The organism is Streptomyces sp. NPDC002853 (assembly GCF_053591915.1).
In genome coordinates this window covers 332,393-389,120 of the sequence record NZ_JBSFUS010000004.1, presented here as the reverse complement: position 1 = coordinate 389,120, position 56,728 = coordinate 332,393, and the positions used below count along the sequence as shown (strand labels likewise).

The 56,728-nt window shown below is 70.7% G+C and carries 50 protein-coding genes and 1 riboswitch (1 of these 51 only partly in view); of the genes, 28 read left to right on the top strand and 22 right to left on the bottom strand.

Features of this window, described 5'->3' with window-relative positions; all coding sequences use genetic code 11:
• Positions 1-581, top strand: the 3' portion of a protein-coding gene (locus ACWD02_RS12960) for a (2Fe-2S)-binding protein (protein ID WP_451208459.1). The gene continues 289 nt to the left of window position 1, outside the view; only the last 581 of its 870 coding nucleotides appear in the window; the start codon falls outside the window, past its left edge; it ends in the stop codon at positions 579-581.
• A gap of 51 nt (positions 582-632) precedes the next feature.
• Entirely contained in the window at positions 633-1,721 is a 1,089-nt protein-coding gene (locus ACWD02_RS12955; protein WP_451208456.1) for an isopenicillin N synthase family dioxygenase, read from the top strand.
• On the opposite strand, the gene ACWD02_RS12950 is transcribed toward ACWD02_RS12955, so the two are convergent.
• The 6 genes from ACWD02_RS12950 to ACWD02_RS12925 form a co-directional block, all read right to left on the bottom strand.
• A complete protein-coding gene (locus ACWD02_RS12950; protein ID WP_451208454.1) occupies positions 1,675-2,409 on the bottom strand; it encodes a Clp protease N-terminal domain-containing protein in 735 nt (244 codons plus the stop codon). The genes ACWD02_RS12955 and ACWD02_RS12950 overlap by 47 nt on opposite strands.
• A 32-nt stretch (positions 2,410-2,441) precedes the next feature.
• Entirely contained in the window at positions 2,442-3,263 is an 822-nt protein-coding gene (locus tag ACWD02_RS12945; protein ID WP_451208451.1) for an AraC family transcriptional regulator, read from the bottom strand.
• Between the two features lie 70 nt (positions 3,264-3,333).
• Positions 3,334-4,230: an aminoglycoside phosphotransferase family protein gene (locus tag ACWD02_RS12940; protein WP_451208449.1), complete on the bottom strand. Its 897-nt coding sequence runs from the start codon at positions 4,228-4,230 to the stop codon at positions 3,334-3,336.
• Positions 4,223-5,518 (bottom strand): MFS transporter, encoded by a 1,296-nt coding sequence (locus tag ACWD02_RS12935; RefSeq protein ID WP_451208446.1) that lies wholly within the window; start codon positions 5,516-5,518, stop codon positions 4,223-4,225. Before ACWD02_RS12935 ends, ACWD02_RS12940 begins: the two co-directional genes overlap by 8 nt.
• Positions 5,519-5,572: 54 nt before the next feature.
• Complete coding sequence (locus ACWD02_RS12930) at positions 5,573-6,115, bottom strand: N-acetyltransferase family protein (RefSeq protein WP_451208443.1); 543 nt, start codon at positions 6,113-6,115, stop codon at positions 5,573-5,575.
• Between the two features lie 96 nt (positions 6,116-6,211).
• Positions 6,212-7,516: a M64 family metallopeptidase gene (locus ACWD02_RS12925; RefSeq protein ID WP_451208440.1), complete on the bottom strand. Its 1,305-nt coding sequence runs from the start codon at positions 7,514-7,516 to the stop codon at positions 6,212-6,214.
• Positions 7,517-7,794: 278 nt separating this feature from the next.
• Here ACWD02_RS12925 and ACWD02_RS12920 point away from each other — a divergent pair, with 278 nt between their 5' ends.
• The 3 genes from ACWD02_RS12920 (at position 7,795) to ACWD02_RS12910 (ending at position 10,423) form a co-directional block, all read left to right on the top strand.
• Positions 7,795-9,186: a helix-turn-helix domain-containing protein gene (locus tag ACWD02_RS12920; protein WP_451208437.1), complete on the top strand. Its 1,392-nt coding sequence runs from the start codon at positions 7,795-7,797 to the stop codon at positions 9,184-9,186.
• 199 nt (positions 9,187-9,385) lie between these two features.
• Complete coding sequence (locus ACWD02_RS12915) at positions 9,386-9,886, top strand: hypothetical protein (protein ID WP_451208435.1); 501 nt, start codon at positions 9,386-9,388, stop codon at positions 9,884-9,886.
• A 150-nt stretch (positions 9,887-10,036) separates the two neighbouring features.
• The gene (locus ACWD02_RS12910; protein WP_451208432.1) at positions 10,037-10,423 is read left to right on the top strand and encodes a PPOX class F420-dependent oxidoreductase; all 387 of its coding nucleotides are present in this window, start codon (positions 10,037-10,039) and stop codon (positions 10,421-10,423) included.
• Between the two features lie 18 nt (positions 10,424-10,441).
• On the opposite strand, the gene ACWD02_RS12905 is transcribed toward ACWD02_RS12910, so the two are convergent.
• Together ACWD02_RS12905 and ACWD02_RS12900 are read right to left on the bottom strand one after the other, a co-directional pair.
• A complete protein-coding gene (locus ACWD02_RS12905; RefSeq protein WP_451208429.1) occupies positions 10,442-11,476 on the bottom strand; it encodes a tetratricopeptide repeat protein in 1,035 nt (344 codons plus the stop codon).
• 178 nt (positions 11,477-11,654) lie between these two features.
• Positions 11,655-12,827, bottom strand: coding sequence for a hypothetical protein (locus tag ACWD02_RS12900; RefSeq protein WP_451208426.1), 1,173 nt, complete (start codon positions 12,825-12,827; stop codon positions 11,655-11,657).
• A 367-nt stretch (positions 12,828-13,194) separates the two neighbouring features.
• On the opposite strand from ACWD02_RS12900, the gene ACWD02_RS12895 reads away from it, so the two are divergent.
• The gene (locus ACWD02_RS12895) at positions 13,195-15,423 is read left to right on the top strand and encodes an MMPL family transporter (RefSeq protein ID WP_451208423.1); all 2,229 of its coding nucleotides are present in this window, start codon (positions 13,195-13,197) and stop codon (positions 15,421-15,423) included.
• Between the two features lie 97 nt (positions 15,424-15,520).
• On the opposite strand, the gene ACWD02_RS12890 is transcribed toward ACWD02_RS12895, so the two are convergent.
• Both ACWD02_RS12890 and ACWD02_RS12885 read right to left on the bottom strand, forming a co-directional pair.
• Positions 15,521-16,531, bottom strand: coding sequence for a DUF3048 domain-containing protein (locus tag ACWD02_RS12890; protein WP_451208421.1), 1,011 nt, complete (start codon positions 16,529-16,531; stop codon positions 15,521-15,523).
• A 182-nt stretch (positions 16,532-16,713) separates the two neighbouring features.
• Positions 16,714-17,859: a S1 family peptidase gene (locus ACWD02_RS12885; RefSeq protein WP_451208418.1), complete on the bottom strand. Its 1,146-nt coding sequence runs from the start codon at positions 17,857-17,859 to the stop codon at positions 16,714-16,716.
• Between the two features lie 269 nt (positions 17,860-18,128).
• Between ACWD02_RS12885 and ACWD02_RS12880 the strand changes: the two genes are divergently transcribed.
• From ACWD02_RS12880 to ACWD02_RS12855, 6 genes are all read left to right on the top strand, one after another.
• Entirely contained in the window at positions 18,129-20,363 is a 2,235-nt protein-coding gene (locus tag ACWD02_RS12880) for an ATP-binding cassette domain-containing protein (protein ID WP_451209194.1), read from the top strand.
• A gap of 61 nt (positions 20,364-20,424) precedes the next feature.
• On the top strand, positions 20,425-22,386 hold the full coding sequence (locus ACWD02_RS12875; RefSeq protein WP_451208416.1) for a M13 family metallopeptidase: 1,962 nt from the start codon (positions 20,425-20,427) through the stop codon (positions 22,384-22,386).
• Between the two features lie 202 nt (positions 22,387-22,588).
• Positions 22,589-22,702, top strand: a riboswitch (SAM riboswitch).
• A gap of 47 nt (positions 22,703-22,749) precedes the next feature.
• Positions 22,750-22,875, top strand: coding sequence for a putative leader peptide (locus tag ACWD02_RS12870; RefSeq protein WP_451208414.1), 126 nt, complete (start codon positions 22,750-22,752; stop codon positions 22,873-22,875).
• A 78-nt stretch (positions 22,876-22,953) separates the two neighbouring features.
• Positions 22,954-24,210, top strand: coding sequence for an LLM class flavin-dependent oxidoreductase (locus ACWD02_RS12865; protein ID WP_451208411.1), 1,257 nt, complete (start codon positions 22,954-22,956; stop codon positions 24,208-24,210).
• A gap of 17 nt (positions 24,211-24,227) precedes the next feature.
• Positions 24,228-25,637 carry an NtaA/DmoA family FMN-dependent monooxygenase gene (locus ACWD02_RS12860; RefSeq protein WP_451208409.1) on the top strand — a complete coding sequence of 470 codons (1,410 nt, stop codon included), beginning with the start codon at positions 24,228-24,230 and terminating at the stop codon, positions 25,635-25,637.
• Between the two features lie 14 nt (positions 25,638-25,651).
• Positions 25,652-26,779 carry an LLM class flavin-dependent oxidoreductase gene (locus ACWD02_RS12855; protein ID WP_451208406.1) on the top strand — a complete coding sequence of 376 codons (1,128 nt, stop codon included), beginning with the start codon at positions 25,652-25,654 and terminating at the stop codon, positions 26,777-26,779.
• On the opposite strand, the gene ACWD02_RS12850 is transcribed toward ACWD02_RS12855, so the two are convergent.
• Positions 26,743-27,993 carry a PucR family transcriptional regulator gene (locus ACWD02_RS12850; RefSeq protein ID WP_451208404.1) on the bottom strand — a complete coding sequence of 417 codons (1,251 nt, stop codon included), beginning with the start codon at positions 27,991-27,993 and terminating at the stop codon, positions 26,743-26,745. The two genes, ACWD02_RS12855 and ACWD02_RS12850, sit on opposite strands and share 37 nt — an antisense overlap.
• A gap of 153 nt (positions 27,994-28,146) precedes the next feature.
• Here ACWD02_RS12850 and ACWD02_RS12845 point away from each other — a divergent pair, with 153 nt between their 5' ends.
• Both ACWD02_RS12845 and ACWD02_RS12840 read left to right on the top strand, forming a co-directional pair.
• A complete protein-coding gene (locus tag ACWD02_RS12845) occupies positions 28,147-29,322 on the top strand; it encodes a lactate 2-monooxygenase (protein ID WP_451208401.1) in 1,176 nt (391 codons plus the stop codon).
• On the top strand, positions 29,319-30,296 hold the full coding sequence (locus ACWD02_RS12840; protein ID WP_451208398.1) for a 2-hydroxyacid dehydrogenase: 978 nt from the start codon (positions 29,319-29,321) through the stop codon (positions 30,294-30,296). The genes ACWD02_RS12845 and ACWD02_RS12840 overlap by 4 nt, the downstream gene beginning before the upstream one ends.
• Positions 30,297-30,364: 68 nt before the next feature.
• Here the strand turns inward: ACWD02_RS12840 and ACWD02_RS12835 are convergent, their stop codons facing one another.
• Both ACWD02_RS12835 and ACWD02_RS12830 read right to left on the bottom strand, forming a co-directional pair.
• Positions 30,365-31,186 (bottom strand): endonuclease I family protein, encoded by an 822-nt coding sequence (locus tag ACWD02_RS12835; RefSeq protein ID WP_451208395.1) that lies wholly within the window; start codon positions 31,184-31,186, stop codon positions 30,365-30,367.
• Between the two features lie 186 nt (positions 31,187-31,372).
• A complete protein-coding gene (locus tag ACWD02_RS12830; RefSeq protein ID WP_451208393.1) occupies positions 31,373-31,963 on the bottom strand; it encodes a TetR/AcrR family transcriptional regulator in 591 nt (196 codons plus the stop codon).
• A 189-nt stretch (positions 31,964-32,152) separates the two neighbouring features.
• Here ACWD02_RS12830 and ACWD02_RS12825 point away from each other — a divergent pair, with 189 nt between their 5' ends.
• Positions 32,153-33,547, top strand: a complete 1,395-nt coding sequence (locus ACWD02_RS12825) for an aldehyde dehydrogenase family protein (RefSeq protein WP_451209191.1) — start codon at positions 32,153-32,155, stop codon at positions 33,545-33,547.
• Between the two features lie 15 nt (positions 33,548-33,562).
• Here ACWD02_RS12825 and ACWD02_RS12820 read toward each other — a convergent pair whose 3' ends face one another.
• Both ACWD02_RS12820 and ACWD02_RS12815 read right to left on the bottom strand, forming a co-directional pair.
• The gene (locus ACWD02_RS12820; RefSeq protein ID WP_451208390.1) at positions 33,563-34,345 is read right to left on the bottom strand and encodes a thioesterase family protein; all 783 of its coding nucleotides are present in this window, start codon (positions 34,343-34,345) and stop codon (positions 33,563-33,565) included.
• A 90-nt stretch (positions 34,346-34,435) separates the two neighbouring features.
• Complete coding sequence (locus tag ACWD02_RS12815; protein WP_451208388.1) at positions 34,436-35,641, bottom strand: acyl-CoA dehydrogenase; 1,206 nt, start codon at positions 35,639-35,641, stop codon at positions 34,436-34,438.
• A 184-nt stretch (positions 35,642-35,825) separates the two neighbouring features.
• Here ACWD02_RS12815 and ACWD02_RS12810 point away from each other — a divergent pair, with 184 nt between their 5' ends.
• Positions 35,826-36,047 carry a hypothetical protein gene (locus ACWD02_RS12810; protein ID WP_451208386.1) on the top strand — a complete coding sequence of 74 codons (222 nt, stop codon included), beginning with the start codon at positions 35,826-35,828 and terminating at the stop codon, positions 36,045-36,047.
• 115 nt (positions 36,048-36,162) lie between these two features.
• On the opposite strand, the gene ACWD02_RS12805 is transcribed toward ACWD02_RS12810, so the two are convergent.
• Positions 36,163-36,621: an RrF2 family transcriptional regulator gene (locus tag ACWD02_RS12805; protein ID WP_451208383.1), complete on the bottom strand. Its 459-nt coding sequence runs from the start codon at positions 36,619-36,621 to the stop codon at positions 36,163-36,165.
• A 146-nt stretch (positions 36,622-36,767) separates the two neighbouring features.
• Here ACWD02_RS12805 and ACWD02_RS12800 point away from each other — a divergent pair, with 146 nt between their 5' ends.
• From ACWD02_RS12800 to ACWD02_RS12775, 6 genes are all read left to right on the top strand, one after another.
• Positions 36,768-36,866, top strand: coding sequence for a putative leader peptide (locus ACWD02_RS12800; protein ID WP_363207051.1), 99 nt, complete (start codon positions 36,768-36,770; stop codon positions 36,864-36,866).
• 195 nt (positions 36,867-37,061) lie between these two features.
• On the top strand, positions 37,062-38,036 hold the full coding sequence (locus tag ACWD02_RS12795; protein WP_451208380.1) for a TauD/TfdA dioxygenase family protein: 975 nt from the start codon (positions 37,062-37,064) through the stop codon (positions 38,034-38,036).
• Between the two features lie 405 nt (positions 38,037-38,441).
• A complete protein-coding gene (locus tag ACWD02_RS12790) occupies positions 38,442-38,669 on the top strand; it encodes a type A2 lantipeptide (protein ID WP_249585724.1) in 228 nt (75 codons plus the stop codon).
• Positions 38,670-38,762: 93 nt separating this feature from the next.
• Positions 38,763-39,569, top strand: coding sequence for an HlyD family efflux transporter periplasmic adaptor subunit (locus ACWD02_RS12785; protein WP_451208377.1), 807 nt, complete (start codon positions 38,763-38,765; stop codon positions 39,567-39,569).
• Complete coding sequence (locus ACWD02_RS12780) at positions 39,566-41,848, top strand: NHLP family bacteriocin export ABC transporter peptidase/permease/ATPase subunit (protein WP_451208375.1); 2,283 nt, start codon at positions 39,566-39,568, stop codon at positions 41,846-41,848. Before ACWD02_RS12785 ends, ACWD02_RS12780 begins: the two co-directional genes overlap by 4 nt.
• Before the next feature lies 1 nt (position 41,849).
• Entirely contained in the window at positions 41,850-44,702 is a 2,853-nt protein-coding gene (locus ACWD02_RS12775; protein WP_451208372.1) for an NHLP bacteriocin export ABC transporter permease/ATPase subunit, read from the top strand.
• A 127-nt stretch (positions 44,703-44,829) separates the two neighbouring features.
• Here ACWD02_RS12775 and ACWD02_RS12770 read toward each other — a convergent pair whose 3' ends face one another.
• The 3 genes from ACWD02_RS12770 to ACWD02_RS12760 form a co-directional block, all read right to left on the bottom strand.
• A complete protein-coding gene (locus tag ACWD02_RS12770; protein ID WP_451208369.1) occupies positions 44,830-46,008 on the bottom strand; it encodes a serine hydrolase domain-containing protein in 1,179 nt (392 codons plus the stop codon).
• Between the two features lie 134 nt (positions 46,009-46,142).
• Complete coding sequence (locus tag ACWD02_RS12765; protein WP_451208366.1) at positions 46,143-46,658, bottom strand: lytic polysaccharide monooxygenase auxiliary activity family 9 protein; 516 nt, start codon at positions 46,656-46,658, stop codon at positions 46,143-46,145.
• A gap of 140 nt (positions 46,659-46,798) precedes the next feature.
• Positions 46,799-47,146, bottom strand: coding sequence for a DoxX family protein (locus ACWD02_RS12760; protein WP_451208363.1), 348 nt, complete (start codon positions 47,144-47,146; stop codon positions 46,799-46,801).
• Positions 47,147-47,404: 258 nt separating this feature from the next.
• Between ACWD02_RS12760 and ACWD02_RS12755 the strand changes: the two genes are divergently transcribed.
• Positions 47,405-48,328, top strand: coding sequence for an NADP-dependent oxidoreductase (locus ACWD02_RS12755; RefSeq protein ID WP_451208360.1), 924 nt, complete (start codon positions 47,405-47,407; stop codon positions 48,326-48,328).
• 57 nt (positions 48,329-48,385) lie between these two features.
• Positions 48,386-49,324 carry an AraC family transcriptional regulator gene (locus tag ACWD02_RS12750; RefSeq protein WP_451208357.1) on the top strand — a complete coding sequence of 313 codons (939 nt, stop codon included), beginning with the start codon at positions 48,386-48,388 and terminating at the stop codon, positions 49,322-49,324.
• A 48-nt stretch (positions 49,325-49,372) separates the two neighbouring features.
• Here the strand turns inward: ACWD02_RS12750 and ACWD02_RS12745 are convergent, their stop codons facing one another.
• Together ACWD02_RS12745 and ACWD02_RS12740 are read right to left on the bottom strand one after the other, a co-directional pair.
• Positions 49,373-49,849, bottom strand: coding sequence for a carboxymuconolactone decarboxylase family protein (locus ACWD02_RS12745; protein ID WP_451208355.1), 477 nt, complete (start codon positions 49,847-49,849; stop codon positions 49,373-49,375).
• A 141-nt stretch (positions 49,850-49,990) separates the two neighbouring features.
• Positions 49,991-50,743 (bottom strand): sulfite exporter TauE/SafE family protein, encoded by a 753-nt coding sequence (locus ACWD02_RS12740; protein ID WP_451208352.1) that lies wholly within the window; start codon positions 50,741-50,743, stop codon positions 49,991-49,993.
• Positions 50,744-50,977: 234 nt separating this feature from the next.
• Between ACWD02_RS12740 and ACWD02_RS12735 the strand changes: the two genes are divergently transcribed.
• Both ACWD02_RS12735 and ACWD02_RS12730 read left to right on the top strand, forming a co-directional pair.
• Positions 50,978-51,922 carry a LysR family transcriptional regulator gene (locus tag ACWD02_RS12735; RefSeq protein ID WP_451208349.1) on the top strand — a complete coding sequence of 315 codons (945 nt, stop codon included), beginning with the start codon at positions 50,978-50,980 and terminating at the stop codon, positions 51,920-51,922.
• 63 nt (positions 51,923-51,985) lie between these two features.
• Positions 51,986-52,948, top strand: coding sequence for an ankyrin repeat domain-containing protein (locus ACWD02_RS12730; RefSeq protein ID WP_451208346.1), 963 nt, complete (start codon positions 51,986-51,988; stop codon positions 52,946-52,948).
• 24 nt (positions 52,949-52,972) lie between these two features.
• Here the strand turns inward: ACWD02_RS12730 and ACWD02_RS12725 are convergent, their stop codons facing one another.
• Positions 52,973-54,082, bottom strand: coding sequence for a sugar ABC transporter substrate-binding protein (locus ACWD02_RS12725; protein ID WP_451208343.1), 1,110 nt, complete (start codon positions 54,080-54,082; stop codon positions 52,973-52,975).
• A gap of 672 nt (positions 54,083-54,754) precedes the next feature.
• On the opposite strand from ACWD02_RS12725, the gene ACWD02_RS12720 reads away from it, so the two are divergent.
• A complete protein-coding gene (locus tag ACWD02_RS12720; protein ID WP_100598391.1) occupies positions 54,755-54,958 on the top strand; it encodes a cold-shock protein in 204 nt (67 codons plus the stop codon).
• 165 nt (positions 54,959-55,123) lie between these two features.
• Positions 55,124-56,653 carry a DEAD/DEAH box helicase gene (locus tag ACWD02_RS12715; protein ID WP_451208339.1) on the top strand — a complete coding sequence of 510 codons (1,530 nt, stop codon included), beginning with the start codon at positions 55,124-55,126 and terminating at the stop codon, positions 56,651-56,653.
• The last annotated feature ends 75 nt before the right edge of the window (positions 56,654-56,728 follow it).

The following is a 56,728-nucleotide window of genomic DNA, read 5'->3' as shown; positions in this document are numbered from 1 at the left end:
TCTGGTCGGTGTCCCTGCTGATGAGCGGCGCCTGGTACCTGGAGCGGCGCGTGCCGCGCATCCGTCCGCAGGACGTACGCGTCCATCTGGAGACCGGCGCCTTCGAGATCGTCCCCGGTTCCTTCGCCTGCTTCCCGGACGATCCGGCGGCCGGGCTCCCCGGGACGCGGATTCTCGCCGACGAGGAGTCGCTCCGTGTCGAACTGCGCGCCGCCGTCGTCGCGCACATGCGACCGCTGCTCTCCGCCATCGGTCCCCGACTGCGGCGCGGGCAGCGGGCGTTGTGGGGCATGGCGGGGGACGATCTCATCTCCGGGATCTGGTATCTGGGGCGCGTGCTCGGCCAGGAGGACGAGGCGCTGCGGGCGGTGGACGCACTGCTTCCCGGCCCGGTCGAGCCCTTTCCCGGTGGCGCGGCCTTCCGTCATCTGACGACCCGTGACGGAGAGCGGCACCCGACCCGTACGCGGCTCGGCTGCTGCCTCTACTACACGATCCGCGCCGCCGAGGCGTGCGGCACCTGCCCGCGCGTGTGCGACGCGGAACGTCTGCGGAGGCTGGAGTCGGAATCCGGTGGGTGAAGTCGTGATAGGGAGTCGGGCGTAGCCCCTCGCTCGCGCCAGGAGACGCCCATGCCCTTCCAGGTTCCCGTCATCGACCTCACGCCGTACGTCGAGGACGGCCCGGCATCCGAACGCGCCCGGGTTGCCCGGGAGTTGGACGATGCCTGTGCTCGGGTCGGATTCATCCAGATCCTCGGTCACGGCATCCCTGATGAGACGGTGGACGGCCTGACCGCCGCCGTCGACGGCTTCTTCGGCCTGCCCCTGGAGGTGCGGAAGACTTATCGGGTCACCGGTGCGAACCGCGGCTACAGTCCGCCCAAGAGTGAATCCCTCAGCTTGAGCCTGGGTGTGGAGTCGGCCGGGCGCATGAACGACTTCTTCGAGGCGTTCAACATCGGCACCGAAGCCCGCTCGTTCCCCGGACTCGGCCTGTCCGAGGACGACTACGGGCTCAACGTCTGGCCCACGCAGGTCGACGGGTTCGAAACAGCCGTGCTGAGGTACTTCGCCGAGGCCGGCCGCGTGGCCCGCACCCTGACCCGCGTCTTCGCGGACGCCTTGGGGGAGCCGGCCGACTTCTTCGAGTCGCTGACCGACCACTCCATCGACGTACTGCGCATGAACAACTACGCCCTCCCCGAAGGTGCCGTCACCCTCGACGGCGATCTGACGGGGATGGGAGAACACACCGATTTCGGCCTGGTCACCGTGTTGTGGGCGGATCAGGTCGCCGGGCTGCAGGTGCTCGGCGCCGACGGGGCCTGGCACGACGTGTCCCCCGTCGACGGCGCGCTCCTGGTCAACCTCGGCGATCTCACCGCCCGGCTCACCAACGACCGCTGGATGTCCACCCTGCACCGGGTCAAGCCGCCGATCGTGGACGGCGGCATCGTCCGGCGCAGGTCGGCCGCCTACTTCCACGACGGCAACGTCGACGCGGTCATCTCCACGCTGCCGAGCCACCTCGACGCCTCCGACGAGCTGGCCTACGAACCGATTCTCGTGCGCGACCACATCAAGGCGAAGCTCGCCGGGTCCCGGCAGGGCAAGGCGAACGCGGCGGCCGTCCGGGAGGCGGCGCGGGTCCGTGCGGCCGGGAGCGGTTCACTCACGCCTGGTCGAGCGAGGCGCGGATCGCCTCCAGGGCCTCGGTGATGTTCGCCTCGGCGGCCGCCTTGTCGATCCCGAGCCCGGCGAGCGTGCCCGTGCCGCCCTCCGCCTCCAGGAGCGAGAGCAGGATGTGCTCGGTCCCGATGTAGTTGTGCCCGAGCCGCAGGGCCTCGCGGTAGGTGAGTTCGAGGACCTTCTTCGCCCCGGCGTCGTACGGGATGAGGTCGGGCACCTCGCCGACCGCGGGCGGCAGTGTCTCGGCGACGCTCTCACGGATCGCGTCGAGCGAACCTCCCTGCGCGACGAGCGCCTTCGCGGCGAGGGCGTCCGGTTCGGTCAGGAGGGCGAGCGTCAGATGTCCGGGGCCGATCTCGTCGTTCCCCGCCGCACGGGCCTCCTCCTGCGAGGCCATGACCACGTTCTTCGCCCGGTCGGTGAAACGGCTGAAGCCCTGCCGGGGGTCGAGGTCCGACATCTCGCCGGGGTCCTTGGCCACGAACCGCTTCTGGGCCGCCTGGCGGGTGACCCCCATGCTCTTGCCGATGTCTGTCCACGAGGCGCCCGAGCGGCGCGCCTGGTCCACGAAGTGGCCGATCAGATGGTCGGCGACATCGCCCAGGTGATCGGCGGCGATCACGGCGTCGGAGAGCTGGTCGAGGGCGGCTTCGGGGTGGGCCTTCTTGATGGCCTGGATCAGGTCGTCGAGGCGGATGGGCTGCGTGGGTTGCGTCATGTGTCAACGTTAGGTTGACAGTCAAAGGGGTGTCAACCCTGTGTTGACACATGGCCGGTCGATGCGATGCGCTCCCTTGGCTGGTTGTGTGCCCGCCACGCGCCGGGCGTGTGGCCGAAGGCCCGGCGGAAGACGTCGATGAAGGCACTGCTCGATGCCCAGCCGCAGCGGTGCGCGACCACGGTGACCGGGATGTCGTCGGCCAGCAGGCACAGGGCGTGGTGCAGGCGCAGTTGGGTGCGCCACTGGGGAAAGCTCATGCCGAGTTCGGCGCGGCAGAGCCGGGTCAGGGTGCGGTCGCTGACGCCCGTCGCGGCGCCGAGCCGCGCCAGGGTCCGGGGGTCGGCCGGGTCGGCGCGGAGGATGGCGCACACCGCGACCAGCCGTGGATCGCGGGCCGCCGGCACGTGGACGGGCTGCTGGGTCGAGTGGCGGAGCTGGTCCAGCAGGACGGCCCGCAGGCGACGGCGCTCGGCGCCGCGCCCGTCGCGAGGCGCGGGCGGTTCGGGCGCCTCGGCCTCCCGGGTGTACTCGATGATCAACTCGCGCAGCAGCGGGGCGACTTCGAGCACGGCGGGCCGGTCGAGGCGCAGCGGGTTGTCCGCCATCGGCAGGCCCACCAAGTGCAGGTCCGTGTCGCCGTACGCGCGGTGCTCGTGGACGGTACCCGCGGGGATCCAGATGGCTCGCGTCGCGGGCGCGACCCAACTGCCCGCGTCAGTGGTGACCGAGAGGACGCCGCGGCCCGCGTACACGATCTGGTGCTCGTCGTGCCGGTGCGCGTCGACCTCGGCGCCCGCGCGGAGGGGGAGCAGGCCGGTGGTCGCCCGAGGGGTGTGGCGGATGGTCGGCACAGGCGAGGATTTTACCGGGAGGGGGCGGGCCGGGTCGGGCTTGGCACCCGAGCCCGGGCAACCGAGGCCGTCAGTGGTCCGCCAGGACGCGATCGAGCGTTGCCCGGCCTGCCACGCCCCAGGTCAGCTTCCCGCCGGGGAGCCCCTTCTCACCGGCGCGGCCGATGTGGATGAGGCCGAAGGCGCGCAGCAGCGCCCAGCCCCGGGAGCGCCTGACGGTCGCCTCGTCCGCGCGGGCGTAGGCGTCGAAGAACCGTGACGCCGCGCCCGCGGGAAGGAGCAGCCATGCCGCCGAGAGGTCGGTCGCGGGATCTCCCGCGCAGAGTTCGCCGAAGTCGAGCACGCCGGACAGCGTGCCGCCGGAGCCGACGACGTTCGCGGGGTGCAGGTCGCCGTGCAGCCAGACCGGCGGGCCCGCCGGTTCGGGGGCCGAGACGGCGTCCTCCCACATGTCCCGTACGCCGGTGGGGACGTCGCTGAAGGCGGCGAGGGCCTTGAGGCCTTCGTCGAGTCCGGGCGCGTAGTGGTGGAGAGGAAGGCCGCGCGTCGGGTTGACCGGGGCATCCGCGGGCGCTTCCACGTGGAGCGCCCGCAGGAACCGCGCCAGCGTGTCGGCCGCGTGGTCACCGCGGCTGAGGGGGGTGCGGTCGGCCGGTTCACCGTGGACCCAGGCCGTGACCGTCCACGGCTTGGGGAAGCGGGCGGACGGCTCGCTGATCCGCAGGGGTGTCGGCACCGGCAGGGGCAGGCGTGCGGCCAGGCCGGGGAGCCAGTGGTGCTCCTTGCGGAGCAGGTCAGGGGCGCGTTCCGTGCACGGGATGCGTACGGCCAAGTCCTCGCCCAGGCGCCACAGTTGGTTGTCCCAACCGCGTACCGCCCCGTGGAGTTCGAGGCCGGCGAGGTCTGGGTGCTGCTCATGGAGCAGGGAACGGACCAAGGACTCGTCGATCTCTGCGAGGTCACCCATGTGCGGAGTACCCATCCCTCGGCGTGCTGGTGGTCGGCCGATGAATATACGCTTCGCTGCTTCCGTGCCCCGCCCGCACGCCCGCGGCCCGCGACCGCTCCGCCCACCGCACGGCTGGCCCCGTCACGAGACCCGCCCCGACGAAGATCCCGCCGAGGACGAACCAGCCCGGCACGCCCCACACCACGAGGAGCGAGGTGAGCAGGAGCGGGCCGAGGGTACGCGCGACGGGGACACCGGAGCCGAAGAACCCCTGATACTGGCCCACTTGATGCGCGGGCGCCAGGTCGAAGCTGATCTGCCAGGAGCCCGCGGACTGCTGCATCTCCGCGATGACCTGGAGCACCGCCCCCGCCACCAGTACCGCCACCGTCGCCCACACCGGCAGCCCCGCCGCCGAGCAGGCGAGGACCGCGCACGAGGCGAGCATGACGAGGCCGGAGCGTCGTACCGCGCGGGTGGCCGAGCGCGGGCCGTCGACGTCGCGGGCCATGCGGACCTGGAACGCCATCACCGCAAGGGTGTTGAGGACGAAGAGCGCCGAGACCAGCCAGCTGGGCGCGTTCGTCCGCTCCACCACCCATAGCGGGATCGCCAGGCTCAGCAGCGGCATCCGCAGCAGCAGGACCGCGTTGAGCACGGTGATGACGGCGTACGGCCGGTCGCGGAGCACCGCGAGGCGGGGCTCGCCCTTCCCGCGCCCCACGGACCGCGGCACCGCGGGCAGCCGCAGCAGCACCAGCGCGCAGAGCAGGAAGCTGACCGAGTCCAGTGTGAAGACCGCCAGATACGCCTCGCGCGTGTCGTGCTGCAGGGCGACGCCGCCGACGGCCGCCCCGACGGCGAGACCGGCGTTGAGCGTCGACTGAAGGTGGGCCAGGACACCCGTGCGGGCCCCCGGCGTGACCAGGCCCGCGAGCAGCGCCTGCCGTGCCGCGGCGAGCCCGCACTGGGTGACCGCGTACAGGCAGGCCGCGACGAGGAAGGGCACGAAGGAGCGGATGAACAGGAAGGACGCCACCGACGCGCCGGTGGCCAGGGCGAGCAGCACCGCCATGCCGCGCGGCCCCCTCCGGTCGGCCAGCGCGCCCAGCGGGACACCCGTCACGGAACCGATGGCCCACGCGATCGTGAGCGCGAGCCCGATCTGGGTGGGGGAGAGGCCGACGACGCGGGTGAAGTAGAGGGCCGAGGTCACGTAGTAGGCGCCGTCGCCGAGCGAGTTGCACAACTGGGCCGTGGCGAGCACGCGCGGCGCTCCCGCGGGCGGCAGGATCTGGATCGGCACGACGCTCCCGTGGCAGGCGGCCGTTGGGCCGGTTCCTTCGCTGACGGGAGGAGGCTAGCCAGCCGAATGGTCCGGGCCGTGGACCATTCGGGGGCCTTGGGTGTGGGCCAATTCCCGGCCGGGCGGCCGCATCATGAAGACGTCCACGGGGTCTTCGTCCTCGATGCTGAAGCCGTGGCGCTCGTAGAGACGCCGGGCCGTACTGCCCTGCAGGACGTTCAGGCGGACGAGGCTTCCGTCGGTGTCGGTCCGGTCGAGCAGCCCGCGGAGCACGGCCGATCCAAGGCCCCGGCCCTGGAGGGCGGGGTCGAGGTAGAAGTGTTCGAGCCATTGGCAGTCGTCGGCCGGCCGCAGGGCGACGCAGCCCGCGAAGGCGCCGTCGACGAGGATCACCGAGGTGTCCCGGGGGGAGTAGGCGTCCCGGAATCTCTGGCGCACCCGCTGTTCGTCGAACCGGCCCAGCCGCTCCAGATCCGGTCGCAGCACCGTGGCGCGCAGCTCGGCGATGGTCTCGGCATCGGTGGGCTCCGCGGTCCGCAGTGTCCACTCCAGGGCGGGCGTCGCCGCGTCGCGCGATTGCCCGGGGTGCGTGGTCATGACCGGCAGTATCCCCGGTGGCCGCCTGACGGCAGGGGGTGGTGTCCTGCCGTCAGGCGCCCGCCCCGGTCCATCGGGCGGGGTGCCGGCTTCGGGTCAGCGGGTGACCTGCCAGCTGAGCGAACCCGTCATCAGCTTGCGCAGCTCCGGGGTACGGACCGCCTTGTTCCGGTCGGTGGCGCGTGCCGTGACGGTGTGCGCGCGCCCGTCGGCCGGTACCCCGAGCGCCTTGGGGGTCACGCTGTCCGCGCCCCGCGCCTTTCGTGCCTCGCGGCCGTCGACGTACCAGCGCAGTTCGGCGTGGGAGGACGCCTCGACGCGGATGCGCTGGGTGCCGCGCACCTTGCGGTCGGTGGGGGTGGCGGAGGTGAGCACGGGTGCGTGCTGGTGGAAGCCCGCGATCATCGCCTCGCGGCCGGGCAGATTGAACTCGCGGCCCAGGGTGCGCATGATCGAGTCCTCGGTGGGGCGGTTCAGGCCGTGCCCGTGGTAGCCGCCCCCCTCGTACGCGCCGACCGTGCCCCCGTCAGGCGATGCCTGCCCGAGCCAGTGGTGCCACTTCACTTTCTGCGCGGCCATCTCGTCGGCGCCGAGCTTGCTGAGGTTGGACTCGCCGGGCTCGGGGCCCGTGTAGGTGCTCTCGTCGTACCAGTACTCGTCGGCGAGCTTGCCGAAGGAGTGGCCGGTCTCGTGGACGGCGACCTGATCCGAGTCGGGGTGGTCGGACGAGGCGGTGCCTATGCCGTCGTACCCGGACGGTGAGGTGATGTCGTTGTAGCCGGCGCCGCCGTACTTGGTGGAGTTGCTGAGCACGATGACGAGATCGGGGTCGGCGGCCTTGCTCGCGTACGCCTCGACCTTGTTGGTGTCCACGCACAGCAGACGCTCTATGTCGTCACAGAAGAAGGCCGAGTTCAGGGCGGTGTCCTTGCGGACGTCACTGGTCGGGTCGCCCGAGACGCCGGAGTCCTGCGAATGGGCGTCGACGGCCCAGACGTTGAACAGGTCCTCGTACTGGGCGTACGGCTCGACGGCGGCCATCTCCTTCCACTTGGTGCGCGCGTCGGCGTGGAAGTCCTCCTGCTGGGCGGCGGTGTAGCCGTCGCCGATGAAGACGACGTCGACCTTGGTCTCGCTCGCTCCGGCCTCCACGATCGGCAGGACGTCGCCGTCGTCCTGGACCGTGGCCCGCTCCTTCCTGGTGAGCGGGGCGGAGGCGGGGACCTCGGTGTGGCGGGGGTGGCTGTCGGGGCCGGTGAAGTACTCGACCTCGACGCGGTCGGCGCCCTGGGCGGCGGGCGCGCTGCCGTCCGTGCCCTGGCCCACGGCGGCAGGCGCGGTGACGGCGAGCGTCGTGGCCAGGGCGACACCGGTGGCGACAGCGAGCCGCTTGCGGGACATGCGGGGTATACCGGATATACGGGAAGCGTGTCTACGCATGGACGATCTCCGGGGTCGGCGCGGACCGAGTCGCCGATTCACGGCAAGTCCGCGATATAAGTGGGGGGTTAAGGGAGCTTAAGGCGCGATTCAATGTAGGGGCTGAGGGGAAGCCAGGCAATGCCTGAGACGCAAGGGGACTGCGGGACCGCCGAGTTGCGGCGAGCACCGCCACGCCCATGCGCTCCAGACCTGGATGAACGTCGCTCGGACGCGGAGCCGGACCCGGAGGGAAAAAGATGACGGAGAGCGGATCAGGAGGCGCACGACCGGACGAGCCCGCCGAGATCGGGCGTCGCGTCCTGCGGCTGCGCACGGAACTGGGCCTCACCCAGCGCCAGTTGGCCGAACCCGCGTACACACCCGCCTACGTCTCCACGCTGGAGTCGGGCAAGGTGCGGCCCTCCGAAGCGGCCCTTCGGCACTTGGCGCAGCGCCTCGGCGTCACCCCCGAGGAGCTCGCGACGGGACGCCCGGCCCGCCTCGCCGCCGAGCTGCGCCTGCGCCTCACCGACGCGCGGCGCGCCCTGGCCACCGGCTCCCCCGAGGACGCGGCCCCGCTCTTCCGCGCGCTGTGTGCCGAAGCCGTCGAGCACGCCCTGCCGGGGGAGCGGGCAGCCGCACTCCTCGGCCTCGGCGACTGCCTCCTCGAATCCGGCGACCTCGACGACGCGCACGCGTGCTTCACCACCGTGGAGCGGCTGCTCGCCGACGAGCCGCTGCCGCGCCGCGTCCCCGCCATCCGCGGCCGCGCCAACGCCCACCGCCTCACGGGCGAACTCCGCTACGCCTGCCACCTGTTGGAGACCGCGCTCGACCAGCTCAATGCCTCAGGGCTGCACGACCCGGACGCACTGCTCCTCCTCTACTCGGCGTCCATCGCCCCGTACATGGACATGGGCGCACACGAGCGTGCCGCGCACGCCGCCGAACTGGCCCTGGCGCTCGCGCCGCGCGTGCAGGACCCCGCGCTGCTCGCGGGCATGCACCGCGGGGTGGCCCGCACGCTCATCGCCCAGGGCCGCATCGCGGAGGCCGACGCGTCGCTTGCCAAGGCCCAGGACCTCTACCAGCAGCTCCACCTTCGCACCGAACTCGCCCACTGCCACTGGATGCGCGGCTATGTGCACGCTCAGGACGGCGACCTGGAACGGGCCGAGCACGAACTGCGCACCGCCCACGACATGCTCACCGCCAAGCGGGCCGCGCTCTACGCCGACCAGGTCGAGGTGGAACTCGCGGACGTGCTGCGCAGGCGCGGCAGGACCGAGGAGGCCGAGGCGCTGCTGCGGCCGCTCCTTGCCGCCGGTCCACGGGCCACTGAGACCCCGGCGCTTCGGGCCGGACGCGGCGCGGTGCACAAGGGCGCCGCACACCGGCTGCTCGGCCTCATCGCGGAGGAGTGCGGTGACGCGGAGGGCGCCGAGGAGCACTACCGTGCCGCCCTGCCGCTGCTCGAACGCGCGGGCGCGGCCGGGGACATGGCAGGCCTGTGCTGCCTGCTCGGCGACCTTCTGCGGCGCACCGGACGCACGGAAGCCGCCATGGACGCCTACCGCACCGGCCTCGCCCGACGGACCACCCCGGGCACGACGACACTGGGCCCCGCGCCCGCGCCACCTCCGATGTGAGGAGCCGTCGGCGGACCGCCCGGCGATTGTCCGGCTTTTGTCACGGTGCTGTGCGCTCGGACAACCTGATGTCCACTCATGTCCGTCCGCCTGCTAAAAATACGGGCGGCACAGGGACGCGGACCACCTTGTGCGCATCCATCGCAGCATTCTGACAGTTGGGCCCGAGAGGGCCGCAGGGGGAAAGGCACCAGCCTTGATGAACCACGCACGTACGACCGCCGCAGTCCTGGCCACGGCAGGGGCCCTCACGGCCGCTCAGCTCGGCCTGGCCGGATCGGCGTCAGCGGCGGACGCACCGAAGGCGCCGAAGGCGTCGACCGCCTCGGCGCAGAACGCCGGCTGCCCGATCGACATCGTCTACACGTCCCGGTTCTACATCGGCCCGGGCGGCTGGGTGAAGGGCGACGGCCTGTACTTCGGCCTCAAGAACAAGAGCACCAAGAGTTTTAAGAAGGTCACCTTCACCGTCAGCAACGTCAAGAACGTCCGCTTCGGTTCGGCGAAGGCGAAGGGCGGCAAGATCACGAAGAAGACCTCCAAGACCATCTCCGTCTACGACAAGAGCCTGGCGGGCAAGGCCAGCCTCGGGGTCAGGGTCAAGACGCGCCTGCTGAACACCAGGTCGTACAAGGTGAAGTTCAAGGTCCACGGCAACGGCTGGAACTGCGCCGTCAACCAGGGCACCTGGGGCGCCTGAGCAGCACGCGCCACGCGCCCGCGGGACCCGGCTCGCTCCGGGGCCCGCGGGCGCTCCTGTACCCACACACGTCAGGCGAACGTGATCGCGAGTAGCATCCGCAGCGTCGGCGGTTTGCACGTGGGTCAACACAAGCTCAGGAGCGGTCAAGTGGACGAGGCAGCGCAGGCGGGGCTCGGCGCGGGGAAATACCTCCTGGTCACCAGCTACCGCAAGAACGGCACCCCGGTGCCGAGCCCCGTCTGGGTGGTTCAGGACGGGGCCGCACTCGGTGTCTGGACGGCCGCCGACTCCTGGAAGGTCAAGCGGATCCGTAACCGCTCCGACGTCCTGATCGGCCCCTGTGACCTGCGGGGCAACCCCACCGGCAAGCAGGTGCCCGCCACCGCCGAGATCTGCGACCCGCAGGAGACCGCGCGCTACCGCACCCTCATCGCGCGCAAGTACGGCCTGATCGGCCGCCTCACGCTGCTCGGCAGCAAGATCCGGCGGGGCACGAGCGGGACGGTCGGCATCCGGATCACCCGGGCCGGGTAACCCCCCGGTACGCCCGCGTCAGGTCATGCTCGGCTCCGGCCGGGTGGCCATCTCGGCGCGGAACTCGGCCGCCGCCTCCCGCGCCTGCCGCAGCCCGATGCGCGCGAAGTCCGCCTCCAGCGCGGCGAGTTCGGCCAGGGTCTCGCTGCGGTCGTGGCCGAGCCTGGCCCGCGACTTGACCAGACCGAGCCGGGACAGGGCCGCGCCGCGCGGCTCCCGCATGGCGTCGAACTCATCGAGGGCGATGGCGTAGATCTCCCGTGCGGCGGCATAACGCCCGTCCCGGTAAAGGACGTTGCCGCGCATCTTGTGGTTGTACGCGAGCGCGCTCGCCAGATCCATGGCCCGGCAGATGACCTCCGCCTCCGAGAGCAGCGCGAGCGCCTTCTCCGCCTCGCCCCGCAGCGACAGGACGTCGGCGACCCCGCGCAGCGACCAGGCGCGCCCCCGCGCGTCCTGGGCGTCGGCCGAGATCCTGACGCACTCCTCGAACAGCTCCAGGGCCTCGGTGTAGTCGCCGGTGTTGCGCCGCATCTGCGCGATGCCCGACATCGCCCACACCATGTGCCGCGCTTCCCCGTGCTCGCGGCCCTGTTCCAGGAGCTGCTCGTGCAGGGCGGCCACCGCCGCGTAATCCCCCTGGATACGTCCCGTCTCGGCGAGTCCGGCGAGGGCGTAGCCGTGCGCGAGCCGCTCCCCGCTGTCGGCGGCCAGCGCGACTCCCCACGCCAGAAGCCGTCGCGCGAGCCGCAGTTGGCCGCATTGGCGGGCGAGCGTGCCGCCGCTCCACAGTGCCCACGCCATGGCGCCCGCGTCCCCCGCGACGCGTGCGCTGCGGTAGCTCTGCCGCCAGGCGGAGCCCGCGTCGTCCACCTGGCCGAGCCGTCGGTTGGCCTCGGCCAGGGCGAGTGCGGCGCGCGCCCTCTCCAGTGCGGTGTCCGCCTGGGAGAGGGCGCGGTCCGCCGCCGTCAGCACCTCCTCGTAGGAGGAGTTCACCCCGAGTGCCGCGCCCAACTCGCCCTGATACTCGGGCGCGAATGCCTTGCCGTGCATAGATCCATGACCTCTCGATCAACTCCGTACGCCGGTCTCCGTACGTTGATCAAGAAGCTACGAGCAGGGCGGGGTGCGGCGAATCCCTCCGCGTATGGGTCATTCCGTACGACTCCAGGGCTACGGGAGAAGCCATGGTCATCATCGGGATGTACGGGGAGGGCGGGGCCCGCGGTCGTCAGCCGGCGTCCCGCGCCGTGCCGGCCGGGTCGTCGAAGACGGGCATGTCGTCGAAGACGGCAACGGCTTCAGAGGCGGCGGTGGCCGTGGCGGCTGCCTCGGCATCATCACCGGCCCCGGCCGTGGTGGAGCCGGTGGGAGCCGAGCCCGCCGTCGCCGTCTGCAGCGCCGTGATGCACGCGGCGATCGACTTCTGCAGCTCCTCCAGGCGCAGCAGCATGTCGTCCTCGTAGATGTCGTCGACCTCGGCGTCGTCGAAGGTCAGCTCCTCGAACACCTTCGTCGCCTTCTGCAGGCTGCTGTAGAACTTCGCGCGGCGCTCCTGCACCCGCAGCTGCGGGTCGCTCTGGACGGTCTGGGCGACCAGGTCCTTCACGGTGTCGTACGCCTCACGCGCCCACTCGCCGGAGTCCTCGCCCTCGTCGAGCTCGTCGATGAGGGACAGGTGCCGCTCGGCCTCCTCCTTCAGCTCGGCGGGCGCGTCGATCAGCTGGCCCGCCGGCGTCTTGACCTGCCCCTTGTCGACGATCTGGCGGACGTAGTCGACGCGGTCGCCCGCCTTGGCCTCGGCCGCGACCGCCTTCTTGAGGTCGTCCGCCCGCACGATGTCGCGGACGAGCTCGGTGCGCAGCGCCGGGTCCTCCTCGAGCCGGTCCATCAGTGCACGCCGCGCGGCCTCGGCGGTGCCGGGGTCGGCGAGGATCGCGGCCCGCAGCGCGGTGGGGTTCTCGGCGACCTCCAGGGCCTTGGTGGGGCGGATGCCCTCGGCCTCGGCGGCCTCCGTGATCGCGGTGCCGCGGGGGGTGAGGGCGCTGGAGCGGGAGGCGTAGTACGTCAACCAGACGTCGGAGTCCGGGAGTTCGATGTCCTCACCGGGCGTGAGGGCCTCGAAAAGGGGTACGAGGCCGTCGTCAGCGGCCTTGTCCCAGGCCTTGTAGTAGCGCATGACGCGCTCGGCGGAGCAGCCGGCCAGCTCGCTGAACTCCTTCGCCGAGACCTTCGGCGTCTCGTCGGCGCCCTGTCCGCCGGGGCGCACGCTGCGCGCCACCTTCAGGGCGAAGGCCCAGCCGCCGGTCCGTGCGTAGGCACCGAACTCGCGGGCGTCCCGGGCCACCGGCTCGGAGACTTCCGACGGCGTGGCTGCTTCAGACGGCGCGATGGCAAGAGTCACGAAGGTTCTCCTGGATGGTGATGACAAGTATCTGAGAGCTGACTCGACACCTTATCGCTCCTATTGAGGTGGTATGGGGGCGAGTTGTTCTCGGGTGAACAGGTGTCCCACGGTACGGAGCCGAATCCTCCGGTGACCTGCGACTTGATGTGGGTCCTACACATCCTGATCACATCTCCTCCCCGAGGATGACCCTGCGTGCACGCCACTACAGCGCCCGTGGGCTCACAGTCCGACTCTGAGTCTGACTTCCGGGCCGGAGTGGGCCTGGACTATTGAAGGGAACCTGCTGACCGCCCTGACGTGCGCCGATCGTGCCGCGGGGGGTCTCACTCCGCCTGCCGAAACCGACGGGAGCCCCTTCGCCGTGGCTACGTTCCTCTACAAACTGGGCCGCCTCGCCTTCCGGCGACGCCGCTATGTGGCACTGATGTGGGTGGTGCTGCTGGCCGGCGTCGGCTTCGCCTCGGCCACCGCACCCGCACCGCCCGAAGACTCCTTCTCCATGCCGGGGACGGAGTCCCAGAAGGCCTTCGACCTCCTCGACGAGAAGTTCCCGGCGGCCAGCGCCGAGGGCGCCACCGCCCGCGTCGTCATCCGCGCCCCCGAGGGCGAGAAGCTGACCGAGTCCGGCCCCAAGGGCGACGTCGAGAAGCTGGTCAAGACCCTGGGCGCGGGCCCGCAGGTCAGCGAGGTCGCCGACCCCTTCAAGGCCAACGCCGTCAGCAAGGACGGCACCACCGCGTACGCGTCCGTGACGTACAAGGTGACCGCCACCGAGCTGACCGACAAGGCGCGTGACGCGCTCACCAAGGCCACCGACGACACCCGCAAGTCGGGCTACACCGTCGAGACCGGCGGCGACGCCGTCATGGCGGAGCAGGAGATGGGCGGCACCGCCGAGCTCATCGGCATCGCGGTCTCCGCGGTCGTCCTGCTCATCACCTTCGGTTCGATGATCGCCGCGGGCATGCCGCTCCTCACCGCCATCATCGGCGTGGGCATCGGCGTCTCGGGCATCGCGGCCCTCGGCAGCGTCTTCGACCTCTCCGCCATGACCGGGACGCTCGCGATGATGATCGGCCTCGCCGTCGGCATCGACTACGCGCTCTTCATCGTCTCCCGCTTCCGGGCGGAGATCGCCGAGGGGCGCGAGCCGGAGGAGGCCGCGGGCCGTGCCACCGGGACCGCGGGCTCCGCCGTGGTGTTCGCCGGACTCACCGTCATTGTCGCGCTCTCCGGCCTCGCCATCGTCAACATCCCGATCCTCACGAAGATGGGCCTGACCGCGGCCGGCACGGTCGCGATAGCCGTCCTCATCGCGCTCACCATGATCCCCGCGCTGCTCGGCTTCGCGGGCAAGAAGGTGCTGCGCCGCAAGGACCGCAAGAAGCCCGTGAGTGAACTCCGGGACCCGAACGCCAAGCCGAAGCTGGGCACGCGCTGGGCACGCTTCGTGCTGCGCCGCCCGATCCCGGTGCTGCTGCTCGCCGTGGTGGGCCTCGGTGTGGTCGCCGTACCGGCCACCAGCCTGGAGCTCGGCCTGCCGGACGAGGGCACGTCGGCGCCGGACACCACGCAGCGCAAGGCGTACGACATGCTGTCCGAGTCCTTCGGCGCCGGCTTCAACGGTCCGCTGATGGTCACCGTCGACACGGACAAGGACAAGGGCGCCGCCGCCGCGGCGGGCGCCGTCGGCAAGGAGATCGCCAAAATCGACGGCGTCGCCGCCGTCACTCCGGCCAACCCCAACAAGTCCGACGACACCGCGATCTTCAACGTCGTGCCGACGACCGGTCCGAGCGACCACAAGACCGAGGGCGTCGTCAAGGAGATCCGCTCGACGGTCGACGGGCTCGGGGACAAGACGAACTCCGAGGTCCTGGTCACCGGCGCCACCGCCATGACCATCGACTTCTCGCAGACCCTGGACGACGCGCTCCTTCCCTACCTGGGACTCGTCGTCGGCCTGGCCTTCCTGCTCCTGATGCTGGTCTTCCGCTCGGTCCTCGTACCGCTCAAGGCGGCGCTCGGCTTCCTCCTCTCGGTGGCCGCCGCGCTCGGCGCAGTCGTCGCGGTCTTCCAGTGGGGCTGGCTCGCGGACCTCGTCGGCGTGGACCAGCCGGGCCCGATCATGAGCATGATGCCGATCTTCATGATCGGTGTGGTCTTCGGTCTCGCCATGGACTACGAGGTGTTCCTCGTGACGCGCATGCGTGAGGCGTACGTCCACGGGGCGCGCTCCGGCGAGGCCGTCGTCACGGGCTTCACGCACGGCGGACGGGTCGTCGCCGCGGCGGCGGTCATCATGATCAGCGTCTTCTCCGGCTTCATCATGGAGAACGACGACATGATCAAGATGATGGGCTTCGGCCTGGCCATCGCCGTCCTCTTCGACGCCTTCGTCGTGCGCATGGCGATCGTCCCGGCCGTGCTCGCCCTCCTGGGCAACAAGGCGTGGTGGCTGCCTAAGTGGCTCGACCGCGCGCTGCCGAACGTCGACGTGGAGGGCGAGAAGCTGCACAAGCAGCTCGGCGACTTCCCCACGGCGCGCCAGGACGACCAGGACCGGGAGCTGGAGTCCGTACGCGGCTGAGCACCTGACGCTCCGCCAGGAGTACGCACGTCAGCCCGGTGACCGATCACGGTCACCGGGCTGACGCCTGTCCGGGGCCGGGGGCCGGGCGGCCGGATCAGCGGTCCGCGTAGACCATCCAGACCTGCCCGCGGGCAAAGGGCATCCGTTGCCCGTTGGAGAGCGTGAAGGTCGTGCCGCCCTCGGGGCTCGTCCGCTTCCAGTGGGTTTGGTACGCCTTGCCGTCGCGCAGGACGGTCGCCCTGCCGCTGCCGACCGTCTTGATGTAGGGCGTCGCCGCGCCGTTGACGTCCTTGTAGCGCGACGGGGGCATGCTCACATGCTGGATGACGATCGTCCGCGCGCCCAGCCGCGCCCCCGAGGTGCTGCGGGCCGGGGCTCCGTCGAAGGACGCGAGCCAGCGGCGCTCACCGGGTGACCAGCTGAAGGTGTGGCTGGCCGAGGCGTAGCGGACGGTGCGTGCCGCGGTGCGGGAGCCACCGGCCGGGGCGGGTCCGAAGCGGAAGCCGATGTCGGCGGCGTGGTCGGCCTCGGGGGCCGAGCGCAGCACGGCCTCGGGGCGGACGAAGAGGTTGTGCGGGGCCGGCCGGTCGCCGTCGCGGAAGTAGGCGTCGGGGAGGCGGCCGTGCGGGCGGGCGTACAGCGGCGACTGCTTGAGCATCTTGTTGAGGGAGCTGCGCACCCCCGAGTAGGCGAGGGCCGGGCGGCCGAACTGCCGCAGGAGTTCGACGTCGGACTCCCGCGCGCTGCGCACCGGACCGACGGCCTGCGGGAGGCGGCTGGAATACACCCCCATCAGCCGGCTCATGCCGCCCTCGACCTTCTCCACGTAGACGATGTCCGCCTGCGCGAGGCCGGTGTGCGGCCTGGCCATGCGTGCGTTGTCGAACTTCACCGCAAGCACCGGGCCCTGCTGCGCCCGCATCCCGGTGAAGGGCGACCGGCCCTGCTCCGGGGCCCCGGCGCCCGCCGGTGCGCTCTCCTGCGCGGCTCCCATGGTGAGCGCGCCCACGGCGACCGTGGCCAGGAGCCTCGTGCCGATGCGGGTGCGGCGGCGGACCCCGCTCCCTGATCCGGCGCGATCCCGACGAGAGGCCCTTGCTGTCATCGCGGTTCTCCGTTCGTCCCCGAACGCACGGTTCCGGGACCAGTTCGTTCCTGGCAGTGGCAGCCGCAGTCCTTCCTCCGGGGTGGGAGCGGTGAACCCGCTTAGGGCCATCCAGCCGCCAGGACTCACCGCAGCGGCGTACGCGCCGGGCCCTCCCGCGGGCCCGGCGCGGTCCGCCGCCGTCAGGCGGTGTGCAGGGTCAGGCCGTAGCGCCCGAGGATCTCGTTGATGGGCTGGTGCCAGGTCTCACCGCCGCCGCTGCAGTTGCCCCAGCCGCCCGAGGTGACGCCCTGGGCCTGGTCGCCGCTGATGAACGAGCCGCCGGAGTCGCCCGGTTCGGCGCACACGCTCGTCTTGGTCATCTGGTGGACGGCGCCCTGGCTGTAGTTGACGGTCTCGTTCTTGGCGAGGACGGTGCCGCAGTGCCAGTGCGTGGTGGAGCCGGAGCGGCAGATCGACGCTCCCACGGGCGCCTCCGCCGATCCGCGCACGAGCCGGTCGGAGACGGTGCCCCAGCCGAGCACCACCGGGACGGTCCACCAGCCGTTGCCCACGCTGACGTACGCGTAGTCGTTGCCGGGGAACGAGGAGCCCTGGAAGCTGCCGATGTTCGAGCCGTCCCAGCCGCGCACCCCGGCCCCCGCCTGCCCGCAGTGGCCCGCGGTGACGAACCCGCCGTGCACCGAGAAGCCGATGGAGCAGCGGACGTTGCCGGTGTAGTAGGGGTCACCGCCCACGGTGCCCGCGGCGAAGGTGGTCGGTGCCTTGCCGACCGTCTCGACCTTGACCGGGCCCGCCTTCCGGGCGCGGTCGACGAACCGCCGGACATCGTTGTCGTTCTTCTGAGCAGCGACGACGTTCACCACGACCTTGTTGCTGCGCGGCGCCACGTGCCAACTGCTGACGCCCTTGGGTGCGTCCAGCGCGTCGATGCGCGCCTTGGCGGCGTCCAGTTCCTTCGCGCTGTGGCGGACCACACGGACGGTGGCGCCGGTCTCGCGCAGAGCGGTGGCCTTGCCCGCGCTGGTGGTGGCGACGGTGAGCCGCGCGGTGTCCGCGTCGTACCAGGAGCCCGCGTACGTGGATCCGGCCGCGCGCTGCGCCGCGCGGTCGACGCGGGTCGCGGTCTTCTCGGCGGCGAGGCGTTCGCGTGCCTGGCCCGCGGTGAGTCCGAGGTCGTCCTGGAGGGCGGTGAGCATGCCCGCGGAGGCCGGGGGAGGAGTGGGGGCGGGAGCGGCGCCGGCGGTGGAGGTGAGCGAGGCGCTTGCCCAGGTGCCGACCAGGAGCAGGGAGGAGACGGCGATACGGGCTCCGGTTCTGCGTCTCATGGCAGTGCCCTTTCTGTCGTTCCGTCGAGGTGGGGAGGAACAGGGTGATGAGAGCGCTCTCACGATGAGTTCAGGCGGAGCATAGGAGCGACTCGGCGGTCATGTCCATACCAACTGAGCGCTCTGGGACGGCAATTGAGGACGGAAATGGACGCCGGGCAAATATTGGGTACGGTGTACGCATGGGATTGGGTACGGTGTACGCTTTTCCTTCAGTCCGTTCCGGCCAAGGAGCATCAGTGACGGTCATCCCCGCCGACAGCCACCACGTGATCCAGGTGCGAGGCGCCCGCGAGAACAACTTGCGGAACGTTTCGCTCGACATTCCCAAGCGGCGGCTCACCGTCTTCATCGGAGTCTCGGGCTCCGGAAAGTCCTCGCTCGTCTTCGGCACCATCGCCGCCGAGTCGCAGCGGCTGATCAACGAGACGTACACCGCGTTCGTCCAGTCGTTCATGCCGAGCCAGAGCCGCCCCGACGTGGACAGCCTGCGTAATCTCAGCGCGGCGATCGTCGTCGACCAGGAGCGGATGGGCGCCAACTCGCGTTCCACGGTGGGCACCGCCACCGACGCGTACACCATGCTCAGGATCATTTTCAGCCGCCTCGGCGTCCCGCACATCGGCACCTCGGGCGCCTTCAGCTTCAATCTGCCCGAAGGCATGTGCCCCGAGTGCGAGGGCACCGGCGAGGCCTCCACCGTCGACGTGGACCAGCTTGTGGACCGCGACCTCTCGCTGAACGAGGGTGCGATCACCGTCCCCTACTACGCGGTGGACTCCTGGAGCTGGCAGATCATGGTCAACTCCGGCTTCCACGACCCCGACAAGAAGCTCAGGGACTTCACCGAGCAGGAGTGGGCCGACCTTCTGCACAAGGCACCGGTCAAGGTGAAGGTCGGCTCGAACGGCTTCACGTACGAGGGCCTGGTGGCCAAGATGCAGCGGACGTGGCTCGCCAAGGACCGCGACTCCCTCCAGCCGCACATCAAGGCCTTCGTCGACCGGGCCGTGGTGTTCGCCCGGTGCCCGCTCTGCGACGGCACGAGGCTGACCGCGGACGCGCTGTCGTCCAGGATCGACGGCCACAACATCGCCGACTGTTCGGCGATGCAGATCAGCGATCTGGCCGCGTTCGTACGCGGCCTCGACGACCCGGCGGTCGCGCCGCTGATCGCGGGCCTGCGCGAGCTGCTCGAATCGCTGGTCGAGATCGGGCTCGGCTATCTCAGCCTGGACCGCACGTCGGGTTCGCTCTCCGGCGGCGAGGCGCAGCGCGTGAAGATGGTCCGCCATCTCGGCTCCAGCATCACCGACGTCACGTACGTCTTCGACGAGCCGACCATCGGACTGCACCCGCACGACATCCGGCGCATGAACGACCTGCTGCTCCGGCTGCGCGACAAGGGCAACACGGTGCTCGTGGTGGAGCACAAGCCCGAGGTCATCGCCATCGCCGACCATGTGGTGGACCTCGGCCCCGGGGCCGGTACGGCGGGCGGCGAGATCTGCTTCACCGGCGACGTGGCCGGGCTGCGCGCCTCCGGCACGCTGACCGGGCGGCACCTGGAGCACCGGGCCGGGCTGCGCGAGCAGGTGCGGGTGCCCAAGGGGCAGCTCTCCATCAAGGGCGCCGACCGGCACAACCTCAAGGACGTCGAGGTCGACATCCCGCTCGGGGTGCTCGCCGTGGTCACCGGGGTCGCGGGCTCCGGCAAGAGCTCGCTGATCCACGGTTATCTCTCCGGGCAGGAGGGCGTGGTGGTGGCCGACCAGTCGCCGATACGCGGCTCGCGCCGCTCGAACCCGGCGACCTACACCGGACTGCTCGGCCCGATCCGCACCGCCTTCGCCAAGGCGAACGGCGTCAAGGCGGCCCTGTTCAGCGCGAACTCCGAGGGCGCCTGCCCCAAGTGCAACGGCATCGGGCTGATCTACACCGACCTCGCCATGATGGCCGGAGTCGCGTCCGTCTGCGAGAAGTGCGAGGGGCAGCGGTTCACGGCCGAGGTCCTCACCTACCGGCTGCGCGGCAAGAACATCAGCGAGGTCCTCGGCATGTCGGTCGCCGAGGCGCACGACTTCTTCCCCGCGGGCCAGGCGGCCACCATTCTCGGCCGCCTCAGCGATGTCGGGCTGGGCTATCTGCGGCTCGGCCAGCCGCTCAACACCCTCTCCGGAGGTGAGCGCCAGCGCCTCAAGCTGGCCATCCACATGGCCGAGAGGTCGTCGACGTACGTCTTGGACGAGCCGACGACCGGGCTGCACCTGGCCGACGTGGACAAGCTGCTCGCGCTGCTCGACCGGCTCGTCGACGACGGCAACTCGGTGGTCGTCATCGAGCACCACCAGGCGGTGATGGCGCACGCGGACTGGATCATCGACCTGGGCCCCGGCGGCGGTCACGACGGCGGTCAGGTGGTGTTCACCGGCACCCCCGCGGCCCTCGTGTCCGAGGGGGAGACCGTGACGGCGCGGCACCTGCGGGAGTACGTCGCGGGATGAGGTCAGGTCGGCGGTGACCGGCCGATCGTGCTCGGGGCCCGTGTCCGCGTAGGGTGCGTGAATGAGCATGCTGGATGACGCCCACGCGGGCATGAACCCCGAGATCCGGCCGCAGGACGACCTGTTCGGCCACGTCAACGGTCACTGGCTGGAGAACGAGCCGATCCCCGAAGATCGCTCCAGCTGGGGCCCCTTTGTGCAGTTGGTCGACACGGCCGAGGAACAAGTCAAGGTGATCATCCAGGAGCTCGCGTCGGCCGCGACGGCCGGCGCCGTCCCGGATGACGCGCGCAAGATCGCCACTCTGTACGCCTCCTTCATGGACGAGGAGACGATCGCCGCCCGCGGGCTCGCCCCGGCGCAGCCCCTGATCGACGAGGTCAAGGAGCTGCGGGACACCCGGGAGCTCGCGGCGTTCCTCGGCCGTTTCGAGCGGATCGGCGGCTCCGGTCTCTTCGGCTCCTACATCGACTCGGACGACCGCGACTCCGACCGCTACCTCTTCAACGTCCTCCAGGGCGGCCTCGGCCTGCCCGACGAGTCGTACTACCGCGAAGAGAAGTTCGCCGAGATCCGCGAGAAGTACGTCGCCTACCTCACCGAGCTGCTCACCCTGGGGCAGCACGCCGCGCCCGCCGAGGCCGCACAGGCGGTCCTCGCCCTGGAGACCCGGCTCGCCGGCGGTCACTGGGAGCGGGCCGAGACGCGTGACGTGCAGAAGACCTACAACCTCCTCACCCTGCACGAACTGATCACCCTGGCGCCGCACTTCGACTGGCGCGGTTACGTCGCAGGGCTCGGTGGCTCGGAAGAGACCATCGCCGAGACGTGCGTCCGGCAGCCGTCCTACCTCCGTCACCTGTCCGCGGTCCTCGACGAGGTGCCGATCGAGCAGTGGCGCGACTGGACGCTGGTCCGGGTCCTTCGCTCGTGCGCGCCCTACCTCACGGACGCGTTCGTCCGGAACAACTTCGAGTTCTACGGCCGCACCCTCAACGGCACCCCGGAGCTGCGCGCCCGGTGGAAGCGGGCGGTCGCCTTCGTCGAGGGCTGCATCGGCGAGGCGGTCGGCAAGGAGTACGTGGCGCGGCACTTCCCGCCGAGCTCCAAGGCGATGATGGACGACCTCGTCGCCAATCTCCTGGAGGCCTACCGCCAGTCGATCGCCCGGCTCGACTGGATGACGGATGAGACGAAGGAGCGCGCGTACGAGAAGCTCGCCACCTTCCGTCCCAAGATCGGATACCCCGACACCTTCCGCGACTACTCCGCCCTCCAGGTGTCCGCGGACGACCTGCTCGGCAACGCGCAGGCGGCGGACGCCTTCGAGTCCGACCGGCAGCTCGCGAAGATCGGCGCGCCGGTCGACCGCGACGAGTGGTTCATGCTGCCGCAGACCGTCAACGCCTACTACAACCCGGGCACCAACGAGATCTGCTTCCCCGCGGGCATCCTGCAGAAGCCGTTCTTCTCGCCCGACGCCGATCCCGCCGAGAACTACGGCGGCATCGGCTCGGTCATCGGCCACGAGATCGGCCACGGCTTCGACGACCAGGGCGCGCAGTACGACGGCGCGGGCAACCTCAACGACTGGTGGACCGCGGCCGACAAGACCGCGTTCGAGGCGAAGTCGAAGGCGCTGGTCAAGCAGTACGACGCGTTCTCGCCCCGCAACCTCCCCGGCGAGTTCGTCAACGGCTCGCTGACGGTGGGCGAGAACATCGGCGACCTGGGTGGCCTGACCATCGGGCACACGGCGTACAAGATCGCGCTCAACGGCGACCCGATGCCCACGAAGGACGGCCTGACCGGCTCCCAGCGGCTCTTCATGAACTGGGCCTACTGCTGGCGCACCAAGCGCCGCAAGGAGCAGGAGCAGCAGTACCTCACCATCGACCCGCACTCGCCGCCGGAGTTCCGGGCCAACATCGTCCGTAACCTCGACGAGTTCCACGAGGCGTTCGGGACGAGGGAGGGCGACGGTCTCTGGCTGGAGCGGGCGGACCGCGTCAGGATCTGGTGAACTCCCGGGGCGGACGCGGCACTTCGGCCGCGGCCGCCCCGGTCCGTCGACCGCATCAGCGCGGGCCGGAACAGAACCAGCGGCCCGGTGGTTGTGCCTGACGAAGGCGGACGCTGAAGGGGGACGGCGTGTGCGGTGATGCCGGCCCGGCCATGATCCACGGGCATTGCGCACGGCTGCGCCCTCACGTAGCGTCCGAACAGGTTACGAGTGTCAGCGTCAAGTCCTGGCTTGCTGACCGGCAACCGCGCCTCGCGGCGGGGTGCTCCAGGTGAGGACCAGGCGGAGCCCGACCAGGGTTCCGCGAGCGCGAGACCGGCGAGGCCGTGGGCCCGCCGGGCCGGAAGGGCGGAGGTGACGGTCGTGCCGCTGCTGCCGCCGGTGCCCGGCCCCCGCCCCGTGGTGATCGCCCCGAGCCGCCAGGTGCACCTGTACTCCCGGCACCACATCGACCTGCAGCGTGTCGCCGGCGCGCTCTGTCGTTCCTGACCCGTCACCCGCCGCCGCGCACCCTCGTAGCCGAGGGGCCGGTGTTCTCGTACGGTCGATCAGGAAGGCACTCCTCTCGTGTCGTCATCACCTTCATCCCCGCTGTCCTCTTCTGCTCCCGCGGCTCCGTCCGCCCCGCTGCACCTTGCCGTCGCACTCGACGGGGCGGGCTGGCACCCGGCCGCCTGGCGTGAACCGGCGTCCCGTCCACAGGAGTTGTTCACTGCCCGGTACTGGGCCGATCTGGTCACGGAGGCCGAGCGCGGCCTCCTCGACTTCGTGACGATCGAGGACGGGCTCGGCCCGCAGTCCTCGCACTTCACCGAGCCCGACGGACGCACCGACCAGATCCGCGGGCGGCTCGACGCCGTCCTCATCGCCGCCCGCGTCGCCCCGCTGACCAGGCACATCGGTCTGGTGCCGACGGTGGTGGCCACACACACGGAGCCCTTCCACATATCCAAGGCGATCGCCACGCTCGACTACGTGAGCACGGGCCGTGCGGGCGTCCGCGTGCAGGTGTCGGCGCGCCGGAACGAGGCCGCGCACTTCGGACGCCGTACATTTCCCGCCTTCGGAATCGAGGACCTCGAACGCCCGGACGTACGGGAGTTGACCGCTGACCTCTTCGACGAGGCGGCCGACCACATCGAAGTGGTGCGCCGCCTCTGGGACAGCTGGGAGGACGACGCGGAGATCCGGGACGTCGCCACCGGCCGCTTCATCGACCGCGACAAGCTGCACTACGTCGACTTCGAGGGCAAGCACTTCAGCGTCAAGGGCCCCTCGATCACGCCCAGGCCGCCGCAGGGCAGGCCCGTCGTCAGCGCGCTCGCCCACGAGTCCCCGACCCAGGCGCCTCTCCGGCTGCTCGGCCGCTCGGCGGACATCGGATACGTGACGCCGCGCGACGCCGGACACGCACGCGCCGTCGTCAGGGCGGTCCGCGGTGAACAGGACGCCGCGGGGCGGGCCGACGAACCCCTGCACCTCTTCGGCGACCTCGTCGTGTTCCTCGACGACGACGCTGCCGCCGCCACGGCCCGCCGCGAGCGACTGGACGCCCTCGCGGGCCACCCGTACACCAGCGACGCGCGGGTCTTCACGGGCACGCCCACGCAACTGGCCGACCTGCTCACCGAGTTGAGTCAGGCCGGGCTCACCGGTTTCCGGCTGCGTCCCGCAGTCGTCGGCCACGACCTCCCGGCGATCACCCGAGGCCTGGTGCCCGAGCTCCAGCGGCGCGGCGCCTTCCGCCGCGCGTACGAGGCCGACACTTTGCGAGGTCTCCTGGGTCTCGCCCGCCCCGCCAGCCGCTACGCCGCCACCGCCTGAGCCGGAAGGACCCCGTCATGACCAAGTCACCGGACAAGCCCCTCAAGCAGATCCACCTCGCGGCACACTTTCCCGGCGTCAACAACACCACCGTATGGAGTGCCCCCGAGGCCGGCAGCCACATCGAGTTCAGCTCCTTCGCGCACTTCGCGCGGACCGCCGAGCGCGCCAAGTTCGACTTCCTGTTCCTCGCCGAAGGGCTGCGGCTGCGTGAACAGGGCGGCAGGATCTACGACTTGGATGTCGTGGGCAGGCCCGACACCTTCACCGTCCTCGGCGCGCTCGCCGCCGTCACCGAACACCTCGGCCTGACCGGCACCATCAACTCCACCTTCAACGAGCCCTACGAGGTGGCCCGCCAGTTCGCCAGTCTCGACCACCTCTCGGGCGGACGCGCCGCGTGGAACGTCGTGACCTCCTGGGACGCCTTCACCGGCGAGAACTTCCGCCGCGGCGGATTCCTCCCGCAGGAGGAGCGCTACTCCAGGGCCAAGGAGTTCCTCGCCACGGCGCACGAGTTGTTCGACTCCTGGCGCGGGGACGAGATCGTCGCCGACCAGGCCACCGGCACCTTCCTGCGCGACGCACAGGCGGGTGCTTTCGTCCACCGGGGTCAGCACTTCGACATCCAGGGCCGGTTCAACGTGCCGCGCAGCCCCCAGGGGCGGCCGGTCATCTTCCAGGCGGGGGACTCGGAGGAGGGGCGGGAATTCGCGGCCTCCGGCGCGGACGCGATCTTCAGCCGGTACAGCACGCTCAAGGAAGGGCAGGCGTTCTACACCGACGTCAAGGGCCGCCTCGCCCGCCACGGCCGCACCCACGACCAGCTGCTCATCCTGCCCGCCGCGACCTTCGTCCTCGGGGACACGGACGCCGAGGCGCAGGAGCTGTCCAGGGAGGTGCGGCGCAAGCAGGTCAGTGGCGCCACCGCGATCAAGCACCTGGAGTTCGTCTGGAACCGCGACCTCTCCGCCTACGATCCGGAAGGCCCGCTGCCCGACATCGACCCGGACCCGGGCGAGCACACCATCGCCCGCGGCCGGGCCCAGGTACGGATGTACCGCGACCCGCTGGCCACCGCACGGGAGTGGCGCGAGCTCGCCGCCGCGAACAAGTGGTCCATCCGCGACCTGGTCATCGAGACCGGAAGCCGCCAGTCCTTCGTCGGCTCCCCGGCCACCGTCGCCGAGACGATCAACTCCTTCGTCCAGGCCGACGCCGCCGACGGCTTCATCCTCGTCCCGCACATCACCCCCGGTGGCCTCGACGCCTTCGCCGACACCGTGGTCCCGCTGCTCCAGGAACGCGGCGTCTTCCGCACGGAGTACGAGGGCACCACCCTGCGCGACCACCTGGGCCTGGCCCACCCCGACGCGGGCGCGGACACGAGCGCCCCCGAGCCCGTGCCCGCGTCCGCCGGCCACTGAGGAGGACCACACCCATGTCACCGATCCCTCTCGGCGTCCTGGACCTGGTGCCGGTCTCATCCGGCTCCACCGCGACAGAAGCGCTGCACAACTCCGTCGACCTGGCCCGACAGGCCGAGCGATTCGGGTACGCCCGCCACTGGTTCGCCGAGCACCACCTCAACCCGGGCGTGGCAGGCACCTCGCCCGCGGTCGTCCTCGCCCTCACCGCCGCGGCGACCTCCACGATCCGGCTCGGGGCAGGCGCCGTGCAGCTCGGACACCGCACCGCGCTGTCCACCGTCGAGGAGTTCGGCCTGATCGACGCGCTGCACCCAGGGCGCCTCGACCTGGGCCTCGGCCGCTCCGGCGGCAAGCCGCCCCAGACCTCTGCCGCCGCGCCGCCGACCGCGACCCCCGTCGTCGACGGCCGCGCCCCCAACGGACTGCGCATCCCGGCGCGCTTCTCCTACGAGCATCTGCTCGGCTCACCCCGCGTCGCCCTCCAGCGCAAGCTGCTCCAGCAGCCACACGCCCAGGCACAGGACTACGGGGAGCAGGTCGACGACATCCTCGCCCTGCTCGCGGGGACGTACCGGTCCGACGACGGCGTCGAAGCCCATGTCGTCCCCGGCGAGGGCGCCGAGATCCAGGTGTGGATCCTGGGCAGCAGCGGCGGGCAGAGCGCGGACGTCGCGGGCCGCAACGGCCTGCCCTTCGCCGCGAACTACCACGTCAGCCCGGGCACGGTGCTCGAAGCGGCGGAAGGCTACCGCGCCGCGTTCACCCCCTCCGACGTACTGGACAAGCCCTACGTCAGCGTTTCCGCCGACGTGGTCGTCGCGGAGGACGACGAGACCGCCCGCGAACTCGCCGCGGGCTACGGCCCGTGGGTCCGCAGCATCCGCACGGCCGAGGGCGCCATCCCGTACCCCACGCCGGAGGAGGCACGCGCGCACGTCTGGACCGACGCGGACCGCGCACTGGTCGAGGACCGCACCGAAACCCAGTTCACCGGCTCCCCGGGCCGGGTCGCTGACCTCCTGGAGCAACTGCAGGAAGCCACCGGTGCAGACGAGCTGCTCATCACCACCATCACCCACGGCCACGCCGACCGGGTGCGCTCCTACGAACTGCTCGCCGAGGAGTGGCGGCGCAGGTGACGGGCGCCGGCGGCCTGGCCTCCGATCACGATGGTCCGTGCGATGTCCAGCGTGAGGCGCTGCCAGGGGTCCTGGGGGTCGCGGGCCGTGAGGTCGCGGACGCGGCGCAGGCGGTAGCGGACGGACTGGGGGTGGAGATCGAGTGCGCGGGCCGCTGCGTTGGCCGAGCCGGTGTCGATGTACGCGGTGAGGGCTTCCAGGAGGTGGCGTCGGGCGCTGTCGACGAGAGGGCCGAGGACGATGCGGCCGATCTGGTCGGGGCTCATCACGGGGTGGCCCGCGAGCAGGGCGAGGACGTGTGCGTCGGCGTCGGTGAGGGCCCGGTCGGGGTGATGGGCGTGCGGGGGAGCGGTGTCCAGGGCGCCCGCGGCGAGCCGGTGGGCGACGGCCACGCGGTCCAGGCTCTCGCCCGAGATCACGCAGCCTCGCCAGGCGTGCTTGCGCAGGACCTCCGGCACGGCGTCGGCGGACGCGGAGGGAAGGAGGAGTACGGCGCGCGATCCGTGGGTGGTAGCCAGGGACGTCGTCGCCGGGGTTCTGCGCTCCCCCTCTCCGCCGAGGGCCGCGAGCAGGGCCGTCGACGTGGTGAGGGAGATGTCGGACGAGCCGGCCTGCGGGTCTGTGACGTCCGCCGGTTCCGCCACCAACAGGCAGTAGCGTTCCGGCAGTTGGACGTCCAGGCGGGAGGCCCTCGCGCCGAGCGCGCCAAGGGACGCGTGCCGGCCGGCGATCAGGTCGTCGAGCAGCAGTTGGAGTGACCTGTCGCGGTCACCGGCGAGGCGCTCGCTGGTGGCCGCGTACGCCGTCGTCATCTCCTCGGAGATGGTGTCCATGGCGGTGAGCAGCAGTTGGGTCAGGGCGAAGGCGTCCTGCGCGGACAGTTGCGGCGCGCGGGCTGCGACCTCGTGCGCGAGTACCCCGGCCGCGACCCGGTAGGCGCGCAGCACGGCCTGCAAGGGACGGCCGTCCGCCGCCCGCGCCGCCGCGATCCCGCGGAAGCGCCGCAGATCGGCGTCGCCGATCGCGCCGTCCGTCACCCAGTGGTCGAGGAGGCGGTCCGTCGCCCAGGCCGCGATGGCCCGCACCTCGGGGAACCTGCTGCCGTCCAGCGCCGTGTACGCCGGAACCTGTTCGTGCACCGCGTCGACGACCGCCTCGACGAGGCGGGGATCGGCCAGGAGTTCCTGCCGGACGCGTTCCCGCTTGTTTGTCACAGGGTGATGGTCCCATCGGAAAAGGGTGCGTACGACCATGGACGGGGCTTGTCACTGTGGCAAGGATCGTCGGGTAGGAAGTGCCGCGTTTCGCAGTCACGCTGTCTTCCGCTGTCGCACGCAGTCTCCAGGCCACCGGACGGGACCCACCACATGACGACGACGCCGAACTGGGCGGACTTCCAGTACGAGATCTACCTCAACGGCATGACTGGCGCCGTACCCCGCCTGCCGACCGACCTGACCCGCCTGGAGGAGCTGACCGAGCAGCGCCTTGGCCCGGGACCGGTCGGGTACGTCGCCGGAAGCGCGGGCAACGGCAGCACCGCCCGCGCCAACCGCGAGGCCCTCGAGCGGCGCCGGATCGTGCCGCGCATGCTGCGTGACGTGCATGAACGCGATCTGTCCGTGGAGGTGCTCGGCCATCGGCTGCCCGCGCCCCTCGCCCTCGCACCCATCGGTGTCCTGTCGATCATGCATCCGGAGGGCGAGTCAGCCGCCGCCCGCGCGGCCGCGGCCCGCGGCGTCCCGTTCATCCTGTCCTCGGCCTCCAGCACCCCCATGGAACAGGTCGCCGCGGAGATGGGCGACGCGCAGCGGTGGTTCCAGCTGTACTGGGCCAAGGACCGTGACGTCACCAAGAGTTTCCTGGACCGGGCGAAGGCCGCGGGCTTCACGGCACTCGTCGTCACGCTCGACACCCCGCTGCTCGCCTGGCGTCCGCGCGACCTGGACCAGGCGTACCTGCCCTTCCTGCACGGCGTGGGCACCGCCAACTACTTCAGCGACCCGGCGTTCCAAGCGGGCCTCGCCAAGCCGGTGCACGAGGACCCGAACGCGGCCGTGATGCACTTCGTCGGCATGTTCGCCGACCCCGCGAAAACCTGGCCCGACCTTGCGTTCCTGCGCGAGAACTGGGACGGCCCGATCGTGCTCAAGGGCATCGTGCATCCGGACGACGCACGCCGGGCCGCCGACGCGGGCATGGACGGCGTGGTGGTCTCCAACCACGGTGGCCGCCAGGTCGCCGGTTCCGTCGCGGCGGCCGACGCGCTGCCCCGCGTCGTGGCGGCGGTCGGCGACCGGCTCTCCGTCCTGTTCGACAGCGGTGTCCGCACCGGTGACGACATCTTCAAGGCCCTAGCCCTCGGCGCCGAGGCCGTCCTCGTCGGACGGCCGTACGCCTATGGACTCGGCCTCGACGGCCAGGCGGGCGTGGACCACGTGATCCGCTGTCTGCTCGCCGAGCTCGACCTCACCCTTGCCCTGTCCGGACACGCCGGACCCGCCACCCTCACCCCCGACGACCTGATCGAGGAGACCGCATGACCACCGTGAAGAACGTCCTGGCCATCGTCTCGCCCCACGTGGGCGGCCGCGCCGCGGGAGGCGCCCTCGCCGGGCTGCTCCCCGAGACGGCGCGTGTCACCGTCGTCGAGTCGGCCGACGAGGACCCCGCGGCCCTGCGCGAGGCACACGTCATCATCACCGGCCTCGCACCCGTCACCGCCGAGCACATCGCGGCCGCCCCGGCCCTGGAAGTCGTCCAGTGCGCGAGCCACGGCTTCGACTACGTCGATCTGGAGGCGGCCCGCTCACGCGCGATCTCCGTCTGCTCGATCGGCTCCAGCGGCGCCGAGAAGCAGAACGTGGCCGAGCAGACCTTCGCCCTCATGCTCGCCCTCGCCAAGCAGCTGATCCCGGCACACACCGCGCTGACCGAGGCGGACTGGGCACTTCCGCGCCTCCAGCAGTCCATCACGGAGCTCTCCGGCAAGACCCTCGGCATCGTCGGGCTCGGCCACATCGGCGAGGAAGTCGCACGCCGCGCGGTCGTGTTCGACATGAGCATCCTCTACGCCGGTCCGCGCGCCCTGGACGCGGAGACGGAGGCCCGCCTCGGCGGCGCGCGCCACGTCGAACTCGACGAACTCCTCCGTACCTCCGACTACGTCAGCCTGCACGCCCCGCTCACCGAGCGCACGCGCCATCTGCTGGACGCCGAGCGCCTGGCCCTCCTGAAGCCGACGGCTTTCGTCGTCAACACGGCACGGGGCGCGCTCATCGACCAGGACGCCCTCGCTGACGCGCTCACGGCCGGGAAGCTGGCCGGTGCGGGCATCGACGTCTTCGACCCCGAACCGCCCACCGCGGCCCTGCGCCTGCTGAAGGCGCCGAACGTGGTGCTCTCGCCGCATGTGGCGGGCGTGACCCGCGAGACGCTCGTCCGCATCGGCCTCGCCGCGATCCAGAACGTCGCGGGCCACCTGGAGGGCAAGCCCTTGGGCGACGTGGTCTCCTGACGTCACATCAGGAAGGCTTGTGGCAGCGGCCGGTATCCCGTCGCTGCCACAACCGGTGCCGTCCTGCGCTACCAGATCTCGCCGACCCACTCGGGGTGGTCGACGAACGGGTTGCGGTTGTGCTGGAACTGGTCGTAGATGGCCTGGTTGCGGTTCTTCTCGAACGCGTCCGGCGGGTCCTCGTCGCTCCACTGCTTCAGCACGGACAGGCGCCCGATGGCGGGGGCGCTGCCGTTGTCGACCTTGTCGTTGGGCTCCAGGTCGGCGAAGCCGTCCTCGCCGTCGTAGCGCACGGCCATGTAGAGGATCATGCGGGCCACGTCGCCCTTGACGGCGTCGCGGGGCTCGAAGGAGTCGGCGTCGGTGTAGTTGCCGGGCGCCTCGCCGACCTCGCTGCCGCCGTTGTCGAAGTCCTTGTTGCCGCGGGTGCTGTTGACCGAGACGTCCGTCGGACGCAGGTGGTGGATGTCGGTGCCGGGTCCGGTGGCGGTGCCGAAGTCGCCGTGGGACTTGGCCCAGGTGTGCTCACGGTTCCACTGGTCGGGGTCGCCGCCGTTGCTGTCCTTGCTCTGCGAGCGGCCGGTGTAGAGCAGGATCACGTTGCTGCTGTTCGCCGGGTCCTCGTCGGTGACCTTCAGGGCGTCCCATACCTGGTCGTACGACAGCTTGGTCTGGTCGCTGATGATGGTGTGCAGGGCGCTCTTCAGCTCCGGACCGGTCTTGCCGAGCGCGTCCTTGTAGTACGTGTCGTCATAGGCGCCGACGGACGCGGCGGGCGGCGTGGGGGCCGTGGTCGTGGCGTCGGCGGCGGCCGGGACGGTGATCCCGACGAGGACCGCGGCCGCCGTCATGGCCAGCGGTTTCCAGTGACGTATGTGAGGGACGGGCATGTGGGGGGTGTCCTCTCCCGGAGACTCGCGCGCACCGCGGATCCCTCCAACAGGACCTGCGTTCTACGCGAGTTGACAATTGGGCCAACGGGAGAGTGGCACGGTTGAGCGCATCACTGTATGAACGTTGTGGGTCGACTGTGTGACGATGTCGTGGACACGACATGCGCGGCGAATGGGTGCATCTCAGGACGTGCGTACGCCGTCGAGCACGGTGGCGACGGTGCGGCGGGCGAAGTCGTCGTCCAGCGGCAGGCGACGGAAGACCGCGCGCAGCCAGACCGCGCCGGCGAGCAGGTCCATCAACGTCATCGTGTCGGTGTCCGGCGGCAGTTCGCCGCGCTCGACGGCGCGGTCGATCACCGACTGCTCGCGCGCGAGGCGCTCGGCGAAGAAGCCCTGAATGTAGGCGGCAAGTCCGGCATCGCTCACCGCCGCCCCCAGCACGGATCGGACGACGGCACCCGAGGTCTGCGCGGTCAGCAGCCGTACGAGGCTCTCGACGAGGTGCTCCAGGTCGCCCCGGAGGTGCCCGGTGTCCGGGATCGGCAGGTCCAGGAGCGGCGCGTCGATGAGGGCGGCGCCGAGGAGCGCCGACTTGGAGGGCCACCAGCGGTAGATCGTCGTCTTGTTGACGCCGGACTCCTCCGCGATGCCCTCGATCGTCATGGACTCGAAGCCGTCGCGGGCGAGGGCCTTCAAGGTGGCGTCGAAGATCTGCGGCTTGCGCCGCGGGCCGTCGCCCCGGGCGGGCTGCGGGCGGTGATGCGTCGTCATGCGGCGGAGCCTAACGCAACACAACGGTGCGTTGCATACGTGGGATGGGCAGGCTACGGTCGGCGAAAGCGCAACGCACCGTTGCGTTTGCCGGGAGGAGACGCCATGGAGCAGTCGCTACTCACCGATCAGGACCAGAACCAGAACCAGGGCCAGGACCAGGGCCAGGGCCAGGAGCGGGAGTTGGGCATGGGTGGTGCGGACGAACCTGCCGCTGACGCCGCGGGGGCAGTCGCCCGGCTGCGCGCGACGTTCGCCGCAGGCCGGACGCGGCCGACGGCCTGGCGCCGACGACAACTGCGCGCTCTGCGAGCCCTGCTGACCGAGCAGGCGCCCGCGCTGACCGCAGCGCTCGTCACCGACCTGGGCAAGAGCCCCGTGGAGACGCACACATCGGAACTTGGCCTCGTCGTCAACGAGATCGATCACACGCTGCGCCACCTGGAACGCTGGCTGCGCCCGCGACGCGTCCCCGTCCCCATGGCGCTGCTCCCGGCGCGGGCCCGGACGGTGCGCGAACCGCTCGGCGTGGTGCTGATCATCAGCCCATGGAACTACCCGGTGATGCTGGGGCTCGCCCCCTTGGTGGGCGCCCTCGCCGCGGGGAACTGCGCCGTGCTCAAGCCGAGCGAACTGGCACCGGCGACCTCCGGCGCGCTGGCCCGCCTCCTGCCCCGCTACCTGGACCCGGACGCCGTCACGGTCGTCGAGGGCGCGGCGGCGCAGACCACGGCCCTCCTGGAGCAGCGCTTCGACCACATCCTCTACACGGGCAACGGCACCGTGGGCCGCATCGTCATGGCGGCCGCGGCCCGGCATCTCACCCCCGTCACCCTGGAACTGGGCGGGAAATGCCCGGTCCTTGTCGAGCCGGGCACCGATCTGGCCGCCGCCGCGCGCCGGATCGCCTGGGGCAAGTTCCTCAACGCGGGGCAGAGCTGCACCGCCCCCGACCACGTCCTGGCGATCGGCGGCACGGCAGGACCGCTGGCCGGCCATCTCGCCGACGCGATCACGTCCATGTACGGCACCGACCCCGCCCGCAGCCCCGACTACGGCCGCATCATCGACGACCGGCACTTCGACCGGCTCACCGCGCTGCTCGGTGACGGCCGCGTGGTGACCGGCGGCGCGCACGACCGGGCCACCCGCTACCTCGCGCCGACCGTGCTCGCCGACGTCGACCAGGCAGCCCCCGTGATGTCCGAGGAGATCTTCGGCCCGATCCTGCCGGTCCTGTCCCTGCCCGACCTGGACGCCGCCATCGCCTTCGTCAACGCCCGAGCCAGGCCGCTCGCCCTCTACGCCTTCACGCCTCACCGGGAGACCCGGCGCCGGCTGCTTCGGGAGACATCGTCGGGCGCGGTCGGCTTCGGGCTCCCCAACGCCCATCTCACGGTGCCCGGCTTGCCTTTCGGCGGTGTGGGGGAGAGCGGCTTCGGCAGTTACCACGGCCGGTGCTCGGTCGAGACCTTCAGCCATGTGAAGGCCGTCCTCGACAAGCCGCTGTCTCCCGACACGATACGAGCGGCCTACCCGCCCTTCACCGCGGCCAAGGAGCGGCTGATCCGCCGCTTCATGTGAGCGGGGGCGGGTGGGTCACAGGGGCCGGACGGTGAGGATCTGCTGGGCGTGGCCGACGGGGCCGTGGATGTCGTGCAGGACGGTGCTGGTGATGCCCTGACCCGTCGGACCGAAGGTCACCGTGGTGTCGAGGCCCGTCCAGCCGCCCTCGGGCTGACGGTGCAGGTGGACGGTTAGGTCGACGTTGGGGAACATCCACTCGGTGGGCGGCCGGCGTACGGCGATGCCGTTGGCGGTGTCCACGAGCGCGACGTACGACGCGAGGGGACTCGCGGTCTGCCCGGCGACGAGGTCGAGCGGGGTGGAGATCCACGCCGTCGTACGGCCCGGCTGCGGGGGAGCGACGGGGCGGACGTCCACGGAGGCGATGTACCCGCCCGGCCACAAGGACGCCATGGGCCAGGACTCCAACGCCTCGGGAGAGGTGAGCTTGTCGGCGCCGCCGCCCGCCACGGAACTGGTGTCGCCGGAGGCGAGGAGCCATGCCCGGGCCCGTACCACCGGACGGTCGGCCATGAGCACGACGGCTTCGACCAGTTCGATGGTGCGGCCGGGGCGGATGGTCTCCACCCGGATCTCGCACTCGTCGAGGGCGAGGCGTCCAAGGATGTCGAAGCTGATCCGCGACATGACGAGGCCGCTGTCGGGTCGGGCGGCCAGATACCGGTCGATGGCGTGCACGGTGAGGCCGCCGAGCGGGCTGAAGTGCTGCTCGTCGGTGTCCCACGCGCCACCGGCATGGACGGTGGGCTTGTAGCGGTGCTCGTCGATGGGTTCGTAGTAGCTGCCGGTGTTCAACGGTGCTTCCCTCTCGGCCTTGCGGATGCGGGGGTATCCGAAGATCGTACTGACCGTGGGGCCGACCGCGGAGGGGAGCAGGATGTCCTGTTATCGCAGGCCGTTGAGGTAGTGCTCGCCGATGTCACGCAGGCGGTGCGCGGTGGAGTCGTGGGCCGTCAGGGCTCGGGCGTTGCGCCAGAACCTGTCCAGTCCGGGGTCGGTCGCGGGGGAGGGCGCGTCGGCGGTGAGTTCCAGGACGCGGGTGGTGATGTGCAGGGCGGACCGGGTGGTGACCGCTTCGGCCGCGGCCACGAGGAACGCGATGTCGGCACGTTCGTCGGCGTCCAGCGCGGGCCCCGTCTCCAGGCCGTGGGCCAACGCCTCCGTCGCGCGGTCCACCACGGAGGCGGCGCTGTGCGCGGCCGTCGCCAACTCCCCGTAGGCGAGCAGCAGATAGGGGTCGGTGGGAGGCGGCCCGCAGTCCTCGCCGGCGCCGAGCGCACCCATGGGGGCGGGACGCGGCAGCGCGCGGCTGACGTCCCGCGCCTCGGCGAGCGCGCCCTCCGCGTTGCCCAGGCCGACCTGGACGAGCAGGAGACGGCGGGCCAGCGGGGCGAGCGCGCTGAACGGCGCGATCTCGTGCTCGTCGACGGGAACGGTGCCGAGCACCTGGTGTGCGGCCACCGGTACGTCGTCGTAGCTGACGCCGCCCGCACCGTTCAGGCGCTGCCCGAGCAGATCGTGCGCCGGTTCGGCGCGGACGCCGGGGTGGGTGGGGTCCACCTGGACGACCACCCACTCGCCGCTGTCCGTGCGCCGCGCCGTGTGCACCAGCCGGTCCGCGACGGCGACACCCGCGGTCGAGGGCCGCCTGCCGTGCAGGACGTATCCGTCGGCTACCGGGGTCAGCGCGAGGCCGGTACTCGTCTGCGCGTCCGGCAGTGCGATGTCACCGCCCCAGAGCCACTGTTCGCGTACGGCGCGCGATTCGAGGGCCGCGGCGTCCGCGGGCGCGGCGAACAGGCGCGGGCTCCACGACAGGGCGTGGTGATGTGCGAGGAGTTCGGCGATGGAGCTGTCCGCCGCCGCGATGTCCCTGATCGCCGTACACGCCGTACGCCAGTCGACTCCCCGGCCGTCCGAACCGTCCTGGCCCGAGGGTGTCAGGAGCGCGGGCAGTCCTGCCTCACGCAGCCGCGAGACCTCGTCGAGCGGTGGTTTGCCCGCCCTGTCGCGCAGGTCCGCGTCGACGGCGAGATCGTCGGCGAGCTCCCGGACGACGCGCGGCGAGGCGGAGGGGATCAGCGTTGTCACGGCGACGCCTCACAGATTCCTAGTTTCCCTACCTGATTGATAGGAATAGTGGTGTCGAACTCCTGTCGCTACAAGGGGGTGTTCAAGACGTGGACCGAGCCGTCTCGCAAGATGGGACCGAGAAGCCCGTCGGTGCGCCGTAATTCAGTTACGGAAGCGCGGCCGTCATGCCTACCATCCGGCCATGCCGAGACCCTCCGGATTCACCTACGAGCAGCGCCCCGACGGCAGCGTGACGATCACCCATCACGGCCGCGACGCCGGCACGCTGCGCGGTGCGCGCGCCGAGAAGTTCCTCGCCGAGGTCGAGTCGGGCGACGCGCAGCTGGTGATGGCCCGCTGGACGGGCGCGTACAAACACGGCAACGAACGCACGGCACGCAACCATCCGCGCAATCGGCGCTAGACCCTGGCCCGCGGGGCAGAGGCAGGGGCGAGGCGGTCATGCCCGGCGGGCAGCCGCCCGTGGCCGTGGTCACCCCCATACGCCTGGTCCGACGCGATTCGGCCTGAGCACCCGTTCAGGGGTTCGTCCAGGCCGATGGATCCGCGGCGAGTTCCGTGACCGGGGTGGGCAGGTCGGCGCCGGCCACGTCGGCCAGGGAGACTCCCTCGAGGATCTGGCGGACGTTCGCACGCAGGGCGATCCACAGCGGCAGCAGCGATTCCGCGGGCCCGCTGTAGGCCAGCTCCGGAGGGCGCACCCCGCGCACCGACACCAAGGGGCCCTCCACGACGCGGATGACGTCCGCGATGCTGATGCGGTCGGCGGTCCTGGCCAGGCGGTAGCCGCCGTTGCCGCCTCGCTGGCTGAGGACGAGACCACCGCGCCGCATGTCGTTGAGGATGCCCTCGAGGAACTTGTGCGGGATCTCCTGGGCGTCCGCGATGGCCTCGGCCTTCAGCGGCCCGTCGTCCTGGCACGCGGCGAGTTGCAGCGCGGCACGTACCGCGTAGTCCGCCCTGGCTGAGATCCGCATGGCCGCATTATGCTGCACCGCCCTGACCGGTACGAATCACCTCCGGCCGCGACCAGTGGCCACGGGGGTCGCCTCCGCGATGTCGGGCGCGTTGCAGGGTCGTGAAACGGGCGGGGGAGACCTTGCCGTGCTTCCGGCGGGCGGACATGCTCCAGGACATGACCGCGATGACCTTTCTTGTCCCGCGGCTCCACGTAGACCTGGGCCGCCTCGCCTCCGCGGCGTGTCGTCTGCGCGTGGCCTGACCACCGCCTTCGTTCCCGGCGGCCGCAGCTGTGGCTGCTGTCCCGCTTCTGCGCCGCGAAGCGAACCTTCTGACCCTCTCCTTCGCTTGCCTCCGCATGCCGCAACTCGGCCATGCGCGGCGCCATTTGCCCTGCGCTGACTCCGTTCCGCTCCGTGAGCGGCCAACACCCGCCCCACCGAAGGGATCTCGACCCATGACTTCCGCACCCGCAGTGGAGACCGCCCTCAGCCCGGCTGAGCCCCTCACCGTCCAGAAGGTGGGCGGCCGCATCGGCGCGGTCATCTCCGGCGTCCGTATCGGCGGTGACCTGGACGAGGCGACCGTGGCCGCCGTGCGCGCCGCGCTCCTCGAGCACAAGGTCGTCTTCTTCCGTGACCAGCAGCATCTCGACCCCGAGAGCCACGAAGCCTTCGCCCGGCTGCTCGGCACCCCCGTCGCCCACCCCACCGTGCCGTCCGTGGACGGCCGTTACGCCCTCGGCATCGACAACGACCGCGGCGGCCGCGCCAACCAGTGGCACACCGACGTCACGTTCGTGCCCGCCTACCCGGCCTTCTCCATCCTTCGCGCCGAGGTCATCCCGCCCTATGGCGGCAACACCCTGTGGTCCAACACCGCCGCCGCATACCTGGATCTGCCCGCGCCGTTGCGGACCCTCGCCGACAGCGTGCGCGGCGTGCACACCAACGACTACGACTACGCGGCCACCCGCCCCGAAGCCTCCTCCGCGGCGCTCGACCAGCACCGCGAGGTATTCACCGCCGTCAAGTTCCGGACCGAGCACCCGGTGGTCCGCGTCCACCCCGAGACCGGTGAACGCACCCTGATCCTGGGCAACTTCCTGCAGAAGCTCAGCGGCTTCCGGACCGCCGACTCCCGCGCCCTGATCGGCATACTCCAGTCCTACGTGGAGCGGCCGGAGAACACGGTCCGCTGGCAGTGGCGCGCGGGCGACGTGGCCATCTGGGACAACCGCGCGACGCAGCACTACGGAGTCGACGACTCCGACGACCACGAGCGCACCCTGCGCCGCGTCACCATCGACGGCGACGTCCCGATCGGTGTCGACGGCCGGCGCTCGGTGCTCCTCGCCCCCGAGTCGGTGCCCGAGCCCGGCCACGGGATCGCCTCCGGCGCATCGACGGACGGGGCGGTCGCGCAGGTCTGATCCGGCGGCCCCGTGTCCCCTTCGGCCACGATTCGCCACGCCTTCAATAAACCTGCACATCGAATACGCAGCCCAGTCACGGCATTCGGCGAATACTCCACGCGCGGTCCTTGTGTATTGACCACAGAACTTTCGCTTTGGTGGGAGAGTGTCCGCTTTGGTGGAGGGAGTCCTTCCGCTCACGGGATTCCCGTCTGTGAATCTTGTGAAGGAGCTGCTCCCGCGCGGTGAACATGCCTGCACGCAGCGGTGATTCGATGCCGCGAGGGCCGCCGACCGTCACCACATCGATTGGATGTACGACCTGCGAACGTGCTTTGATCCTGGCCACCGCGGAATTCGCACATCAGGTTCCGCAGTGTTGGAAACACCTTTGCGACATTCATGAGAAGGGCAGCTCACACCATGAACTACACCCCCCAGGTCGAGACCCTCGAGATTTCCGACGCCGACCTCGACAACGTCTCCGGTGGCCTCGTCGCCGGTGTCGCGGGCAACGTCACCAGCACCGTTGACTCCATCGCCCCGGTCTCGGGCGTCGTCGGCGGCGTCGTCGGCACCGTCGAGGGTGTCACCGGCCTGAACACCGGCGCCGTCACGGGCCTGGCCTCCGGCCTGACCGCTGGTCTCTGAGCCTCAGCTCACTGAGACGCCATGATTCGTGAGCCCCGGAACCATTGGTTCCGGGGCTCACGGACGCCACAGGCAAGGTAAGGGAAGCGTTCCGTGCAGTTCCGCCAACAGGCCCTGTCCAAGCTGCAGTCGCCCGAGGAACTCGACCTGCCGGTGCGCTACGCCCGACCTCAGGGCCTGCTCGTGCTCGCCGTCACCCTCGTCGTCATGGCCGCCGCGAGCGTCTGGGCCGTGACCGGCTCGATCTCCTCCACACTCCGCGCACCCGGCATCCTCACCCACGGCCAGGGCAGTTACGTCCTGCAGAGCCCCGTCACCGGACAGGTGACGCACGTCCTCGCCGAAGAGGGGAAGCGGGTCGCCGCGGGCGCTCCCGTGCTCAAGGTCCGTACGGACCAGGGAGACAAGGTCGTACGCTCCATCGCCGCGGGCCGCGTGACCACCCTGGTCGCCAGGATCGGCACCGTCGTCACCACCGGCGCCGACGTCGCGACCGTCGAGCGGGTCTCGGGCACCGACGACCCCCTCCTCGCGATGCTCTACGTACCGGCGGACAGCGCGGCGACCGTCCCCGTCGGTGCCTCGGTGGACCTCACCGTCCAGTCCGTTCCCACGGAGGAGTACGGCAAGCTGCGCGGGCGCGTGAAGGCGATCGGGCGAGCGGCCCAGAGCGAACAGAAGGTCAGCGGGTTCCTCGGGGACAAGGAACTGGCCGGGCAGTTCACCAAGGACGGGCCGCCCGTGGCCGTCCTCGTGAGCCTGGAGAACTCCTCCACCACCAGGTCCGGCTACAAGTGGTCGTCCGCCGAAGGCCCGCCCTTCACCCTCGACTCCATGACCCTTGCCAGCGGCGCCTTCCACCTCGCCGAGCAGCGCCCGATCGATTGGCTGCTTCCGTGACCGCACCGCACCCCTCCCCGGCCCACCAGCAGCAACTGCCGCCCCCCGGCGGTCGCCGCAGGCACCGTCCCGAACCCCAGCGCGGCCGCCGCCGCGCCGCGCCGCGCCCCGCGTCGAAGGGCAAGCGGCAGAAGACCGTCCGTACGCCCACGGTCCTGCAGATGGAGGCCGTGGAGTGTGGCGCCGCCGCGCTCGCCATGGTCCTCGCGCACTACGGACGGCACGTCCCGCTGGAGGAGCTGCGCATCGCGTGCGGCGTGTCCCGCGACGGCTCGCGGGCCAGCAACCTCCTGAAGGCGGCGCGCAGTTACGGCCTGACGGCCAAGGGCATGCAGATGGAACCGGCCGCGCTCGCCGAGGTCAAGGCGCCCGCGATCCTCTTCTGGGAGTTCAACCACTACGTCGTCTACGACGGCTTGGGCCGTCGCTTCGGGCGGCGCGGCGTGCACATCAACGACCCGGACAAGGGCCGCCGCTTCGTCCCCTCGGAAGACTTCGACACCAGCTTCACCGGCGTCGTCCTGGTCCTGGAGCCGGGCGAGAACTTCCGCCCGGGAGGTCGCAGGCCCGGCGTCATGCGGGCGCTCCCCGCGCGGCTGCGCGGCACCACCGGCACCATGCTGGCCGCGCTGCTCGCCAGCCTGTTGCTCGTCGCGGTCGGCGCGGCACTTCCCGCGCTCAGCCGTACGTACATCGACCTGTTCCTGATCGGCCATCAGACGTCCTTGTTGGGCGCCCTGTTCACGTCGATGGGCGCGATGGTGGCGCTCACCGTGGTCCTGACCTGGCTGCAACAGGCGAATCTGCTGCGCGGCCGCATCATCTCCTCCACGCTGAGCAGCGCCCGCTTCCTGCGCCACCTGCTGCGCCTGCCCGTCACCTTCTACGCCCAGCGCAGCCCCGCCGACCTCGTCCAGCGCCTCGCGTCCAACGACGCGGTCGCCGAGACCCTGGCCCGCGACCTGACGGCCGCAGGCGTCGACGGCATCGTCGTACTCCTCTACGCGGCCCTGCTGTGGACGTACGACCCCCAGCTCACCCTCGTCGGCGTCGGCATCGCCCTGCTGAACATCGTCGCGATGCGCATCGTCATCCGACTGCGGGCCACCGGCACCCAGAAGCTGCGCGCCGACAGCGCCAAACTCACCAACACCTCGTACACCGGCCTGCAGTTGATCGAGACGATGAAGGCCACCGGCGGCGAGAACGGCTACTTCCGGCGGTGGGCGGGCCAGCACGCCACCACCCTGGAGGAGCAGCAGCGCCTCGGCGTGCCCAGCGCCTGGCTCGGCGTCGTCGCGCCGACCCTCGCGACGCTCAACAGCGCGCTGATCCTGTGGATCGGCGGCCTGCGCGCGGTCGAGGGACATCTGTCGATCGGCCTGCTCGTCGCGTTCCAGGCGCTCGTCACCCGCTTCACCGCGCCGATCACCCGTCTGAACGGCGTCGCGGGCCGCATCCAGGACTTCGGCGCCGACGTCGCCCGCCTCAAGGACGTCGAGAACTTCCCCGTCGACACCCTCTACTCCCGCCCCGAGCCGGAGGCGAGCACCCGCCGCCTCAAGGGCCACGTGACCCTCGAGGACATCACCTTCGGCTACAGCCCCCTCGACAAGCCGCTCCTGACGGGCTTCTCCCTGGCGGTCGGCCCCGGCCAGCAGGTCGCCCTGGTCGGCGGCTCCGGCAGCGGCAAGTCGACCGTCTCCCGGTTGATCTCGGGGCTCTACAGCCCCTGGGAGGGCACGATCCGCATCGACGGGCAGCGCCTGCAGGACATCCCGCGCGGGGCGCTCGCCGCCTCCGTCTCCTTCGTCGACCAGGACGTCTTCCTCTTCGAGGGCACCATCCGCGACAACGTGGCGCTGTGGGACCCCTCCATCCCGGATGATGCCGTCGTGGCCGCCCTCAAGGACGCCTGCCTGTTCGACATCGTGGCCCGCAGGCCCGGTGGCATCCACGGCCGCGTCGAGCAGGACGGCCGCAACTTCTCCGGCGGGCAGCGCCAGCGCCTGGAGATCGCGCGCGCCTTGGTCCGCCGTCCCAGCATCCTCGTGCTCGACGAGGTGACCAGCGCCCTGGACGCCGAGACCGAGCAGGTCATCATCGACAACCTGCGCCGCCGCGGGTGCGCCTGCGTCGTCATCGCGCACCGCCTGAGCACCGTGCGCGACAGCGACGAGATCGTCGTCCTCGACCACGGCACGGTCGTGGAACGCGGACGCCACGAACACCTCGTCGCCGCCGGCGGACCCTACGCCGACCTGGTCAAGGAGCACTGAGGTGACCCAGGCAGCGGAACACACATATCCAGGTGACAGCGTCGCCGCCGCCTTCGGCGCGCTCGGTACCCCGGCCGACTGCACGGGCCTGCGCAGCGTGCACCTGGAGGGTCCGCAGGTCCTGTGGCTCGTCGTGGCCGGCGCGCTCGACCTGTTCGCCGTCGACGCCGTGCAGCAGGGCCACTGGCACTTCCTCGGCCGCCTCGAACCCGGCACCCTGCTCCTCGGCCCGGTCGAAGGCCCCCAGCACACCCTCGTCGGGCGCCCGCTCCAGGGCTGCGAGCTGCGCCGCATCCCGCTGCGCGAGCTGTACCGCCCCGACTACGGCGACACCTGGGCCTACGAGCAGCAGTACCCCAGCCAGTACGACACCCAGGACGCCTCCCTCAGCCTCCTCGAGCACGCCTTCGCGCTCGGCATCGGACGCAGCCACCGGGTCCTGTTCGAGGCGCCGCTGGACGGCCGCACGATGGCCGACGACGTGGTGGCCGACGACGACATCCTCTGGATGCCGGTCGCGCCCGGCAGCGTGCAGTACGGCTCCGCGTACAGCTCGGAGGCCGCGGGCGATCTGCTCGTCGACGCCTCCATGTGGCAGCGCATGGTCAACCAGCAGTACCGGCTGCTGTCGACCCTCGACCGCTGGATCGAACGCCTGGAGCGGGCCCACGAGGACCGCACGGCGGCCGGCATCAAGGCGGGCGAGACCGTCCGCGAACAGGCCGACCGCACTCTGATCGCCTCCATCGGCCGTTCCGGCAGGGGCGGCGTGCGCCGCACCGAGTCGCGAGGCGGCGACGACGTGACGTACGCCGCCTGCCGTCTGGTCGCCGACGCGGCCGGCATCACGCTGTCCGGCGCCGCACAGGGCGGTGCGGTCAGCGACCGGATCGACCCGGTCGAGCAGGTCGCCGTGGCCTCGCGCATCCGCACCCGTGCCGTGCGGCTCGACGGGCGCTGGTGGCGCGAGAACACCGGCCCGCTGGTGGGGCACCGCGCGGGCAGCGGGCAGCCGGTCGCGCTGCTGTGGCGGCGCGGCGGCTACGAGTCGGTGCATCCGACATCCGGTCGGCGCACGCGGATCGACAAGACCAACGCGGAGGAGTTCGAACCGCAGGCGGTCATGTTCTACCGCCCCCTGCCGGAACGGGCGTTGACGCCGTGGCGGCTCTTCCGCTTCAGCCTGCGCGGCACCGGCGGCGACGTACGCAATCTGGCGATCGCCGGTCTGGTGACGGTCGCGATCGGGGCGCTCGTGCCGATCGCGACGGGACAGGTGCTCGGCGTGTTCGTCCCGAACGGCGAGAAGAGCCTCATCGTCCAGGTGTCCCTGGCGGTGATGATCACGAGCATCGTCTCCGCGGCGTTCATGCTGCTCCAGAACCTCACCATCCTGCGGATGGAGGGCCGGATGGAGAGCACACTCCAACCAGCCGTGTGGGACCGCCTGTTGAACCTCCCCACCCGCTTCTTCGCCTCCCGGTCCACCGGTGAACTGGCGAGCGCGGCGATGGGCGTCAGCGCGATCCGCCGCGTCCTGTCGGGCATCGGCCCCGTCGCGCTGCAAGCGGGCACGATCGGCGCGATGAACCTGGTCCTGCTGCTGCTCTACAGCGTCCCGCTGGCCCTGGCCGCCCTGGGCATGCTGATGGTGATCGCCGCCGTGTTCCTGACCCTCGGCCTGTGGGAACTGCGCTGGCAGCGCCGCCTGATCGAGCTCTCCAACAAGCTGAACAACCAGGCGTTCCAGACGCTGCGCGGCCTGCCCAAACTCCGCGTCGCGGGGGCGGAGAGCTTCGCCTACGCGGCGTGGGCGGGCGAGTTCGCCCACAGCAGGGAACTGCAACAACGCGCGGGCCGCATCAAGAACGTCACGACGGTCCTCAACTCCGTCTACCTCCCGCTCTGCACCCTCATCATGTTCATCCTCCTCGCGGGCCCGGCCCGCGGCAGCCTCACGGCGGGGGAGTTCCTCACCTTCAGCACGGCGGTGACGATGCTCCTGACGTCCGTCACGCAGCTGACCGGCGCCCTGATCTCGGCGGCGTCGGTCCTCCCGATGTTCGAGCAGATCAAGCCGGTGCTCGACGAGGCGCCCGAGGTGCGGGGCGCGAGCACGCAGCCGGGCGAGCTGCAGGGCGGGATCGAGGCCCGCGCACTGTCCTTCCGCTACGCGGACGACGGCCCCCTGGTCCTGGACGATGTGTCCCTGTCCATCCGTCCGGGCGAGTTCGTCGCGGTCGTCGGCCCCAGCGGCTGCGGCAAGTCGACGCTCCTTCGCCTCCTGATCGGCTTCGACAAGCCGGTCTCCGGCAGCGTCCTTTACGACGGCCAGGACCTGTCGGCCCTCGACCAGGCGGCCGTACGCCGACAGTGCGGCGTCGTCCTGCAGAACGCGCAGCCGCTCACCGGCTCGATCCTGGACTGCATCTGTGGCGCCGAGACGTTCACGCAGGAGGAGGCGTGGGAGGCCGCGGCGATGGCGGGCCTCGCCGAGGACATCAAGCGCATGCCGATGGGCCTGCACACGATGATCTCCGGCGGCGGAGCGGTCTCCGGCGGCCAGCGCCAGCGCCTGATGATCGCCCAGGCCCTGATCCGCCGCCCCCGCGTCCTCTTCTTCGACGAGGCGACCAGCGCCCTGGACAACGAGACGCAACGCACGGTCATCGACAGCACCCGGGCCCTCAACGCCACCCGCATCGTCATCGCCCACCGCCTCTCCACGGTCATGGACGCGGACCGCGTCATCGTCATGTCGGAGGGACGAGTGGTACAGCAGGGGCCGCCCGCGCAATTGCTGGCGGACACGGGCGGACGGCTGCACGAACTGGTGCGGCGCCAGATGCAGTGACATGCGCGGGCGCGGTGACGTGTGCGGGGATCCGTTCGAGGACCCCGCCCGCGAAGACGCCGTGGAGGGGCAGCGTCTCGAGGTGGACGTAGCCGAAGACCTGAGCCGTCGGGCCGGACCCAGCGTCTCAGGACCCGGCCGCCGCGTACCGCCAGAAGTCCCGCATCAGCTCGGGGAAGCTGGGTCCACCCATCTGCAGCTGGCTGAACATGAGCGTGACCGTGCCGGTGGACGGGATGATGTGGGCCGTCGTGCCGGTTCCGCCGACCCAGCCGTAGCGGCCCGGCACGCTCCATGGTTCGACGGGCTCGATGTCCACGGCGCCGCCGAAGCCCCAGCCCATGCCTTCGAGGAAGAGTCCGGCGGACTCCCGCTCGGGCGTCGTCAGTTGATTGGTCGTCATCTGACGGACCGAGTCCGGCGTGAGGAGCCGGCGCCCGCCCACCGTCCCCTCGGCGAGCAGCATCCGTCCGAAGGTGAGCCAGTCGTCGACGGTCGAGACCAGGCCGCCGGCGCCGGACGGGAACGGAGGCGGGCTGCTCCACTGGCCGTCGGGGGCGTCGAGCAGTTCGAGTCCGCTGCGGGGGTCGCGTTCGGGCCCGGCCTCGGCCCCGGCCGCGTAGTAGCTGGTGAACCGGTCGAGTTTGCCGGGCGGCAACGAGAACGCGGTGTCGGTCATCCCCAGCGGCTCGAACAGCCGCTCCGCCAGGAACTCGGGGAGCGGCACCCCGGTGACCCGCGAGATCAGTACGCCCTGGAGGTCGGAACTGAGGTTGTAGAGCCAGCCGTCGCCGGGCTGGTGCAGGAGCGGGATACGGGACAGCGCGGCCATCCACGCGTCCGGCGCGGGGGCGGCCTGCGGCTGCGGAGGCCCTTGCTTCAGCTCGCTGAAGAGCGGCGCGAGCGCGGGCAGCGAGAAGTCGGACGGGAAGCCGTACCCCGTACGGGAGGCGAGCAGGTGGAAGACCGTGATGGGCCGGACCGCCGGGACTACGTCGTCCACCGGTGAGTCCGGAGCGCGGACGACGCTCGGCGACGCCAGCTCGGGGAGCCATTCGCGGACAGGGGCGTCCAGCGTGATGCGGCCTTCCTCGACCAGCATCATGACGGCGGCGGCGACGATGGGCTTGGTCAGCGACGCGATGCGGAAGATCGAGTCCCTGGCCATCGGGGCGGTGCCCTCGACGTCGACGGAGCCGACGGCCGCGACCTCCTCGCCCCGGTCACCGCGGGCCACCAGCCCCACCGCTCCCGCCACGGAGCTGTTGCTGACGTGCGTCTCCAGAGTCTTGCGCAGATCGGCCATGCGTCCACCCTCTCAGGCGGGGCATGATCCGCGGCGTCACCGCGGGAAAACCCGGCCTGCCGGGCCGTCGGCGTTCTGACGCCGGGGCCCGGCAGACCGGGTCGGGTGGTGTGGGGGAGCCACCCGCGCGGGGGTCAGCCCGCGATGTTCACGTCGATGCAGGCGTAGAAGGCGTTGGTGGTGTCGGCGATGTTCCACACCGCCAGCACCTTCTGCTTGCCGGTGAGCCCGCCGAAGTCGACCTTGTGCGTGACGGTCTCGCCCGGCTGGGCGCCCCCGTCGTCGACCTCGGCGATCTTGTTGCCGCCGACGAAGTACTGCCAGGTGCTGGTGCTGTGACGTGCCGTCAGCTTCCAGCTGAACTCCTGCGAGGAGCCGACGTCGGTGGCCTTCCAGCCCTTGCTGTCGTCGTCCAGTTCGGCGAATCGGGCGTTGCCGCCGCTGCACGTCGTCTGCCCCTTGGGGCCTTCGACGCTCTGCGGTTCATGGGTGATGTCTCCGCAGGACACGGTGCCTGCCGCGCACTGTGCCTGACGGCTCGGGGGCGAGGAGACGTAGCCGTGCGCGCTGGCCGGGGTGACGGAGGCCAGGACGAGCACGGGCGCGATTCCCGCGCCCAGAGCGGCTGCCAGTTTCTGCTTCTTGTTCATCTCTGTTCCCTCTGAGTGGGGGGAGGAGGGGCGAGAGACAACCGGGCGCCTCGGTCGACTCATTGGCCTAGACCATACTGCTTGTCATGGCTCAGTCAACCCTTCAAGTACTTCTCGTGGTGCGGAAGTTGCTCTTGGGGTCAGGCGGCGAAGCCCAGAGCCAGGGCGCCGACCACCGGCGCCGCGTAGATCAACGGGAAGGGGATGTGCGCGTACCAGCGGGCTCGGACCACGGTGACGACGGCGCCGGCGAAGTACAGCGCCAGGCCGATCCCGGCCGCGACCCCGATGGCCGGCACGAGCAGTCCGACCAGCAGGCCTGCCGCCCCGGCGGCCTTGGCGGCGCCGAGCCAGGGCAGCCACGAGAAGGGGACGCCGTAGTCGGCCATGGGCTCCACGACCCACTTGGCGCGAAGGAAGACCGAGACGGCCGAGAAACCCACCATGACGGCGGCAAGGACGGTGACGACAACGAAGGCGGTGGACATCAGAAGGGCTCCCATCGAACGGCTGCCCGGCCGGACTTGCCCCGGCCTGGCATCTTGAGTGCGTCAATGCTCTGACGGGCCGCGACGCGGGAATGTGACCGGCCAACGCCGATTGTGGTGTGACCTGGGTCACGTATGGCCGAGGGTGCGCATAGGTAAGACGCTGAGACATGTAGACGAGACAGAAAGCCATTCAGCGGCTCATTCGATCTCCCTAGGGTTGAGGACATCAACCGCACCGAACCCAGGAGATCCACCATGCGCGCAGTCATCCAGAAGTCCATCGGCGGCCCCGAGGTCCTTGAGGTCGTCGAGACCGAACGGCCGAAGCCGTCGGCCGGCGAGGTCCTCGTCAAGGTGCACGCCAGTGCCGTCAACCCCGTGGACATCGCCGTCCGGTCCGGCGCCCTCCCGCTGCTCGGCGAGCCACCGTTCGGCGTGGGATGGGACATCTCCGGAGTGGTCGAAGAGGTGGGCCCCGGCGCCGGGTTCGTGGTGGGCGACGAGGTGTACGGCATGCCGCACTTCCCCCGCGCCGTCACCGCGTACGCCGACCACGTGGCCGTTCCGGCCGGTCAGCTGGCCCGCAAGCCCGCTTCACTCGACCACGTGCACGCCGCCGCGGTGCCTCTCGCGGCGCTCACCGCCTGGCAGGGGCTGGTGCGCGCGGCGGACGTCAAGGAGGGTGACCGGGTGCTGATCCAGCGGGCGGCCGGCGGCGTCGGCCACTTCGCGGTGCAGATCGCGAAGGCGCGGGGCGCCCACGTGATCGCGATAGCCAGTGCGGGCCGCCATGACTTCGTGCGAGGCCTCGGCGCCGACGAGATCATCGACTACCGCACCACCGACTTCACCCAGGCCGTCCGGGACGTGGACGTGTTCCTCGACTCGACGGCCCAGGGCGACCTCTCGCTCGGCGTGGTCCGACCCGGCGGCGTACTCATCAGCATCCTGGAGCACGGTGACACGGAGCTCGCCGCACGCGTCGAGGCCGCCGGACGGCGCTTCGCCGGTGTCCTGGTCGAACCGGACTCCGCCGGCCTCGAAGCCCTCGCCGAACTGATCGACGCGGGCCGGATCCGTCCCTACGTCGAGGAGACGTTCCCGCTGGCAGAGGCCGGCAAGGCGCACGAGCTGGTCGCCGCGGGACACGTACAGGGCAAGATTGTCCTGACGGTCTGAACAAGGCGGTCCGCATGAGCCGAACGCGACGGGCGGCAGCAGGAAGGGCGAGGCCGGATGGACATCCTCACCGAGGCGCTGGCCTCGATGCGCACGGGGCACCCGGCGTCCGTGCGGACCAACGGCCGCGCCCCCTGGGGCCTGCGCCTGCCACCCGTGGCGGGCGCCGGTTTCCACGTGGTGCTGTACGGAACGTGCTGGCTGGTCCCGCTGCCCGAGGCGTCCCCGCACCTGGAGCCGGTCCAGCTGAACCCCGGGGACGTGATCTTCCTGCGGGACGGGCGGGGCCACATCCTCGCCGACCACCCCTCCACCCCCGCCGAGGAGTACAAGGCCGCGCAGTATCACGGGAGTTCACCCATCGGCTCGGTCACGCTCGGCGGGGAAGGCGCCGCGACCAGCCTGCTCTGCGGCAACTACCACCTGGACCAGGGGCGCCCGCACCCGCTGGTGCGCCAGCTGCCCGAGGTGATCATCCTGCCGACGCGGCACGGCCGCCATCCGGAGCTCAGCGCCGCCGTCCAACTCCTCGGCTCTGAGCTGGAGAACCCGCGGATCGGCTCCGACGGCATCGTGCCCACCCTGATCGACTCGCTGCTCCTCTACATCCTGCGGGCCTGGCTGGACGATCAGCCCGCCACCGCCGCCCAGGGATGGGCGGCGGCCCTGGGGGACTCGGCGGTGGCGCCCGCCCTGTCGGCCATGCACGACGACCCCGCGGCCTCGTGGACGGTCGAGTCCCTCGCGGCGCGCGCCGGTCTGTCCCGCGCCGCGTTCGCCCGGCGGTTCGCCGCGCTGGTCGGCGAACCGCCGATGGCTTATCTGACCCGCTGGCGCATGACGACCGCCGCCCGCATGCTGCGGGAGTCCGACGCCCCGCTCACGACGGTCGCGGCCCGTACCGGATACGGCTCGGAGTTCGCCTTCGCCAAGGCCTTCAAGCGGGAGTACGGCCTGGCGCCGGGCGGCTACCGGCGCCAGAACAGGGCGGCCTAGCGGCGGTCCGGTCAGCTCAGCCGCTCAGCCGCTCAGCCGCTCAACTGCTCAGCCGAACTGGCCGGGCTGGTACTCCCCGGCGGGCTGCCGGACGATGAGGTTGAAGCGGTTGGCCGCGTTGATGAGGGCGATGAGCGCCACCAGGGCGGTCAGTTGCTCCTCGTCGTAGTGCTTGGCGGCGTTCGCCCACACCTCGTCCGGGACGCCCCCGGCCGCGTCGGCGATCCGGGTGCCTTCCTCGGCCAGTTCCAGGGCGGCGCGCTCGGCCTCGGTGAACACCGTGGCCTCGCGCCAGGCGGCGACCAGGTTGATGCGCACCTGGGACTCCCCGGCGTGCGCGGCGTCCTTGCCGTGCATGTCGGTGCAGAATCCGCAGCCGTTGACCTGGCTCGCCCGGAGCATCACCAGGTTCTGGGTCGCGGACGGCAGCGTCGACTCCGAGAAGATCGCCTTGCTCGCCGACCCGAGGTGCTTCAGGGCCTTGGCCGCGAGGGGGCTGCCGAAGAGGTTCAAGCGGGCTTCCATGGTGAACTCCTTGCCGTGATGGGCGGTTTCACCTCCTACACGTGGCAGCCCGGCCCGTTTCGACAGCGACGACTGTGACGCGCGTCTCCCTGCCCCGAGCCGCTGGGCGCGGCTGGAAGTGGCGGGAGGTGGCGGGAGTGCTCACACGGCCACGGCGACGGCCGCCGTCACCCCGACGGCCACGATCAGCCCGCGCAGCACGGCGGGCGAGAGGCGGCGTCCCACGCGCGCGCCGATCAGACCGCCCAGGGTCGAGCCGACGGCGATCACACCGGCCACCGTCCAGTCGACGCTCGTCACCGCGATGAAGATGACCGCGGCGACACCGTTCACGATGGACGCGAGGACGTTCTTCATGGCGTTCAGGCGCTGCAGGTCATCACGGAGGAACGACCCGAACAGGCCCATGAGCAGCACCCCTTGGGCTGCCCCGAAGTACCCGCCGTAGACGCCGGTGACCATGACGCCGGCCCACATCGGGGCGCCGCCGTCCTTGCGGCCTCGGCCGCCGCGGCCGGCGAGCCACTTCTGGAGGCGGGGCTGCAGCAGCACCAGAACGCAGGCGATCAGGATCAGCACCGGCACCACGGAGCGGAACGTGTCGGCGGACAGCTGCAGGAGCAGGACCGCGCCCGTGACACCTCCCAGAAGGGATGCGATGCCGAGCTTGATGAGGCGCGACCGCTGGCCCTTGAGCTCGGCGCGGTATCCGTACGCCGCGCTGATCACGCCCGGGACGAGACCGATGGTGTTGGAGACGTTGGCAAGGACCGGCGGACAGCCGAAGGCGAGCAGCGTGGGGAAGGTGATCAACGTGCCGGAGCCGACCACCGCGTTGATGCCGCCTGCCGCGACGGCCGCGGCCGCTATGGCCGCTGTTTCGAGCGCCTGCATGGATCGCCCTCCCGGGACGGTCGGCGTACCGGAGCGGAGTGCGGGCAGCCCGGGACGGAGAAGTCTGGTGCCGAGCCGGTGGGTCGGCACCCCGCCCGGTCCGCCCGCCCTCCGGATGGCGTGTGAACCGGGCCGGGTTGCCGCCCTGGGCCCGCAAAGATCGTCCCGCCCGCCCGACACCCAAGTCAATCCTCGGATTTCCTTGCAGACCCCCAAGCTGTAGCTTCACCCTCCATGACTCTCGACGACCTGCGTGTCTTCGTCGCCGTCTGCCGAACGGGCAGCCTCAGCGCCGTCGCCCGCGAGCTGTCCTGTACGCAGCCCGCGGTCAGCCAGCACATCAAGCGCCTGGAGCGAGAGCTCGGGCTAAGCCTCCTCGAACGCCACCCGCGCGGGGTCGTCCCCACGCCCGCCGGACAGCTCCTGCACAACGCGGCCGCCGGCGGCCTGGGCGACATCGACCACGCGTTGCGTCGACTGAACGACCTGGTGCACGGCGAGGCCGGATCGGTGCGGATCACCACCGGCGCCACCACGGTGCGGCACTTCATGTCCGACGCGATCGTCGCCTTCCGCCGACGCCACCCTCAGGTGAGCCTGGAATTCCAGACCGCGCACTCCAGCCGCAGCTGCTTCGACGCCCTCATCGCGGGCGGCCTCGACCTGGCCTGGATCACCATCGGCGCACCGGTGAAGGGCATCGAGCAGCGTCCCGTCATCGAACTGCCCTGGGTGCTGGCGGTCCACCGAGACGACCCCCTCGCCGCCGAGTCGCGGATCACCACCGCCGACCTGGCCGGTATCCGACTCATCGGGCTCCCGGAGAGCACGACGTCCCGCGCGCGCCTGGACGCCTGGTTCACCGAGCGCGGCATCAGCCCGGCCTCCGACACCAGCGTCGCCGACTGGGACACCGCCCTGCTGCTCGCCGAACTGGGCCTGGGCCACGCGATCGTCCCCGACCTGCCGGGCTGGCGCGGCCCCGGTCACCCCGACCTGCGTCTGATCCCCATCCCTGAACTGCCCACCCTCTGGACCGGTTGGGCGGTGCGCCGCTGGGACGCACTGTCTCCCTTGGCCAGGACTTTCGCCGACACGGTGAGCCACAACTGCCCGGGCGCACGAATCCCGCAGCAGGCGACGCAGGAGCCGGAGACGATTGTCAGTGGCTCTCTGTAACGTTCAGTGTGTGGCCGGTGACGACACGATCAGACGGTGCGGCCACCATGAAGGGGGAGTGTCATGCCTGTTGTCGAGAGTGACGGCTGGGCGGGTCTGGGCTGGGAGGGCTGGCGCGACCACGCGCTGGTCCGCGATCGGCTGGAGCGCGGAGCCGATCCGAATGTGTGGGGCGGCAGCCGCCCGCTGCACAGGGCGGCCGAGTTCGGCTCACCGGAGGTGGTCGCCGAACTGGCCCGCCGAGTCGACGACGTTGACGCCGAGTCGGGGGGCCGCACCGCGCTGTGGGTCGCGGTCCTGGCCGACCGCGCGGACAACGCCCGTGTCCTGGCCGCCGCCGGGGCCGACCCGTGGCGCACCGTGCTGGCGGACTGGTCCCCGGGGAGGCTCAGCCTGGCGGGGCCGGTCCCGGACCTCTTCATGGTTCCGTCCGGTGAGCGCGGCCTGACTCCGGCGGAAGCGGCCGCCGCGACGGAGGGCAGACGGCTGACCGCTGCGCTGGGCGACCTCCACTCCGACGGCACGGGGCTCGCATGCGTGGCCGGGATCGACGCGGCCGAGGCCGCGCGCCGGCTCGGGGCCGGGCCGTATGACGACCCCGAGCTCGACGTACTCCTGGAGGACCCGATCTCGTACGACATGGACGAGTCCCTCCAGGTCATCGGCGCCACCGATGTACCGGGCGGCTGCGTCATCACTCAGCCCTGGGGCTACGCACCGCAGATGCCCGGCGTGCAGACCCTGCTCTCCGCGGGCACCGTCTGCTACGGCCTCTATGCCAATCCCAAGAGCGGCAACCAAGGCAGCATCGTCCGCGACGGCGTCATAGAGGGCTGGGATCTGCACCCAGGAGGAAGCCCCGACGAGGACGACTCCTCGGAAGAGGTCCTCGCCGCCTACCTCTACCGCTACAACGCCGTCGCCTACGCCTGCGCTTTCGTGGGCCTGCGCCCGGCCGATGCCCGCGCAGTCACCGGCCCTGCCGACCGCTGGCTCAAGCTGCCCCGGCCCGACTACTGGCACTGAGCGGCCGACGGGCCGCACACCGGCCTAGCCCTTGAGACCGACCGTCGCACACGCCGCCTTGAACTCGGCCGTGCAGATGTCATTGGTCTTGTAGATGCCGTCCTTGATGACCGTGGACTTGATGGTGTCCCGGGTCAGGGGACGGACGGAGACCAGAAGGGAGGGGATGTTCTTCGTGGTGGCGTTCTCGGACCGGTCCCCGGCCAGGGCGTCGTACTCGACCATGCGGCCCTGGGCGATGCGGACCGCCATCTCCGCGGCGCCGACGGCCTCTTCGGGGTAGGGCTTGTAGACGCTCATGTACTGCTCGCCCGTGACGATGCGCTGCACGGCCGACAGCTCCGCGTCCTGGCCGGTGACCGGCGGCAGGTCGGTGATGCCCGCGGCCTTGAGGGCCTTGATGGCGCCGCCCGCCATGCCGTCGTTGGCGGAGTAGACGGCGGCGATGTTGTCCTTGCCGATGGCGGTGATCGCGTCGGTCATGTGGGCACCGGCCGTCTGCGGTTTCCAGCCATCGGTGTCGTACGACTTGGCGATGTCCACCTGGTTCTGGAGCTGGGAGAGCGCGCCCTCCTTGAACACGGCGGCGTTCGGGTCGGTCGGCGCGCCGTTGATCATGACGACCTTGCTGTTCTGGCGGTTGCCGCCGCCCAGCGCCTTCAGGATCGCCTGCCCCTGAACCTGACCGACCAGTTCGTTGTCGAAGGCCACGTAACCGGATACGGGCCCCTCGGCGAGACGGTCGTAGGCGATGACGGGGATGTCCGCTTCCTTCGCCTTCTTGACCGACGGTGCGAGCTTCTTCGCGTCCACCGCGCTCACCAGGATCGCGTCGACCTTGTCGGCGACCATCTGGTCGAGCTGGCCGTTCTGCTTGGCCGCGTCACCCTTGGCGTTGGCGTAGACGAGCTTGCCCTTGCCGTTGGTGAGCTTCCTGACCTGCTTCTCGATGATGGGGTGGTCGAACTTCTCGTAGCGAGCCGTCTCCTCCTCGGGCAGGAGCAGACCGACGGTGACCGCGTCACCCTTCCTCTCGGTCTGTGACTTGCCGTCGTCCGAACCCAGCAGGCTGCCGCAAGCGGCGAGCGAGAGTGCCAGGGCGCTCACAGATACGGCGACGGAGGCTTCACGCATACGGGTTTTCATTCGCCCACTTCCTCGATCGGACCGCTTCGTTGTGGTCCGAGATGGCTGAAAGCCAACCCGGGAGCGTTCCCGGCGTCAAGGAGTCAATGCATAACGAGATTGCAATGGAATGTGCGTTTCAGTATTGAAGTGCCCCGCATTTACACGTGACAGCAGGAGTGTCCGCTGGCTGCGGCGGAGCCGTGTGGGGTCGGTGGAGGCGACGTGGAGGCTGCATGAGTTGAAGAGCGGTCTCGGTGACGCTCAAGGGGCGGCCGGGAACGAAGCGGACCATTCGGGCCTGGTCGGTTCGCTCGCACTCCAGGGTCGACACTCCGGCACGCTCCACCGGTCGGCTCGCCCCGCTCCGTCGGCTGACACGCCGCTCCGAGGGTGCTCGCCCTGGGAAGGTGACCGCAGGTTTCCGCAATGTGGCGCGGGCCCTGAGCCAGTCGAGCGAAATATGTAGAGCTTGCCCGTGCCGCGAAGCTGATCTCGTGCTACTGTTGATCGTAGTTGCAGTTGTGGTTCCCATAAGACTTCAAGTGCCTTTGGTGGAAATATTCCGCCGGGCACTTTTGTATTTCCGGGAGAAGTTTTCCCGGACGGGGCAATCAACGTGGCGACGCCGGGGTTCGCACAGTGCGGGTCTCGGAGCTTGCCCCGAAGGAGAAAAATAGTATGGCTACTGGCACCGTGAAGTGGTTCAACTCGGAAAAGGGCTTCGGCTTCATCGAGCAGGAGGGTGGCGGCCCGGACGTCTTCGCCCACTACTCGAACATCGCCACCCAGGGCTTCCGTGAGCTTCAGGAAGGCCAGAAGGTGAACTTCGACGTCACTCAGGGCCAGAAGGGCCCGCAGGCGGAGAACATCGTTCCTGCCTGACGCTTGAAGCGTTAAGACGACGCTGGTGTCCGCGCCTCACGGCGCGGGCGCCAGCTCGTTGCTGTTTACAGAAGGTTTTGTCTTTTTTCGGCTCGTGCTTGCAATTCGTTCGGTTGAAGTCCACCGAGAATTCCTCGATGCGTGCCATATCGAGGAAGGTTCTCCATGAACCGTTCAGCGCGCGCGAACGACCGATATTCCAATCCCCGTAACAGCGGCGGCCCCCGCGGTGCCAACCCCCGCAAGGGTGGCGGAGCCCGCCCCGGCAACCGTTCCGGCGGCCAGGGACGCCGCCCCGCCGCACCCCAGGGCGAATTCGCCCTGCCGGTCACCATCACCCCGGGCCTCCCGGCGGCGGAGACCTTCGCCGAACTCGACATGCCGGCCCCGCTCCTGAAGACGCTCACCGGCCTCGGCGTGACCGAGCCCTTCCCGATCCAGGCGGCCACGCTGCCGAACGCCCTCGCGGGCCGGGACGTACTGGGCCGTGGCCGCACCGGCTCCGGAAAGACCCTCGCCTTCGGGCTCCCGCTCCTCGTGCGCACCGCGGGCCGGCGCGCCGAGTCGAAGCAGCCCCTCGCGCTGGTCCTCGTTCCCACCCGGGAGCTCGCCCAGCAGGTCACCGAGGCACTCACTCCGTACGCCCGGTCGCTGAAGCTGCGTATCGCCACGGTGGTCGGCGGCATGTCGATCGGCAGGCAGGCCGGAGCCCTGCGGTCCGGTGCCGAGGTCGTCGTCGCCACGCCCGGACGCCTCAAGGACCTCATCGAGCGCAAGGACTGCCGTCTGGACCGGGTGAGCATCACCGTCCTCGACGAGGCAGACCAGATGGCCGACATGGGCTTCATGCCCCAGGTCACCGAACTGCTCGATCAGGTACGCCCCGACGGGCAGCGGATGCTGTTCTCGGCCACCCTCGACCGCAACGTCGACCTGCTGGTGCGCAGCTACCTGCACGACCCGGTGGTCCACTCCGTCGACCCCTCCAAGGGCGCGGTCACCACGATGGAGCACCACGAACTGCACGTGCACGGCGCCGACAAGATGGCGACCGCCACCGAGATCGCGGCCCGCGACGGCCGCGTGATCATGTTCCTCGACACCAAGCACGCCGTCGACCAGTTCACCAAGCACCTGATGGGCAGCGGCGTACGAGCCGCCGCGCTGCACGGCGGCAAGTCGCAGCCCCAGCGCACCCGTACCCTCGCCCAGTTCAAGACCGGCGCGGTGACGGTTCTGGTGGCCACCAACGTCGCGGCCCGCGGCATCCACGTCGACAACCTCGACCTGGTGGTCAACGTCGACCCGCCCATCGACCACAAGGACTACCTCCACCGCGGCGGCCGTACGGCCCGCGCCGGTGAGTCCGGCAGCGTCGTCACCCTTGTGACGCCCAACCAGCGCCGCGACATGAGCCGTCTGATGTCCGCCGCCGGGATCCGGCCACGGATCACCCAAGTGCGCTCCGGGGAAGCCGAGTTGAGCCGCATCACCGGGGCGAAGGCGCCCTCCGGAGTGCCCGTCGCGGGCAGTGAGCCCACCGAGCGCCCCAAGCAGCGCGGCGGCGCCCCCTTCCGGGGCATGGGCACCCGTCCGGGACAGCCCGGCCGCTCCGGTGGCGGCTCGCGCCGGTCCGCCGAATCGCGCGAGATGGCCGAGGCCCGCAAGGCGGCGCGCGTACGTCGCGCTGCCTGAGTGCCCGTACGGCGGCATGTGTCGCGCTGTCTGAGGCCGTATGACCGCACATGCGGTGCTGCGTCTGGGGGCGGT

What these genes read in the sequence shown, in the direction of transcription:
- ACWD02_RS12955 (WP_451208456.1), top strand. Translation starts at nt 633, where the DNA reads ATGCCCTTCCAGGTTCCCGTCATCGACCTCACGCCGTACGTCGAGGAC.
- ACWD02_RS12950 (WP_451208454.1), bottom strand. Translation starts at nt 2,409, where the DNA reads ATGACGCAACCCACGCAGCCCATCCGCCTCGACGACCTGATCCAGGCC.
- ACWD02_RS12940 (WP_451208449.1), bottom strand. Translation starts at nt 4,230, where the DNA reads ATGGGTGACCTCGCAGAGATCGACGAGTCCTTGGTCCGTTCCCTGCTC.
- ACWD02_RS12930 (WP_451208443.1), bottom strand. Translation starts at nt 6,115, where the DNA reads ATGACCACGCACCCCGGGCAATCGCGCGACGCGGCGACGCCCGCCCTG.
- ACWD02_RS12925 (WP_451208440.1), bottom strand. Translation starts at nt 7,516, where the DNA reads ATGTCCCGCAAGCGGCTCGCTGTCGCCACCGGTGTCGCCCTGGCCACG.
- ACWD02_RS12920 (WP_451208437.1), top strand. Translation starts at nt 7,795, where the DNA reads ATGACGGAGAGCGGATCAGGAGGCGCACGACCGGACGAGCCCGCCGAG.
- ACWD02_RS12915 (WP_451208435.1), top strand. Translation starts at nt 9,386, where the DNA reads ATGAACCACGCACGTACGACCGCCGCAGTCCTGGCCACGGCAGGGGCC.
- ACWD02_RS12905 (WP_451208429.1), bottom strand. Translation starts at nt 11,476, where the DNA reads ATGCACGGCAAGGCATTCGCGCCCGAGTATCAGGGCGAGTTGGGCGCG.
- ACWD02_RS12890 (WP_451208421.1), bottom strand. Translation starts at nt 16,531, where the DNA reads ATGACAGCAAGGGCCTCTCGTCGGGATCGCGCCGGATCAGGGAGCGGG.
- ACWD02_RS12885 (WP_451208418.1), bottom strand. Translation starts at nt 17,859, where the DNA reads ATGAGACGCAGAACCGGAGCCCGTATCGCCGTCTCCTCCCTGCTCCTG.
- ACWD02_RS12875 (WP_451208416.1), top strand. Translation starts at nt 20,425, where the DNA reads ATGAGCATGCTGGATGACGCCCACGCGGGCATGAACCCCGAGATCCGG.
- ACWD02_RS12860 (WP_451208409.1), top strand. Translation starts at nt 24,228, where the DNA reads ATGACCAAGTCACCGGACAAGCCCCTCAAGCAGATCCACCTCGCGGCA.
- ACWD02_RS12855 (WP_451208406.1), top strand. Translation starts at nt 25,652, where the DNA reads ATGTCACCGATCCCTCTCGGCGTCCTGGACCTGGTGCCGGTCTCATCC.
- ACWD02_RS12845 (WP_451208401.1), top strand. Translation starts at nt 28,147, where the DNA reads ATGACGACGACGCCGAACTGGGCGGACTTCCAGTACGAGATCTACCTC.
- ACWD02_RS12840 (WP_451208398.1), top strand. Translation starts at nt 29,319, where the DNA reads ATGACCACCGTGAAGAACGTCCTGGCCATCGTCTCGCCCCACGTGGGC.
- ACWD02_RS12835 (WP_451208395.1), bottom strand. Translation starts at nt 31,186, where the DNA reads ATGCCCGTCCCTCACATACGTCACTGGAAACCGCTGGCCATGACGGCG.
- ACWD02_RS12830 (WP_451208393.1), bottom strand. Translation starts at nt 31,963, where the DNA reads ATGACGACGCATCACCGCCCGCAGCCCGCCCGGGGCGACGGCCCGCGG.
- ACWD02_RS12825 (WP_451209191.1), top strand. Translation starts at nt 32,153, where the DNA reads ATGGGTGGTGCGGACGAACCTGCCGCTGACGCCGCGGGGGCAGTCGCC.
- ACWD02_RS12810 (WP_451208386.1), top strand. Translation starts at nt 35,826, where the DNA reads ATGCCGAGACCCTCCGGATTCACCTACGAGCAGCGCCCCGACGGCAGC.
- ACWD02_RS12805 (WP_451208383.1), bottom strand. Translation starts at nt 36,621, where the DNA reads ATGCGGATCTCAGCCAGGGCGGACTACGCGGTACGTGCCGCGCTGCAA.
- ACWD02_RS12800 (WP_363207051.1), top strand. Translation starts at nt 36,768, where the DNA reads ATGCTCCAGGACATGACCGCGATGACCTTTCTTGTCCCGCGGCTCCAC.
- ACWD02_RS12795 (WP_451208380.1), top strand. Translation starts at nt 37,062, where the DNA reads ATGACTTCCGCACCCGCAGTGGAGACCGCCCTCAGCCCGGCTGAGCCC.
- ACWD02_RS12790 (WP_249585724.1), top strand. Translation starts at nt 38,442, where the DNA reads ATGAACTACACCCCCCAGGTCGAGACCCTCGAGATTTCCGACGCCGAC.
- ACWD02_RS12770 (WP_451208369.1), bottom strand. Translation starts at nt 46,008, where the DNA reads ATGGCCGATCTGCGCAAGACTCTGGAGACGCACGTCAGCAACAGCTCC.
- ACWD02_RS12765 (WP_451208366.1), bottom strand. Translation starts at nt 46,658, where the DNA reads ATGAACAAGAAGCAGAAACTGGCAGCCGCTCTGGGCGCGGGAATCGCG.
- ACWD02_RS12760 (WP_451208363.1), bottom strand. Translation starts at nt 47,146, where the DNA reads ATGTCCACCGCCTTCGTTGTCGTCACCGTCCTTGCCGCCGTCATGGTG.
- ACWD02_RS12755 (WP_451208360.1), top strand. Translation starts at nt 47,405, where the DNA reads ATGCGCGCAGTCATCCAGAAGTCCATCGGCGGCCCCGAGGTCCTTGAG.
- ACWD02_RS12750 (WP_451208357.1), top strand. Translation starts at nt 48,386, where the DNA reads ATGGACATCCTCACCGAGGCGCTGGCCTCGATGCGCACGGGGCACCCG.
- ACWD02_RS12745 (WP_451208355.1), bottom strand. Translation starts at nt 49,849, where the DNA reads ATGGAAGCCCGCTTGAACCTCTTCGGCAGCCCCCTCGCGGCCAAGGCC.
- ACWD02_RS12740 (WP_451208352.1), bottom strand. Translation starts at nt 50,743, where the DNA reads ATGCAGGCGCTCGAAACAGCGGCCATAGCGGCCGCGGCCGTCGCGGCA.
- ACWD02_RS12735 (WP_451208349.1), top strand. Translation starts at nt 50,978, where the DNA reads ATGACTCTCGACGACCTGCGTGTCTTCGTCGCCGTCTGCCGAACGGGC.
- ACWD02_RS12730 (WP_451208346.1), top strand. Translation starts at nt 51,986, where the DNA reads ATGCCTGTTGTCGAGAGTGACGGCTGGGCGGGTCTGGGCTGGGAGGGC.
- ACWD02_RS12725 (WP_451208343.1), bottom strand. Translation starts at nt 54,082, where the DNA reads ATGCGTGAAGCCTCCGTCGCCGTATCTGTGAGCGCCCTGGCACTCTCG.
- ACWD02_RS12720 (WP_100598391.1), top strand. Translation starts at nt 54,755, where the DNA reads ATGGCTACTGGCACCGTGAAGTGGTTCAACTCGGAAAAGGGCTTCGGC.
- ACWD02_RS12715 (WP_451208339.1), top strand. Translation starts at nt 55,124, where the DNA reads ATGAACCGTTCAGCGCGCGCGAACGACCGATATTCCAATCCCCGTAAC.